A 55451-nucleotide genomic window follows, 5' to 3' on the forward strand; every position below is an offset into this window, starting at 1 on the left:
CGCTACGGTGCTGCTTGGATAGCCCCCTATCCCCTTGGGAGAGGGTTGGGGTGAGGGCGCGCCTCGCGGCGAAGTCCCAGTGGAAAAGGCTGCGCCGTTTTCCACGCTACGGTGCTGCCTGGATAGCCCCCTATCCCCTTGGGAGAGGGTTGGGGTGAGGGCGCGCCTCGCGACGAAGTCCTAGTGGAAAAGGCTGCGCCGTTTTCCACGCTACTATAGGTATCCAACCTATTCGTAGGAGCGGCCGCATCGGCGGACCGCCAAGGCCGAGATAGACCGCCCTACAACATCCGCACCTTGATCGAGCGGCCCTTGATCTTGCCCTCGCTCAGCCGCTGCAGCGCCTGGCGGGCGATGTCTCTTTCCACGGCGACATAGGCCTGGTTGTCGAACAGGGTGATCTTGCCGATCTTTGCACCGGGCAGGCCGGCGTCGCCGGTCAGGGCGCCGAGGATGTCGCCGGGGCGCAGCTTGTCCTTCTTGCCGGCCGCCAGGGCCAGGGTGTGCATGGCCGGTACCAGCGGCTCCGGGGTGTCGCGCAGCGCACCGAGGGGCTGCCAATCCAGCGGCGAGCCCTGCTGCACCTCGATGGCCTGGGCGCGGCTGGCCTCGGCCGGCGCCACCAAGGACAACGCCAGGCCCTGCTCACCCGCCCGCCCGCTGCGACCGATGCGGTGCACGTGCACCGCCGGATCGCGGGACAGCTCCACGTTGATCACGGCCTCCAGGCCGGCCACGTCGATGCCGCGGGCCGCCACGTCGGTGGCCACCAGCACGCAGAGACTGCGGTTGGCGAACATCGCCAGCACCTGGTCGCGCTCGCGCTGCTCCAGATCGCCATGCAGGGCGGCCGCGGAGATACGCTGGGCATGCAGCGCCTCGACCACCTCCTGGCATTGCTGGCGGGTCTGGCAGAAGGCCACGGCGCTGGCCGGGCGATGGTGCCGGAGCAGGCGCACCACGGCGGCCAGGCGATCCTGGGCGGCGATCTCGTAGAAGCGCTGGCGGATCTGCGTCTCGCTGTGCTGACTCTCGACGCTGATGCGCAGCGGCGCCCGCAGATAGTCCTGGGCCAGGCGCTCGATGCCTTCCGGATAGGTCGCCGAGAACAGCAGCGTCTGCCGCCGTGCCGGCGTCTGGCTGAGGATGTCGGCGATGGCGTCGATGAAGCCCATGTCGAGCATGCGATCGGCTTCATCGAGCACCGCGACGTTGAGGCCGTCCAGCACCAGGGTGCCCTTGCGCAGGTGCTCCTGCACCCGCCCCGGGGTGCCGACGATCACCTGGGCGCCATGCTCCAGGGAAGCGATCTGCGGCCCCAGCGGCATGCCGCCACAGAGGGTCAGGATCTTCATGTTGGGCGTGGTGCGCGCCAGGCGACGCAGTTCGCGGGCCACCTGGTCCGCCAGTTCGCGGGTCGGACAGAGCACCAGCGCCTGACAGCCGAAATAGCGCGGATTGAGTCCCGTCAGCAAGCCGATGCCAAAGGCGGCCGTCTTGCCCGAACCGGTCTTGGCCTGGGCGATGAGGTCCTGGCCCTTGAGAATGATGGGCAGGCTGGCCGCCTGGATGGGCGTCATGCTCAGGTAGCCGAGTTCGGCCAGATTGGCCTGCATGGCCTCGGCCAGCGGCAGGGAATCGAAGGATGAGGGCACGGGAGTCCTTTGAAACGGCTGGTAAAGGTTTACCAGTTTAGCAGAAGGGTACCGGCTCTCCTGCGAATGGACGCTGGATGAGGGCCTACCTATGCTAAGGGGTACGACAACTCAAGGAAGCTTCACCATGTTCGACCGGCCTGTGCTCTATACCCACCCCATGTCGCGCGGACGCATCGTGCGCTGGCTGCTGGAGGAGCTCGGACAACCCTACGAGGTGCAACGGATCGACTACGGGCCGGCGATGAAATCCCCGGCCTATCGCGCCATCAACCCCATGGGCAAGGTGCCGGCGCTGCGCCATGGCGCCGCCGTGGTGACCGAGACCGCCGCCATCTGCGCCTATCTCGCCGACGCCTTTCCCGCTGCGGGGCTCGCCCCACCGCTGAGCGATCCGGCGCGCGGTGCCTACTACCGCTGGCTGTTCTTTGCCGCCGGTCCGCTGGAGGCGGCCACCACCAACCAGGCGCTGGGCGTCGTCCTGCCCGAGGATCCGCAAAAGCGCGGCGCGGTGGGCTATGGCAGTCTCGCCGAGGTGCTCGACACCCTCGACGCCGCCCTGGCCCCCGGTGAATACCTGGTGGACGACCGCTTCACCGCCGCCGACGTCTATGTCGGCGCCCATCTCGCCTGGGGCATGGCCTTCGGCACCATCGAGAAGCGTCCGCACTTCGAGCGCTATGTCGCCGGGCTGGTGTCCCGCTCGGCGGCGGTACGCGCCCGCGAACTCGACGACGCCGAGCTCGCCACGCTTAACTGAGCCGCGTTACAGCTCCACCGGTCCGCGCGGATGGTGCAACGGGCAGCCGTTGCGCTCGCTGCGAAAGTGCGACGACATCTCGTAGGCCGGTTGCCGCGATCTCATGATGCCGCCCAGCGGGCGGTGCGCAGCCAGGCCATGCCAGGGGCTGAACACCATGCCGTCGTCCACTTCGCGCGAGCGCGCCTCGTTCCAGGCCGGTTGCGGCTGGACCTCCAGGCGCGCCACGGTCACATAGGGACTGAGGTCTTCCGGCCAGACCACCGAGGCGTCCTCGATAGGTGTCTGCTTGATATCGACGCCCAGCTGCACGCGGATCTCCCAGACGCCGCCGTGCCGGGCGAAATGGGCATTGACCGCCTCGCGCAGGCCGTCGGGCTTGTCGTTGACCTCGACCGGCGCGTCGGTCAGGGCGGTCAGCTCGGGCGCCACCGGGACCACGCTGAGCTTGGCGAAATAGGGGCCGTAGAGAAAGGGCACCATGGTGTAGAAGGTTTCGCCGAGCGGATGGGTCTCCGGGTGGCCACCCAGGCTCTTCAGCGTCGGACTTTCGCCGCCAAAGGCTTCCACCACCTTCTCGGTGCCGCGCAGCACCGCTGACGCCACCTTCTTCAGGCCCTCACCGCGGTCGGTGGTCTTGGCCAGCAGCTTGAGCGTCTTGAGAAAGGTCTTGGGATCCGGCGCGGTAAAGGCCGGGGCGTTCTGCATGACGAAATCCTGGGTCACCTGGCCTTCGCTACCGGGCAGGCGCTCGCCCGGCACGTCGATCAGCTTGAGCGCCAGACCCCGCGGGGTGGAGACGCTGTCGGCCAGGATGTCGCCCGGATTGGTCGAGAATCTCAGCACCGCGGCATAGTTGCCCGGTACGGCGAAGGCGCCCTGGGCATAGGCCGGCAGCAGGCCGTCCAGCACCGTCACTCGACCCGTGAGCAGGCCATGGCTCTTGGCGTGCACGCTGCGGATGGCATGGCCGCCGTTGGCGTAGGTGGTCTCGGTGATGTCTCTCATGGCCGCGACCATCTCGCGAACGGTTTCGGCTTCATCATCCGGCACCTGCTCGAAGGCGGGCTGGAACGGCAGCGGGTGGACAGCGGTAGGCGTGGTCATCACGGGACTCCTCGGGCGCCGTCGTTCGGATGAGACGGTCAACCGATAGACCGTTATCGCGCTAACGACGTTCGAGCGCTGGCCACCCGGCCGACACGAGGTCACTGTCGACAGCCGCTCGGGAACGGCCCCGCCCAGAGGGGTTCGATATCTCCACACCCACCCCGGAGAGCCACCATGAGCGACGCCGACCAGAAGACCTACGACAATCCCAGCAACACCCCACCGCCCGAAGAGCTGCCCTATGCGGACATGGAGCCGGAAGAGTTTCCGGACGATCCGGACGTGGCCGGCGCGACCGAATCGGGCACTCCTGGCTAGCCACGGCCCTGCCCCGCGGACGACAGCCTGAGCGGCGTCCGCGACACTTTGTGACCGGCCGGTTTGACGGGCGCTCAAGGCGCCGCGAAGATGGGCAGGCGTCTGCCGTGTCGAGTCCCCCATGCTTTCCACCAAGGTACCCTTGCTTCTGCGTAGCCTGATCGGTCGGCTGGTGCGTATCGCCATCGCCTCCGGCGTGACCTACCAGACCTTCGATCGCCTGCTGCGCCAGACCTACTTTGAGGTCGCCCAGGATTTCGAACCGCTGCGCGACAAGCCCAATTCCGACAGCCGCATCTCGGTGCTGACCGGCCTGCCGCGCCGCGAGGTCCGCGCCCTGCGCGAGGCCAGCCCGGAACGTACGCCCTGCACGCCCAGCCTGGAATGGCAGGTGCTCAGCGCCTGGACCTCACGACTGGATCTGCTCGATGCCGAGGGCAATCTGCGCCCCCTCCCCCGCACTCAGCGCCGTGGCGGCGAACAGAGTTTCGACGCCCTGGTCGCCAGCGTCGGCAGCGACGTGCGCGCCCGTACCGTGCTGGATGAATGGCTGCGCAAGGGCTATGCCCGCCTCGACGAGGAAGACCGGGTGGTGCTCACCCCCCGTTCGCTGCTGCGCGGCACCGAGAGCCAGGAAGGCGCAGGGCGGCTGCTGGCCCATTTCACCGGCGACCTGCTGGCCGGCTTCGAGCGCCTCTACCTGCAGGACCGCGCTGCGCCGGACTTCACCTTTCACGTGGTCTACGGCCACAACCTGACCGAGGATTCCACGCTCAGCCTCTATCGCACCGCCTACGACGAATCCATGCACCTGCTCAACCGCCTCAACCGCCTGGTGGTCGAACACGAAGCCCGCGACGCCGGCAAGGCCGACGCCACCCAGCGGGTCACCCTGGGCTTCGGCGGCTATCGCGTGGAACAGGACAGGGATGCCGGCCTGGTGCAGGGACGGGAGGATTAGCGCCAGCAGTTGGTAACGGTCGCAGCGTCCTTGTCTGCGGTCGTGCCTGCTGCACCGCGCAGGCCGGTGGAATCCAGTGTCAAGGTCCCGCAGCTGTCCTTGGTCTGCGCGTTCCGCGGCGCCACGCTCAGGTTGTAGGTAGTGGCTGTAGGGGTACCAAGACTTAGGGAGTAATACTTGTTCGATGAGTCCAGAGATGTGGCTTTATCGTCGCTAGTCAGGCCCAAGCCCTTAAGGGACGCCGTGGCATAGGTGCTGTTCTGCGCGTAATAACGCTCCATCCGAGCCGCTGCCTCGCTGAGCAGCGCCATGCCCTCAGAACGATGACTGCGCAGGATGTAGTTCTGGTAGCTCGGATAGGCGATCGCGGCCAGGATGCCAACGATGGCAACGGTGATCATCAGCTCGATCAGGGTAAAGCCCCGGGTACTGGTCATGCTGAGTTTGTCTCCCGAACTCATTGAGGTTGCGGTATTACCCGCCAGGTTTGCCGGCCCGATGCCTGAGGGCCCTTATTGATGGTGGTCAAGTTGGCGTCCGTACTGCCCAGCTGGCTACCCGAGAGCGTAGTTCCTCCTGCAGGCATGTCGAATCCAGAGATCACCGTATCATTCGAACTGTCCGCAGCGTTGACCACGCCATCGCCATTGAGGTCGAACACATTGAACGTCGTGCGCCCTCCCGAACTTGGATCCACCGCATAGGTCCAGCCAGAGATCCCTGCTGCACAGACTTCACTGTTGGGCGTGATAGTGCTGAAAAATAGCGCCTGACCGCTGGCTGTCATGGGATCAACCATACGCTCGCCGAGCTGGACGCCACCGTAGGCGAGGTCGAGATACCAGCCACTTGCCGCAGACCAGTTCACGCTGTTGTTGCTGAGTACTCGCACGGCCTTGCCGCTCAGAGAGCTCTCTTGGGAAAAGGCTTGCTGTTGCAAAGAGGCGCGATTGAGCGTCGGCGTAGTGGCTGCGGCATTGGAGGTAGAGACCGTGGCGACATTCTTGTCCCATATGCCATAGATACTCTGCAGGTCGGTGGACGACTTGTCTTCCAGGGAAAAATAGCTGCCGGTGCCGAACATCACCACAAAGCCTCGGCCGGATGGATGACGAACCAGCGACGGCGGCGCCGTGATGGGTTGGACGGTACCGTTCTTGTCACGGCTCCTTGCCTGGTAGAGCGGACTACCACCAAAGGAAACCTTGAAGTCCGAGGCGCGTGCCGAGCTCGTGAGGTTACCGTCGGCGACCAGATCGAACCGCCACAGATTACCCTGCAGGTCGCCGCCGTAGACATAGTCGGCGATACCATCAGAGTTGACGTCCAGAGACTTCAGGTTGAATAAACCGTTGCTCTTGCTGCCGGCTTCGACAACCAGTGGAAAGTTGCTGCCGATGGCAGAGCCATCCGCTACGTTCAATGCATAAAGCGCGGCCTTGCGGCCGTTACCGTCATAGCCATTGCCAAACAGCACTGCCCACTGCCCCGTGTGCAATCGAACCACCAGCGGAGTACCGAAACTGTTGCCCAGCGTGGAGTCGCTACGCGAGTTCGTTACCCCTTGCGCGCTGCCGTTGGCAGGGTTGGTGCGAATGTCCGCCCCGGTGAACTCCCATAACAACTTGGGCGATGTCGGATCGGTGATATCCAGCGCGAAGACCTCTCTACCGCCTCCACGCAAAGTGCCGATCAGAACCTTGCGCCATTGCTGTCCGAAAAAGACGTCGGCAATGACGGGCGAACCGTCCACATAGTAGGTATGGAGCGAAGCGGAGGCGTCGTTATAGGTAGAACGGGCCAACTGATAGAGGTTGGGAATCACCGCCGTGGGGATAAAGGCGAAGGTTTCTTTACCCGTATTGGCATTGAAACCATGCAACATGCCGTCATTGGCACCGACGTAGACCATGGGCGCAACACGTGCCTGGGTAGCCTTGAAGGTTGCATAGTCACCCGTGGCGCCTTCCAGCGCATTGGCAGCACTGGTCAGGTACTGGGCGCCACTGGCCACTGCAGGCGCGGAATTGACGATGTCGCCCAACAAGGACGAGCGCTTGCGATAGAGGGAAGATTCTTTGGACGCATCGCCCTTGAGGAAATCGACCTTATCGGCGTCCAGATTGGTTTGCAGGGGCTTGCCGTCGTAGGTACGGTCCGCAAGATTCTTGTAGGTGAACGAACGTAACCCCGTTCCCGTACCGGGAACCGCAGGAATCAGAATGGTGCGGTCGGTCCAGGCGGGCATCACTGTACTGGCCTTCCAGACTGTAGTGGTCGTCTTGTTCGTAGCACCGTTGGCAGTGCCGATAGCCACTGTCGTCTTGGTCAGCTCGCCGCTCCAGTACGTCACGTTTAGACCCGTGGCATAGGTGTCATAGTTGGTGGTCGTGCCACTGCTGGTGCTCAGGGAGGGCAACACCGCCGGCGCTGCCACGGAATTGTTGTTCTGCAAGATCTGACTCAACGCAGCGCGCAACTGACTTTTCAGTCTCGCGGCGTTGGTGACCAGAAAATAGTTATCCGGATCGCCAACGATCCCCGTCGTATCGCGTCCGGCGATGCCATATTTGGCGGCGAACCACAGCGGATTGTTGAGCGTGGTAGCCGCCGTATTGCCCGGCGTGAACAGCTGGGTACTGGCCGCTGGGTTTCCATTGATCCAAGGCAGTTGGGCACAGGAAGCCGCCATGCTCGCCTCGGAGCTGTAGTTGCAGTAACCGGCATCCTGGCCTGGCGGTACGTTGAGGAAGTACTTGAGGCTGGCGTTTTTGTCCTGGGTGACGAGATAGGCTCCGTCACGATTGGTCCCGGAAATCACGTAACCCAGGTTCTGGTTACTGCCGGTGGACTGGGCCGTAGGGGTCACCACCACCTTTAGCTGACCGCTGGCTACGCTGATGTCGTACTTGACGATAACGTCACTATCGAAATCGTTGCCCTGTTCATCGGCCTCGTAGTTGACGCGAAAGACTGCGCCTGTGCTGCTGTAGGATTCGACGTACAGATCGACGATGGCGTCCGTGGGCTGGTAGTTACCCCTGCTTCGATTGGTGCCGACACCGTTGATGGTCTTGGCAAAGGGCACCAGGGAAACGGTTTTGCCGCCAACGTTGAATTCGAACTTCGGCAGGGAGGATGCCAGGGCGACAACGTAGGTATTGGTTTTCTGATCGCCCGAGGCGCTGTTCAAATCGGTGTTCGCGCCATAGCGAGCCACAGAGGCCGAATAGTAGCTGCCTTGCTTGGTGGGTTCTTCAGGTGCCAAGCCGCGGATGTTGGCGAGAGTCGTGACCGTCTTGGCGGTAGGCGCATAGTCCTCGTTGCTGCCTACCGCACCAATGTAACGCTGACCGGCCACCGAGGGCTCCAGGGCACTGATGGCCCTGGCCTGAGCGCTGACATCAAGACCGCTGAGATCGCCGCTGAAGGACGCAAAGGCACTGCCGGGCAACTGATCCGAGTCGTAGGAGACGTTGACGTTGCTCATCACCAGCATGTTGGGCTTGGCGCACCAGTGGGCATTGGCTGCGCTGTTGCTGGCATAGGGGTTGTCCCACGCCGGCTGGGGAAGCCCCACGTTGGCGTCTTCATTCTGCCCGGTGTCGCTGTTGTTTCCGGTAAAGGCCGCGGTCGCCGCAGCCTTGCCGGCGAAATAACGCAACGTTTCGTACATCATCTCGGCGATGGGGTTACCCCAATCGGGAAAATTGCCTTCCGGCATGATGCCCGTCCGGTAACTGCCACGCCGATAGGCACTGCCATTGCCACCATTGTTGTAGTCGCGAATGCGCAACGCATCCAGGGCTCTGACGATGGTGGCATTGGCGCTGAAGACCCCGGTATTGGCGTTCACTTCAGTGCTGAACCTGGATACGACCTTGCGCAGCACGCCACCGGACATGTTCTTGTTGTAGCTGCCCGTCAACAAGCCGAAAAGCATGGCGTCGTCAGCGCCAAAGTCGTGCAGCAATCCGACCGGTTTGTACTGCCCGTTTGGATAGGCCTGGCAGTCGTTGTCGTGATAGTCAGTCGTGCAGACCGCTACCTGTACGGTGTAGTTGGTACGGGTACCCCTACCGTAGGTGTTGTTGTTGAGCACCGGAGATTCCGAAGACGCCCAATCCCAGACCCTTGTGGTGGTATCCGCAGTTTTGACCACGGACAACAACGGCGGCAGGTTACTGCAGGAACTCAAGACACTGCAGTTGGTGCCGGCAGTCATGGTCACGTTGCCGAAGAACAATCGGGTGCCGTTGGCAGGCGCACTCAGGGGCGTGAAATTGGCGATGTCGTAGCCATCGACGGCGACGCTGGTGTACTCCTTGGCCCAGGAGTGGCCATCCTGCGGAATGTAGGCCCGCCGCAGGACGGTCTGGGAGGTATCGTCGAGCTGTCGATAGCCGCCATAGAGCACCTTGCGCAAGGCATCGATGCGACTGGTGGTGACGTAGTTGAGCCAGTTGCCGGACCAGCTCCCCGAGCAGGTGGCATAGGTCCCGGCGCTATTGCTGACGGCCTTCCCGATGGGGGTGAACTTGTCGCCGTTGCCGCTACCACCGGAATGGCTGTAGCACAGGGTCGAGTCGAAGAGACCGTAGTAGGCAATGGCCGGCTTGAACTTCAGATCCAGTACGCCATCGCCGTCGATATCGCTGGCATCGTTGTAAGCTTCGAAAAACAGCGAATGATCCTTGCCCAATACCAACATCGCCAAGGGCGGCTCCGCCTGGCTCACGAACAGGGGCGACTGGCTGGGAAAGGTCGTGGTGGCCTGTGCCAGGCTGGAGAAGACCAGGGCTGCCAGCAGCGCTATCCAACCGTGACGACCGGTTTGAACGTTCATCGACGCGTCCTCGCGCATTAGAAGCTCTTGGCCATGACCGAGCGGTAGGTGATCCGCTGGCCAACTTGATCGTTCGCACAGCCAGCACCCGCACAGCTGTCCACCTCGTAGTAGCGCGTGCCGCACCCGGTCAGGGCGCAGTTGTTCTCGCTACCGCTATCCAGCGGCCCCAGATCAACCACGTACCAGCGGGCATTGGGCGTTTCCGCCGTGGTGCCTGAGTTCAGGATGCTGTAGCCATCCAGGGTGGCGCTCGGGTCGCCGTTACGGAACAGCGGCGTCATGTACCCCAGAGGTACGCTGAGCTTGCCGATCGTCTCGCTACCCAGGGCGGCACCTCCGGCGTTCAGGTAGGCGTTGTTGCGCAGCTGATAGGGAATGCAGAAGGTCACGGTACAGGTGCTTGCCAGGTCCGGCGCGGCAACGGCTCTGCCGATCACGCCCTCGCCGGCCCTGAGTGCGGTCTCGGCGGCGCTCTGCAGATTGTGCTGCTGCTTGATATTGCCCATGACCCGTGACTCCAGGGTGACGCCCCGCAGGCTGGTCAGGGCCAGAATCGTCAACAGCAGGAGCAGCACCAACGCGATCAGCAACGACGCACCACGCTGTCGTCTTCCCGAGTGGCATCGAGAAAAGGTCATGGCATCAGGTTCCTCAGGGTAATGGTGTCCTGGGCGATCTGGTACAGATAGGCGTTGCCGGTAAAGGTCGTGGAATAGGTCTGGTTCCACTGGCTCAGGACGAGCGGTGTATCGCTGGTATCTCGTAATCCACGGGCCACTGACTGCAAGAGCGCCGAATAGCGCACCGCCCGGATCAAGGTGGCCGAGCTGGTAGCGGGTGTGAGGGTAAAGGAGGAGACGCTCTTGTCGACACCGACGCCATAGTCGAAGCGCAGATCGCGAATACCGCTGATGAGCTGAGCGGTGCCGGTATCACCCTTGATCCGAGTACAGGCGCCATTGCCGCAGGCCAGCAGATTACTCGCACAGACCAAGGCGCCTGGACGTTCGTTGGCCGCCCCAGTGGTGAAGTTCGAATCGGTCGCCAGGGAAAAGCGCTCGACGATCACCGCGTTCTGAGCGGTATTGGAGTACTCGTAAGGGGTATCGGCGTTGTTGGCCAAGGTGCTCGACTGGGCACTCAGCACCTGACCGCGGCAGTCGACTTCCCGCGCATCGCGCGCCTGGTAACGAATACAGATACTGGTCGCATCGCCAGTCACCGAGGCACCCGCCGCGAACTTGCAACCCAGGGCGTTGCCGGTATTCGAGCTTCCGCTGTCAGCCGGAAAATCCTGGGTGACCGCGATATCCGGTCGCCGTCGATAGCCCGCCTTGGCCAGCTCCTGATTCAGCAGCGCCAGCGCGAAGCGGCCATTCTCCTGGTTGACCTCCTGGCTCTGCTGGAACAGGTAGGTTTTCTTGTTGTTGATGTAGAGCTGGGTGATTCCCAGGATCAGAAAGCTGCTGATGGCCAGGGCAACCATCAGCTCGACGATGGACAGTCCACGTTGCCGGGCCGATGCGTTCACGAAGCGGTTGAGCATTGAACTGGCCTCAGAGTCGGGTTCGCAAACGGTAGGTACAGATGGAGCTGGTACCGTTGTCAGTCGGAGTACCACCGTCCAGGCAGCTGTCGACCGGCGCGACCCAGGCCACCTGGATCTCGAGGTAGTTGCCTCCCTTACAGGACGCCGCCGCTCCCGCAGGACCCGGGGTCGCGTTCTGACAGACATAAAAGGAACTGCTCAGCAGATCCGCCGCACCGGGCAGCAGCGCACTGGCCTGGGCTGCCCAGCAGGCAAGCTGATCAGCCGCAGCGACTGGGGTCGGACGACAGCTTGCCGGTGCACTCGCGAATTCATCGTTAGGCGCCTTGAGGTAGCTGTCGACCGCTGTCGGGTTGGCGCGGACGAGCTCCAGAAGGTCATTGGTCAGCATCATGGCAGCGTTGCGCTGGACGGAGTCTTGAGTAAAAGGCACCGCCTTGCTCTGCAAGGCGGCAATGCCAAGCAGACCCACGCAGATCAGCACGACGCTGACCAACACCTCAATCATGCTGAAGCCTGACTGCAGCCTCCTCACGTGCACTCCCCAGTCACGGGCCGGTCAGTGGATGGCTGGGTGATCCGTCCGGTCACGCTGACACCCACGAAACGGCACTGCCCAGCCTGGTCGACTGGGCAAAGGGTGAAACACTGATTGATCGTGGCACCGGTAGCACCGGTCGCATTGAAGCTCGCCTGAGCGGCACCCGAGCTCACCGTTATGCCACTCTGCAAACCGCCGGCGTCGATACGCCTGAGTATCTGCCCTGCTGCCGTGATGTTGAAGCCGGCATTCCAGGTGGTCGCACTATCAGCCGTCAGCGTTACCGTCACCCCCCGGGTGATGGCTTCGCTACGCGCATACTGCAACACCGTTACCAACTCATCGGCAGCGGCCTGGACCTTGTTGGAGCGGATCAGACCGGCAAAACTGGGCGCGGCGATGGCCAAGAAGATGCCCAGCAAGGCGACAACTACCAACATCTCGATCAGGGTAAAACCCTGGGCGGGACGTAATGACCTGTTTTTCATGACGGGGTATCCAAGCGAAAAGCGCAAGCCGGGAATCTCCTTCCGCGGCGAGACAGCACTCAGTCGTCATCCTTGAGCATTCAGACAATAGCGTATCGACCCGGCGTCACAAGCCTGGACGTGTTCCGCTGATACCTGTGTCTACCATGCTGAATCCATGGGCAACGCAAGTCAGCAGACGCGGGATAGTCGGCCCCGAAACCATGATGGCCGGCGTAGCCGCCTTGGCGTGTATCAGCCCTGACCACCAGGCCGAGCAGCCCCGTGATGGGTAGCGAAGGCAGCATCCATTGGCGATGCGATCCGAGTTCCAAGAGCTACTCACTGGCTCTGGCCGTGAAGGAATTTTCTCTCCAGCCGTGGGTACAGCGTTCCGGTGTAGCCCCGTACAGCAGCGACCTGATCCTTAGCTATAAGGCAAAAGTGAAGCCCGCAGCCTCCTGCACGCTCGCTCGACCTCATGGGTAACGGGATGGTGGGAATGCTGCACCCAGGCGGGCTGCAAATCAGCAACAGCTGGATATTCGGCCATCCTGGCGGGATGACTGGACAGGACCGGGACAGACGAAACGGAAGGCTGCGGCGTGGCGCATTGCCTTGCAGAATGCAAATAAAGCTGACTATCAATGTGCCAGCTAAGCATTAGGACCTATTCCAAAAGACCTGAGGGCCAGGGTCTATCGGCCAGCGCCCAGCAAAGCCAAGACGCTTTCGCGGAAGCAACCGAGGGGCTGCTGATCATGGCAACGGTCTTTAGCTCCCCTCGCCTGGCTCCCGATTCTCTGCGCTCTGCCTCCGCTTTCCTGGCCGGAGGATTGCAGAGCAGCGTACCCCTGCCTATCCACCTCATTAATTGAACGAACAAATAATAAACTGATATTTAAATTGAAAGAACGAACAATCAAAAACAATTAGAACTACCAACTTCTCATTCAAGCCAGATAACGCCCGACACAACTAGCCAAACACCGTGCGATTGTTCTAAAACAGTAAAGATCCTATCTGGAGCAGCCGTCACGCCTCGCTTGCAGCTCCTGGATAAAAAAGCGAAAGAGCCACTTCCAATCCGCACGACGAAATAGCGAAGCGCCTGCCTCCATCGACAGGCCGCAACTTTTCACCCTCGAACGCCGCGCCGAGTTGGCGCCGTAACGCCTCTGCTTTCATCTACCGACAATGACAAGGCCGCTATGCACGACTCGAAGAAAATCGATTATTCGCTGAATACCGCCGACACTTCCGCACCGCACTCCGCGCTGGACAATGCCGCCATCATTTCCGCCTACCGGCGCTGGGCCAATGTCTATGATCGGGTGTTCGGCGGCGTTTCCGCCCCCGGTCGCAAGCGTGCGGTAGCGGCGGTCAACGCCCTGGCGGGTACCCGGGTGCTGGAAGTGGGCGTCGGGACGGGGCTGGCCCTGCCCCACTATGGCGCCGACAAGCGCGTCACCGGGATCGATCTCTCGCCCGACATGCTGGCCAAGGCCCGGGAGCGGGTCATTCGCGACGACATCACCACGGTGGATGCCCTGCTCGAAGCCAATGCCGAGGAAACCGGCCTGCCCACCGGCTCCTTCGATATCGCCGTGGCCATGTTCGTGGCCTCCGTGGTGCCCAATCCGCGCAAGCTGATGCAGGAGATGCGCCGGGTGGTGAAGCCGGGAGGTCACCTCTTGCTGGTCAATCACTTCCAGGCCGAGAGCGGCCTGCGGCTGCTGGCGGAAAAGGCCTTGGCACCGGCCTCGCGCAAGCTCGGTTGGCACCCGGACTTCGCCATGGACTCCATCCTCTCCCGCGAAGACCTGCGCCGCGCCAGTCGCAGCAGCGTGCCGCCCTTCGGGCTGTTCACCCTGGTGCAGCTGACCAACGACTGATGGCTACTCCACGCGATAGCCACGTCCCGCCAGGCAGTCCGCCAGCGCCTGGCGAAAGCGTGGGGTGAGGTAGGGATCGCCGACCGCGCCGGGTCGTTCGGGATCGAAGCCCGACTCCCCGGCGGCGTAGCGCCGGCAGTCATAGCGATCCGTGGCGTAGCGCTGCGGCGACTGCCCCTGCATAGGATAGGCGGTGACGTCATAGGCGTCGTAGTCCCTTCCGGCAGGCGCTGCCGTCGTGGCCGGCACGGCCGCCACGGTGGGATCGGCGACGGTGACGAAGCCGCCGCCCGGATCGGTGCGGTAGTAGCTACCCGCGGCGAAGTAGTAGGTGGTGCCGCCCATCCACAGGGTCTCGGCAAAGGCCGGCAGGACGCTGACCCGTACCCCGGTCGGTGGCAGGGTCACCACATAGCGCGGCCCCTGGGGTCGATACCAGTAGCCGTCGGCATAGTAGTACTGGCTGTCGCGGTACCAGACGCGGGTAAAGCCGGCCGGCACGCCCGGCACCTCGAAGCCCGGACGCCACTGGGGATTGGTGCCCCAGCCCGGACGCGGACCGGCCCACTGGGGATCCCGCTCCGGACGCGGTGGCGGCGGCGGCGGGTAGTTCCGCCCCGGTTGGTCGGGCGCCGGCATCATATAGCCAGGGCGCGGTAAGGGAACGGGGCGATCCTGCCAGGCCGGCTGATAGCCCGGCCGCGGTGGCGTGGGGTCGTTGCGCTCCCAGCGCTCCAGCGCCGGACCATTGCCGCGCCCAGGACCGTCGCCACGCGCGGGCGGACCACCATTCCAGTCACCCTGGCCACCGCCCTGCCAGCGCCCGGCATTGCCGGCAGGAGCGATCGGCGGCGGCTGGGCCCCGGCTGGCGGAGTCACGTAGCCGCCGCCGAGGCGATAGTTGTTATCGGCCCAGGCGGGCGCGGCGTTCCACAGGGAAACGCCGAAAAGGACGAGCGCACACAGCACGGCAGGCGATTTCATCGCACGGCTCCACGAGGGATGATCCAGAGTACCCCAAGGCTTGGACCCTGCCCCAGCCTGGCCGTTAGCCGCGCGCCCCTCTGCCATCGAACGGCCGCCACGGACTGCCGAGGGCAAGCCGGAAAAGCCACAGGCCGCAAAGGCGGAGCGGACGCCCGGGCCTGGAATCTCCCAGGGCCGTGCAGGCATTCCCGGGTCGCTCCCTGGAGGCGGCGGGGAAGTTTCTGCCCCTCTGTCATCGCACTTCTAGCGGTCCGCTCGGGTCTATGGCCCCACGCAAGGAGGAAAACACATGTCGAAACACCATCATCACGTTGGCTGGTTCAAGCGCCGCCATGAGGTAAAACCGGACGACCTCACCATCGTCGACAATTCTCTGGTCAAGCGTGCCGTCGGCGCCGCCGCCCTCGGCAACGCCATGGAATGGTTCGACTTCGGCGTTTACGGCTACCTGGCCGTGACCCTGGGCAAGGTCTTCTTTCCCGATGGCGATGCCGCCGCCCAGCTGATCGCCACCTTCGCGACCTTTACCGTGGCCTTCCTGGTCCGCCCGATCGGTGGCATGGTCTTTGGCCCCCTGGGCGACAAGTACGGTCGCCAGAAGGTGCTGGCCCTGACCATGATCATGATGGCCCTGGGCACCTTCAGCATCGGCCTGATCCCCAGCTACCAGAGCATCGGCATCTGGGCACCGGCCCTGCTTTTGCTGGCGCGCGTGGTGCAGGGCTTTTCCACCGGGGGTGAATACGGCGGCGCGGCGACCTTCATCGCCGAATACGCCACCGACAAGACCCGCGGACGCATGGGCAGCTGGCTGGAATTCGGCACCCTGGCTGGCTATATCGCCGGCGCGGGAACGGTGACGGCGCTCACCGCGGCCCTGACCCAGGAACAGCTGCTCGACTGGGGCTGGCGCGTACCCTTCTTTATCGCCGGCCCGCTCGGCCTGCTCGGCCTCTATATGCGCCTCAAGCTGGAAGAGACCCCGGCGTTCAAGGCCCATACCGAAGCCAACGAAGGCAAGGCGGCGGACGGTCCGGCGCACAGCCTGCGCGAGCTGTTCACCCTGCATCGCGTCGCCCTGCTCAAGTGCATCGGCCTGGTGCTGGTGTTCAACGTCACCGACTACATGCTGCTGACCTACATGCCCAGCTACCTTGCCGTGACCATGGGCTACGCCGAGACCAAGGGGCTGCTGCTGATCCTCATCGTCATGGTGGTGATGATGCCGCTCAACATCCTCGGCGGCTTCTTCAGCGACCGCCTGGGCCGCAAGCCGATGATCATCGGCGCCTGTCTGGCGATCCTGGTCCTGGCGATTCCCTGCCTCAAGCTGATCGGCAGCGGCCACGACTGGCTGATCTTCCTCGGCCTGATGCTCCTGGGCGTGGCCCTGGCCTGCTTTACCAGCACCATGCCTTCCACCCTGCCGGCACTGTTCTACACCCCGATCCGCTACAGCGCTCTGTCCATCGCCTTCAACATCTCGGTGTCGCTGTTCGGGGGCACTACCCCGCTGGTCACTGCCTGGCTGGTGGAAAAGACCGGCGACCCCCTGGTGCCGGCCTACTACCTGATGGCGGCGGCCGTGATCGGCATCCTGACCATGCTCACCGTGCGAGAAACCGCCGGCAAACCCCTGCGCGGCTCGCCGCCCTCGGTGGCCAGCGAAGAGGAAGCCAAGGAATACCTGGCCAGCGACGCACCCCTGACCGTGGACAAGCAGCCGCCTGGGCAGGCGTAAGCTTGAAGGTCTGCTCGCGGCCATGGCGGTCCGCCGAGGCGGCCGCTCCTACAAGCATGGACTTTTGTAGGAGCGGCCCATGGTCGCGATCGAATAGCCTCCAAAGCAGCGGCCGCCATGGCCGCGATGCTCTTCCCACCTAATCTCTCCCCAAACGCCCCCTCTCCCTCTGGGAGAGGGCCGGGGTGAGGGTGAGCCCAACGCCAAAACTTCCGCCCAAAAGAAAAGGGGAGACCTTGCGGCCTCCCCTTGAATTCGTTGTCCTCTCGCACCGCTCGTGACGGTGGCTGCGATCGACCAGGAATGGTGACCTGGGCGGGCCCGGGCGCGGCTGACGGGATACCGTCGTTGGCGATGCGAAAGGCCCTCCTGGGGCGCCTTCGTTGGACAGCTCTACCGGGCTATCGAAGTTGAGTTCAGCTTACGCCCCTGCTGCCAGCAGCGGGTTGCGTTGTGCAGCTTCTTTCCTACCTCTTGCGCAATCCCTGGCCATAAACCTAGCATTAGGCGCAATCGGCTAGCGTAAGGCATGCAAAATGGACAAACTCGATCGCTTCGATCTGAAAATCTTGGCAGAACTGCAGCGCGACGCGCGTCTGTCCAACCAGGAACTGGCCGAACGCATCGGCCTGTCGCCCTCGCCCTGCTCGCGACGGGTCAAGCAGCTGGAAGACAGTGGCTACATCACCCGCCAGGTCGCCCTGCTCGATCGCAAGAAACTCGGGCTGTCGCTGACCGCCTTCGTGCTGATCGGCATGGACAGGCACACCCCCGAGCGCTTCGAGAACTTCCAGGGGATCATCGCCCAGTGCCCCGAGGTCCTGGAGTGCTGCCTGGTCACCGGCATGGATGCGGATTATCAGCTCAAGGTGGTAGTGCCCGACATGGAGCACTATCAGCAGCTGCTGCTGGGCACCCTGACGCGCATCGAGGGGGTCTCCAGCGTGCGCTCGAGTTTCGTGCTCAACCAGATCCTGGCCAGCACCGAACTACCGCTCAACCATCTGCGGCCCTGAGCGCGGCGCGGCCTCGGCACCCGGGGCGAGAAAGGGCGGCAGCACCAGCATGTGGGGTACGGCGAAGGCCGCCAGCACGGCGAACAGCGCCCGGATGCCGGTGCGCTCCTGCAACACGAAGACCAGGCCACCGGCCAGGGTGAAGACGGCCGCGCCCAGCAGGATCGGCCAGGTCAGCTGCAGATAGGCCGTGAAGGTAGGCGCCCCCAGCAGCCGCTGGCGTACCCCGGTCTGGGGTGCGGCGTGCAGCAGGTAGAAGCCCAGGGCGAAACCGACCAGAGGCGGCGCCAGCACCACGGCCAGCAGCATGGCCGCCAGCCAGGGACGGCGGCGCTGCCAGGCGGCCAGCAGCAGCACCGGCAGTGCCAGGGTCCCAGCCAGGACCAGCAGCCTGGCCAGCCACTCGGCCAACGCCGGAGCGGCATCCGGCCCCATGGCCAGCGCCAATAGCCGGGCCACGGCCGTCTCATGCAGCACAGCCGGACCACCCACGATGAACAGTCCCAGCGCCAGCGCACTCAGCCGATCGGCGAAGAGTTCGTCTTCATGGGCGAAATGCCAGATCGACAACAGCAGGAACAGCGGCAGCGCCAGCGTCCCCGCCAGTTGCCAGCAGAGCAGGCAGGTCAGGGCCGTCGCCAGGTAGCTGCCAAGAAAGGCGAGGCGCCGTGCGGGAGCGACCAGGCGCAGATCGCTGGCGCCATGCAGGAGCCCCAGCCCCAGGCCCACCAGCAGCGCAAAGGCCAGCTGCCCTGCCCCACCCGCCAGGCTGGCGAGCCCGGCGGCCGGCAGCAACAGCCATCCGCCGCGCCCGATGGCCGTCATGCTCAGACGCCAGACCGCGCCAGGGCCGCCTTGAGATTGCGCTCCGAGGTGAAGGCGTAGACCACCTTGGCCAGCACATCGAGAATCAGGAAGACCCAGACCGTGGCCGCGTCACTCACCGCCCAGACGCCCTCGGGTCCCACGGCGAAGACCACCGGATAGATCAGCCAGAGCACACTGAGAAAGCCGACGTTCTTGCGATAGGCCGCACCAATGGCGGCATGCTGCCCGGCCAGGGTCGCCAGCGGCTTCCACAGCAGATAGAGCACCCCGACGAAGGCGGCGCAGGACCAGGCGAAGAACACCCACTTGATGGTGCCGTAGGGCGCCAGGGACGCGACCAGACCGGTCACGATCATCACCACGTCGAGAGTCACGATGGAGGCCACGAAACCGGCCTGGCCTTCCTGCTCGCGGGCACCCAGGTAGGCCGAGCTCACCACCCCGGCCAGCAGCAGCGGCGTGGTGAAGGTCCAGTCCAGGTAGCGGGCGACATAGGTGATGCTGCCGTCCGGCTTGATCAGGTTGCCGACCCCCAGGTACATGGCCAGATAGGCCGTGGCGGCGATGAAGGGCACGGCGGCATGAACCAGGGTATGGCCACGCAGCGGACCGCGGTGGGCGCCCTTGGCATAGATGGCCAGGGAGGCGAGCGACATGATGACGAAGCCGATCAGCAGAAGGGTGGGACTCATGGGGTTTCTCCAGGGGACGATAGGTGCGCACTGACGGGCCAGGCCCTCTGGAGTAGGGGTTTCTCGGCGACCGCTGCGCTTAAGGTAGAGAAGCCGCCGCGTGAGTTGGTTCAAAATGTTTCAGAGAGTCATGCGGTGTCCCCCTTGATCGGGATCAAGATGTCCTCAGCAGCGCTCGGGCAGGCTGCGCCGTTTCGTGCCGACCCAGGAATCCCCATGCTGCCGGCCCAGAACGTGATGCTGAGCTACGGACGCTGCTGCGCCAGCCCCGCCTTCTTCGATGACTTCTACCAGCGCTTCCTGGCCAGTTCGCCACGGGTGCGGGAGAAATTCGCCCACACCGACATGGCTGCCCAGCAGTTGCTGCTGCGCCACGGCATCATGAACCTGGTCCTCGTCGCCCGCGGCATGCCCGCCACCAAGCTGCGCCATCTCGGCGAAAGCCATTGCCGCGCACGGCTGGACATCGACGCCGAACTCTACGGCCTCTGGGTCGACTGCCTGCTCGCCAGCCTGGCCAAGCACGATGCCGACTTCTCTCCAGCGCTGCGCCAGGAATGGCGGGACGTGCTGGAGGCCGGGATCGCGGTGATGCGCAGCTACTACTGAGCGGACTGGGCCCTGCTGGGCTTCGCTGCGCTCAACCTACGCCCCCCTGCACCGTACTCGCCCCAAACACCCCCTCTCCCTCAGGGAGAGGGCCGGGGTGAAGGCAAACCCAAGCGTCTGAATTTGGACAAGGCACCAGGAACCGCTGCAATCTTCCTGCTCTATCCTTCCCTCCTGACCAGCAACCGGAGGCCCAGCCGTGCGCAAGATCATCCAGATTCAGGTACTGCCTGCCGATGCGGAATCGGCGTCCAACCGGCTTTTCGCCCTTTGCGACGACGGTTCGCTGTGGTTGTGGGCTTCTCAGGCCGCCGACGGCTGGCAACCGCTACCGCCGATCCCTGCTGCTTATCCCGATGCGGTCGCCGATACGGTCAACAAACCCGCCCAGGCGGGCGCCCGGTGGACAGCCGAAGACGACACCCAGCTCGCGCAACTCTGGTACGAGGCCCAACTGGATGTCGCCCGTATCGCCGCACAGGTCCAGCGCAGCGAGGGCGCCATCGTGTCGCAACTGGTCAAACTCGACTTCTTCGCCTCGAGCGAAGACGCCCGTGCCGCCAATCGCCTGCGCCGCAAGACGCCGGCCGACTCGACACCGGACTAGGGGAGCAAAGCGCCTGGTCGGGCAAGGCCGCTACTGCGCTGCGCTCATCAACAACCCCACAAACGCCTCCGCCTGCGGCGACACCTCGTCCCGGCGCCTGAGCAACCACACCGCCGAAGTCGCCTCCGGATCATCCAATTCCCGATACACCAGCCCTTCCATCTGGGTGCGCTGGTAGGTGGCGGGTAGCACGGTAACGCCGAGGCCGGCGGCGACCAGGCCGAGGATGATGAGGACCTCGCTGGCCTCCTGGACGATGCGCGGGGTGAAGCCGGCGCGGGCGGCGAGGCTGTGGAGCTGCTGGTAGAGGCCGGTGCCAAAGCTGCGCGGGAAGTAGACGAAGGGCTCGTCGGCGAGGGCGGCCAGGGGCAGCGGGCCGCTGCCCTGCTGGGCCAGGGGATGGTCGTGGCGCAGGGCGACCACCAGGGGTTCGCGGAAGAGTTCGACCGCCACCAGGGCGTCGGGCAACTCGATGGGGCGGATCAGGCCGATCTGCAGGTTGCCGGCGAGCATGGCGTCGATCTGTTCGCGACTGCTCATCTCCTGCAGTTGCAGGCGCACCTCGGGATAGGCGCGGCGGTAGGCGAACAGCGTCTTGGGGATGGTGGCGACGAAGGGCGAGGAGGCGCTGAAGCCCACCTGCAATTGCCCGGTCTCGCCGCGGCCGGCGCGACGGACCCGTTCGGCGGCGCGTTCGCTGGCCAGGAGGATCTGCCGGGCCTCGTCGAGAAACAGCCGGCCGGCCTCGGTCAGGGCGACGCGTCGATTGGTGCGCTCCAGCAGGCGGGTGCCCAGCTCGGTCTCCAGGGCCTGGATCTGTTGGCTGAGCGGTGGCTGGGAGATGTTCAGGCGCTCGGCGGCGCGGCCGAAGTGCAGCTCTTCGGCCACCGCCACGAAGTACCTCAGGTGGCGCAATTCCATACGTCTTCCATTGAGTCGTAAAACCTATCAATCGAGACGGACAATATATTGGATATATGGCAGCGACCAGCCTAGGGTGGTGAGATCAGACATACCCTGAGGTACCCGTGAACACGTCCCGGTCGTCCGCCACGCCATCCGCCCCCACCCTGACCACCCTGCCCGCCGCCAACGAAGCCCACCACGAACCGGACGCCTTCATCGAGAAGGGCACGCCGCAATTCCTGCGCACCGCCCTGGCACTGTTCTGCGGCGGCTTCGCCACCTTCGCCCTGCTCTATTGCGTGCAGCCGCTGATGCCGATCTTTTCCCAGGCCTTCGGCCTCACCGCCGCGGCCAGCAGTCTGTCGCTGTCCTTGGCCACCGGGTTGATGGCCTGCGGCCTGCTGGTGACCGGGCCGATCTCCGATGCCATCGGGCGCAAGTCGGTGATGGTCTATGCGCTGTTCGCCGCTGGGGCCTTTACCCTGCTCAGCGCCCTGGTGCCCACCTGGGACGGCATCCTGGTGACCCGTGCGCTGGTCGGGCTATCGCTGGCCGGGGTGGCGGCGGTGGCCATGACCTACCTGGCCGAGGAAGTGCATCCCGAGCACCTGGGCTATGCCATGGGCCTCTATATCAGTGGCAATGCCCTGGGCGGGATGTCCGGCCGGGTGATCAGCGGGGTGCTGGTGGACTTCGTCTCCTGGCGCATCGCCCTCGGCGCCCTGGGGGTGCTGGCACTGGTGGCGGCGCTGCTGTTCAAGCGCAGCCTGCCGGCGTCGAAACGCTTCCAGCCACGGCCGCTACGACCGCGCAGCCTGCTCGCCGGCTATGCCCTGCACTTTCGCGACGCCGGCCTGCCCTGGCTGTTCCTGGAGGCCTTCCTGCTGATGGGCGCCTTCGTCACCCTGTTCAACTACATCGCCTATCGCCTGCTGGCCGAGCCCTATCATCTCAGCCAGGCCTGGATCGGCGTCCTCTCGCTGGTCTATCTGGCCGGTATCTACAGCTCGGCCAAGTTCGGCAGCCTGGCCGATCGCTTCGGTCGGCGACAGGTGTTCGCCGCGGCCATCGTGCTCAAGCTCGGCGGCCTGCTGCTGACCCTGTTCACCCCGCTGTGGCTGGTGCTGCCGGGGATGCTGCTGTTCACCTTCGGCTTCTTCGGCGCCCACTCGGTGGCCAGCAGTTGGGTGGGCCGCCGGGCGCGCCAGGCGCGAGGCCAGGCGTCGTCGCTCTATCTGTTCAGCTACTACGCCGGTTCCAGCGTGGCCGGGACCCTGGGCGGCTTCTGCTGGCACCTGGGTGGCTGGACCGGGGTCGGCCTGTTCATCGGCGCCCTGCTGCTGGCGGCCCTGGCCGTGGCGATTCGGCTGTCGCGATTGCAGCCGCTGCCGGCGGCCTGATCGCGGGCCGCGGTGGCTTCAGGCAGGAGGAAATTCCCTGGAGCCGCCGAGAAGACCCTGATCGCGATAACCTTCAGCGACAGCTTCGCCTTTACCTTCACCCCTCTCCCGCGAATCGGGGTTGGCGCTGCCGCTCGTCGCACGGAGCGGCGTTTCATGCCCTGAAAAGGGGCTCTCTACCTCCCGCCACGCTAGCCTGTCTCTGGCTTGGCGGCGCGACTGTCACCTCTTCGCAAAGTTCAGACAAATGTTTGCCTAGGGTGGGAGCCGCTTGGATAATGCGCGCCGAACGCTGCAATACCCTGCTCATCAGGGATAGATGAAACGGCAAGCACGTAAGGCTCCGGGGTAGATTCGGCTGTGAACATGCACTTCCAGATTAGCGATTGGCGCGCCTGGGCACCTGGTCTTGGCGACCAGGACGCCTGGCGGCAGTGGTGCGCCGCGCCCTGGCGTCCGGCGGACGACGGCAGCCAGCCCGATGCCAGCTTTCTGCCGGCCATGCAGCGCCGCCGCCTGAGTCGGCTGGCGCGCATGACCTTCCAGGTGGCCTGGCCGCTGGCCGACGCCCATGGCGAGCCGCTGCCGCTGATCTTCGCCTCGCGCCACGGCGAGACCCCGCGCACCCTGTCCATCCTTCAGGAACTGGCCCGCGGCGAGCCGCTCTCGCCCACCCAGTTCAGCCTCTCGGTGCACAACGCCATCATCGGCCAGTGGTCGATCCTGCGCGGCGACCACAGCGAGATGAACGCCCTGGCCACCGGTCGCGACGGCCTCGAACACGCCGTGCTGGAGGCCTGCACCCTGCTCGCCGAAGGTGCCAGCGGGGTGCTGGTGGTGATCGCCGAGGAGGCGCCGCCGACGCTCTATGCGCCGCAGATCGACGACGTCCCCTTTCCCTATGCCGTGGGCCTGCTGCTGACCCCGGGCGGCAGCCATGGCCTGAGCGGTGCGCCGGCTCCGGCGGATGCCGCGACCAGCGCCTGGCCCCACGCCCTGGAGTTGCTGCGCCTGCTGGAAGCGCCTGGCGCCCTGCACCTCGCCTATGCCGGGCGCGCCTGGCACTGGCGGGCGGGGGCCCGCGGATGAGCGGCCGCCTGGACTACGGCTACCGCCTGCTGGCCACGGGGCTCAACTTCGTGGTGTTCGGCTGCGGCGCCCTGGTCTTTCGCCTGCTGATCCTGCCGCTGCTGCTGGCGCTGCCGGGCGATCCCCTGCGCCGCCGCCAGCGCGCGCGGCGGGCCAATGCCCGGCTGTTCCGCTTCTTCGTCGCCTTCATGGTGCTGACCCGGGTGATGAATCTGCGCATCCAGGGCCGCGAGCGCCTGGGGCGTCCGGGCCAGCTGATCATCGCCAACCACCCCTCGCTGATCGACGTGGTGGTGCTCATCGGCCTGGTGCCGGACGCCAATTGCGTGGTCAAGCAGGGTCTCTGGCAGAACCCCTATCTCAAGCGGCAGATCCAGGCCGCCGGCTACATCAGCAACAACGGCAGCGCCGAGATGCTCGACGAAGCCGCCGACGCCCTGCGCGACGGCCAGACGCTGATCATCTTTCCCGAAGGCACCCGCACCACCCCCGGCGAGCCGCCGCGCTTCCACCGCGGCGCCGCCGCCATCGCCCTGCGCGGCGCCCGCTGCATCACCCCGGTGATCATCCGTGTGGTGCCCAGCACCCTGACCAAGGCCACGCCCTGGTATCGCATTCCCTCCCGGCGCTTCGACTTCCAGCTGGACGTCGGTGCCGACATCGATCCCTCCACCTTCGCCGGGCGGCCATTGCCGCTGGCGTCGCGTGAACTCAACGACCAGCTGCACCAGCTCTACCTGAAGGAAACCGGCAACCATGACTGATCTCAATCTCGAGCTCAAAGGCCTGATCATCGAGGCACTCGGCCTCGAGGACGTCACCGTCGACGACATCGGCGACGACCAGATCCTGTTCGGCGACGGCCTGGGCCTGGATTCGGTGGACGCCCTGGAGCTGGGCCTGGCGATCCAGAAGCGCTACGGCATCCGCATCGACGCCGAAGCCAAGGACACCCGCACCCATTTCGCCAACGTCAACGCCCTTGCGGCCTTTGTCGCCGCCCAGCGCGCCGCCTGAGGAGATCGCCATGCAAAGCCGTGAAGCCATCTTCGAGACCCTGCGCAGCGCCCTGGTCGAACTCTTCGAGCTGGAGCCCGAGCGGGTGACCCTGGAGGCCAACCTCTACGAGGACCTGGAGATCGACAGCATCGACGCCGTCGACCTGATCGACCACCTGCGGCGCCAGACCGGCCACAAGATCGCCGCCGAGCAATTCCGCCAGGTGCGCACCGTGGGTGACGTGGTCGAGGCCGTCCATCGCATCAGCCAGACGGACGCCTGATCCGCCGCTTATGAGTGCCCTGCCTTCCCGCTCTCCCCTGGGCCTGGTCGCCAGTGCCCTGCTGCTCCTGCTCGGCCTGGCCTATCCCTTCGCCGTCTACTTCGGCCTGCAGCACCTCTCGCCGCGCCTCTTCGCCGCCGGCCTCGGCGCCCTCTGGGGCCTGCGCCTGCTGCAACCCGGTCTCAACGGCCTGCAGCGCGGCACCGCCCTGGTCGCCCTGGGCTTCTGCCTGCTGCTGGCCCTGAGCGACGCCGCCGTCCTGCTGCGCTGGTATCCGGTGCTGCTCAGCCTCTTCCTGCTGGCGGTATTCGGCCTGAGCCTGCTGCGCGGCCAGCCGCTGATCGAGCGCCTGGCGCGGCTGCGCGAACCCGAGCTGCCGCCGCGCGCGGTGCGCTATACCCGCCGGGTGACCCAGGTCTGGTGCCTGTTCTTTCTGTTCAACGCGCTGACCGCCGCCGGCCTGGCGCTGTGGGCGCCGCTGGCCTGGTGGACGCTCTATACCGGCGTCATCGCCTATGGGCTGATGGGCCTGCTGTTCGCCGGCGAATGGCTGGTCCGCCAGCGCGTGCGGAGGCTGCCATGACCTTTACCCCCCTCGCCGAATTGCTCGCGCCCGCGAGCCCGCTGGACCTGGAGCTCAAGCAACGCGCCCTGCAGCTGGCGGCCGCCTTCCAGAACGCCGGTCTCAAGCGCCTGGCCTTGCACCTGGACGATGCCGAAGACCTGGCCTGCGCCCTGCTCGGCGCCTGGCGCGCCGGGGTCGAGGTGATCCTGCCGGCGGATGCCCAGCCCGCCACCCGCGCGCGCCTGGCGCCGACGCTCGATGCCTGGCTCGACGACCTCGACGGCTGGACCGCAGCCGAACCCCTGAAGCCCGCCCGGGTCGATCTGCAGGCGCCGCTGCTGACCCTGAGCACCTCGGGCTCCAGCGGTGAACCCAAACTCATCGCCAAGCAGTTATTCCAACTGGCCAACGAGGTCGCCGCCCTGGAGTGCCTCTGGGGCGCGTCCCTTGGCGCGGCGACCGTCCTTGGCAGCGTCTCCACCCAGCACATCTACGGCCTGCTGTTCCGGGTGCTCTGGCCGCTCTGCGCCGGGCGGCCCTTCGCCCGCCAGGCGCTGCCCTTCACCGAGGAATTGCAGCGCGAAACCGCCGCCCTGTCGCGCCAGGGTCGGCGCGCGGTGTGGATCAGCAGTCCGGCATTACTCAAGCGCCTGGGCGAGAATCTCGACGATGCCGTCCTCGGCCAGGTGGTGCAGGTATTCTCTTCTGGCGGCGTGCTGCCAGGCGCGGCCGCCAAGGCCTGTCAGCAACGCTTCGGTCGTTATCCCACAGAAGTCTATGGCAGCTCCGAGACCGGCGGCATCGCCTGGCGGAGAGGCCCGCAACCCTGGCAGGCCTTCGCCGCTATCGAGCTGGGCCAGGACGCGGACGGCGCCCTCTGGCTGACCTCGCCCTATCTGCCCCCGGGCCTGCGCGAGCAGACCATGGACGGCGTGCGTCTGCTGGGCGATGGCCGCTTCGAGTTGCTCGGGCGCCTGGATCGAATCGTCAAGCTGGAAGAAAAACGCATCGCCCTGCCAGCCCTCGAAGCACGGCTGCTCGGCCATCCCGCCATCGCCGACGTCCGCCTGGGCGTAGTGCAGCAGGGTCGCGCCCTGCTCGGCGCCCTGGTCGCCCTGAGCGAGCAGGGTTTGCACCAGCTGCGCAACGGCGGTCGCCGCGCCCTGGTGGCCGAGCTGCGCGAGCACCTGGCCGGCCACTGCGAGGCCATCGCCCTGCCGCGCCGCTGGCGCCTGCTGCTGGCGCTGCCCTACAGCGCCCAGGGCAAGCTGGCCCAGGCCGAGGTGGAGCGGCTGCTGGCCCAGCCCCGGCCGGTGGAGATCGAGCCCCTCAACGTCGAGCAGACCGCAGACGGCTGGCGCCTGGAGCTGGAAGTCGCCCCGGACCTGGCATTCTTTTCCGGCCACTTCCCCACGGCGCCAGTGGTGCCCGGAGTGGTCCAGGTGGGCTGGGCCCAGCGCCTGGCGCGCCAGCACCTGGATCTACCGGCGGACTTCGCCGGGATGGAGGTGCTGAAATTCCAGCAACTGCTGCGCCCCGGCGATCGGGTGACCCTGACCTTCCACTTCGACGCCAGCCGCAGCAAGTTGCACTTCGCCTTTCGCCAGGGCACGGCGGCCTGCTCCTCCGGGCGCATCCTGCTCCGGGAGGCGCAGCCATGAGCTTTCGTGCCTGCGCGGTGATCCCGGTGTTCGACCACGAGCACGCTCTGCCGTTGGTGGTCCAGGCGCTGCGCCAGCGCGCCCTGCCCTGCGTGCTAGTGGACGACGCCTCCAGCCACGCCTGCGCCCAGGTGATGGACGAGCTGGCCACGCAACCCGACATCCATCTGCTGCGCCTGCCGGTCAACCAAGGCAAGGGCGGCGCGGTGATGGCCGGCCTCGCCGAGGCGCAGCGCCTGGGCTTCAGCCATGCGCTGCAGGTGGACGCCGACGGCCAGCACGACCTGGCCGACGTGGCCGCCTTTCTCGCCGAGGCCCAGGCTTATCCAGACGCGCTGATCTGCGGCTATCCGCAATTCGACGACTCGGTGCCCAAGGGCCGGCTCTATGCCCGCTACCTCACCCATGTCTGGGTCTGGATCAACAGCCTGTCGCTGGAGATCCGCGACAGCATGTGCGGCTTTCGCGTCTATCCGCTGGCACCGACCCTGGCGGTGATCCGCGCCGGCGGTCTGGGCAAGCGCATGGATTTCGACCCGGAGATCCTGGTGCGTCTGGCCTGGCGCGAGCAGCCCATGCGCTGGCGTCCGACCCGGGTGCACTATCCGCTGGATGGCCGCTCGCACTTTCGCCTCTGGCAGGACAACGTGCTGATCTCGCGCATGCACACCCGGCTGTTCTTCGGCATGCTGCTGCGCGCGCCGCGCCTGCTCTGGCGCCGGGTGCGCGGATGAGCGGCCACTGGGCGCAGCAGCGCGAGCGCGGCAGCCCCGTGCTGATGCGCCTCACCGCCTGGCTGGCGCGGCACCTGGGCCGCCGCGCCATCGCCCCGCTGCTGCGGTTGATCGTGCTGTACTTCTTTCTGTTCGGCGCCCGCGCCCGCCGTGGCATCCGCGAGTACCAGCAGCACCTGGCCGACTGGAGCGGCCGTCCCGACCTGCAGCCCAGCTGGCGCAGCGGCTATGCCCAGTTCATGGCCTTCGCCGAAGCCCTGCTGGACAAGCTCGATGCCTGGAACGGCCGTCTCGGTCTGGATCAGGTGCAACTGCACGACCCGGATCAGGTGCACAGCCGCATGCACGGGCCGCGCGGCGAAATCCTGGTCACCGCCCACCTGGGCAACCTCGAAGTCTGTCGCGCCCTGGCCCAGCTGGGGCGACGGGTACGCCTCAACGTGCTGGTGCACACCCGCCACGCCGAGGCCTTCAATCGCCTGCTGGAAGAAGCCGGCGCCAGCGACCTGCGGCTGATCCAGGTCAGCGAACTGGACCCGGCGGTGATGCTGCAGCTGAGCGAGCGCCTGGAGCGCGGCGAATGGCTGGCCATCGCCGGCGACAGGGTGCCGCTGCATGGCGGGCGCACCGTGGCGGTGGATTTTCTCGGCGCCCCGGCGCCCTTTCCCCAGGGACCCTGGCTGCTGGCGCACCTGCTGCGCTGCCCGACCAACCTGCTGTTCTGCCTGCGCGAAGCCGACGGCTACCACCTCTACCTGGAAGACTTCGCCCCGGCGCCAAGCTGGCGCCGCCAGGAGCGCGCCGCCGGCATCCAGGGCCTGGCCCAGGCCTATGCCGAGCGCCTCGCCGCCCATTGCCTCAAGGCGCCGCGGCAGTGGTTCAACTTCTATCCCTTCTGGAGTCGCGATGAACGCTAGTGTTCGCTTTGGTAGCCAGGCCCTCGCCCTCGAAGAGCTGGTCGCCCTGGCCGAGGGCCGGGCCCGGGCCGACCTGCAGGACGACGCGGCCTTTCGCGACGGCATCGCCCGCGGCGCGCGCTTCGTCGAGTCGCTGCTGGCCCGCGAGGGCTCGGTCTACGGCATCACCACCGGCTATGGCGACTCCTGCGTGGTCGCCGTGCCCCTGGCCCAGGTGGAGGCCCTGCCACGCCAGCTCTATACCTTCCACGGCTGCGGCCTGGGTCGTCACCTGGACCCGACGGCGACCCGCGCGGTGCTGGCGGCGCGGCTGCAGTCGCTGTGCCAGGGGGTTTCCGGGGTACGCGTCGAATTGCTCGAACGCCTCACCGCCTTCTTGCGCGAAGACATCCTGCCGCTGATCCCCGAGGAGGGTTCGGTGGGCGCCAGTGGCGATCTCACCCCGCTGTCCTATGTCGCCGCCGCCCTCTGCGGCGAGCGCCAGGTGCTCTGGCGCAACGAGGTGCGGGAAGCCGCCGAGGTCCACGCCGAACTGGGCTGGACGCCCCTGGTGCTCAGGCCCAAGGAAGCCCTGGCCTTGATGAACGGCACCGCGGTGATGACCGGCCTGGCCTGCCTGGCCTTCGCCCGCGCCGAGTACCTGCTGCGCCTGGCGACCCGCATCACTGCCCTCAACGTGGTGGCCCTGGCCGGCAATCCCGAGCACTTCGACCAGCGCCTGTTTGCCGCCAAGCCCCATCCGGGCCAGGGCCAGGTCGCCGCCTGGCTGCGCGCGGACCTGGCCGCCGAAGGCCCGGCCGCGCCGCTGCACCGCCTGCAGGACAGGTATTCGCTGCGCTGCGCGCCCCATGTGCTGGGGGTGCTGGCCGACAGCCTGCCCTGGCTGCGCCAGTTCATCGAGACCGAACTCAACAGCGCCAACGACAATCCGCTGATCGACGCCGAGGACGAGCGGGTGCTGCACGGCGGCCACTTCTATGGCGGCCACATCGCCTGCGCCATGGACAGCCTCAAGACCCTGGTGGCCAACGTCGCCGACCTGCTCGACCGCCAGCTCGCCCTGCTGGTGGACGCGCGCTACAACCACGGCCTGCCGGGCAATCTCTCCGGCGCACCGGCCGAACGCGCCATGCTCAACCACGGCTTCAAGGCGGTGCAGATCGGCGCCAGCGCCTGGACCGCCGAGGCGCTCAAGGGCACCCTGCCGGCCAGCGTCTTTTCCCGCTCCACCGAATGCCACAACCAGGACAAGGTCAGCATGGGCACCATCGCCGCCCGCGATGCCCTGCGCGTACTGGAGCTCACCGAGCAGGTGGCCGCCGCCACCCTGCTGGCTGCCCAGCAGGGCATCTGGCTCAGGCGCCAGCAGGGCGTGGAGCCGCCCGCACCGCTGGCCGCCATGCACCGCGACCTGGGCGAGACCTTTGCGCCGCTGATCGAAGACCGCGCCCTGGAGGCCGAATTGCGCCAGACCCTGACCCTGATCCGCGCCCGCCACTGGAGGCTCTATGCGTAAGACCGGTGCCCTGCAGGTCGAGGTGGAGATGCAGATCCCCTTCTTCGACGTCGACATGATGGAAATCGCCTGGCACGGCCATTACGTCAAATACCTGGAAGTGGCGCGCTGCGCCCTGCTCGACCGCCTGGGCCACAACTACCTGCAGATGCGCGAATCCGGCTATGGCTGGCCGGTGATCGACCTGCAGATCCGCTACATCCGTCCCCTGCTGTTCCAGCAGCGCGTGCGGGTAAAGGCCGATCTGGTGGAGTGGGAGAACCGCCTCAAGCTCAACTACCTGATCAGCGATGCCGCCACCGGCGAGCGCCTGACCCGCGCCAGCACCGTGCAGGTGGCCGTGGACATGGCCAGCCGCGAAATGCAGCTGGCTTCGCCCAGGGTCTTCATCGACGCCGTGGAGAGGGCCCTGGCATGCGCAAGCTGATCGCTCTGCTGCTCATCCTCGCCGCCCCCCTGGCCCAGGCCTTCGATCTCGACGACCTGGCCACCCAGCTGGCGCGTCCGGCCGCGGTCGCGGGCAGCTTCGTCCAGCAACGCTATCTGCGCGCCCTGCCGCAGCCGCTCACCAGCAGCGGCCACTTCACCCTGGCCCGCGGCCTGGGCCTGCTCTGGCGGCTGGAAAAGCCGCTGACCCAGACCTATCGCATCACCCCTGGTGCCATCGCCAAAGAGACCCCCGCCGGCTGGACGCCGCTGCCCGGCAGCGACCTGGCCGCGCGCCAGAGTGCGCTGTTCCTCGCCGTGCTCGGCGGCGATCGCAGCGGCCTGGAGCGCGACTTCGAACTGGCCCTGAGCGGTGACGCCCGCCACTGGCAACTGCGCCTGACCCCGCGCGGCGCCCTGCTCAAGCAGGTGTTCGACGGCATCCTCATCCAGGGTGGTGAGCTGGTGGAGCAGGTGGAGATCCGCGAGACCCAGGGCGATCGCAGCCTACTCAGGCTCGACGGCCAGGCTCGCGACGCCCTCTCCGCCGACCAGCGCGCGGCCTTCCAGTGATCCGCCTGCAGCGCCCCTTCCTGCTATTCCTCTTCGCCCTGCTGGCGCTCAGCGCCTGGCAGTGGCGGCACGGTCCGCCGGTGGCCGCCGATCTGCTGGCGCTGCTGCCCCAGGGCGCCGGTGATGCCCTGACCCTGCAGGCCGAGGCGCGCATGGCCGAGCCGCTCAATCGCGAGGTGCTGCTGCTGGTGGGCCATCCCCAGCGCGAGCGACTGCCGGCCCTGGCCGAGCGCCTGGGCCAGGCCTGGTCGCGGGAGCCGCTGTTCGAAAGGGTGCAGTGGCAACTCACCCCTGACCTGCCCGGCCTGCGCCAGCAACTCCTGGCCAGTCGCCTGGCGCTGGCACCGGGGCCAACGCGCGACGAGTTGATCAAGACGCCCGACGCCTATCTGCAAGCCCGCGCCGCGGCCCTCTTCGATCCCTTCGCTGGCGCCGGCGCCCTGCCACTGGAGCAGGACTGGTTCGGCCTCGGCCTGCTGGTGCAGCGCCAGCTCACCCCGGCCAGCAAGGTGCAATTCGATGCTGGCAGCGGCCTGCTGCTGACCCAGGGCGACGGCCTGAGCTGGGCGCTGATCCGTGCCCGCACCCGCGCCGATGCCTTCGACTTCGATGCCCCGCCGCAGGTGGAAGCCCTGATCGAGGCCGCCCGCCGCCAGGTGGTGGCCGACGGCGGTCAGTTGCTGGCCGCCAGCGGCCTGAGATACGCCGCCGCCGGCCAGGCCACCGCCAGTCGCGAGATGTCGCTGATCGGTGGCCTCGCCACCTTCGGTACCCTGGCCCTGCTGCTGGGGCTGTTCCGCCGCTGGCGGGTGCTGCTCAGCCTCTTGGCGGTGGGCGTGGCCCTCTTGGCCGGCAGCGCCGCCTGCGTGCTGCTGTTCGGCCAGATCAACGCCCTCACCCTGATCCTGGGCGCCAGCCTAACCGGGGTGGCCGCCGATTATCCGCTGCACTATCTGAGCAAGAGCTGGAAGGGCGGTCCCTGGGACGCCACGGCCATCCTGCGCGAGACCCTGCCCGGTCTGTCCCTCAGCCTGGCCACCAACCTGCTCGGTTATCTGGCGCTGGCCTGCACGCCCTTTCCGGCGCTGACCCAGGTGGCGGTGTTTTCCGCCGCCGGCCTGATCGGCGCCTACCTCACCACCGTCTGCCTCTTGCCGGCCTGGTGGCAGCGCCTGGACCTGGCGCCGCCCGCTGCGCCCCTGCGCGTCATGCAACGCCTGCTCGATCTGCGCCTGCGCCTGCTGGCGCGCACCGGCAGCCTGCCGCTGCTCTTGGCCCTGCTGGCCTTTTGCGGCGCCGGTGTCTGGCAGCTGCACCTGCAGAACGACCTGCGCCTCTGGCTCGGCCAGGACCCGGCGCTGACCCGCGAAGCCCAGGCCATCGCCCGCCTCACCGGCCTGCAACCCACCAGCCAGTTCTTCCTGGTGCGTGGCGCCGATGCCGACCAGGTGCTGGAGCGCCAGACCGCCCTGGGCCAGCGCCTCGACGCCCTGGTCAGCGCCGGCCAGCTGCAGGGCTATCGCGCCCTCAGCGGTCTGCTCGCTCCCGCCGCGGCCCAGGCCGAATTGCGCCAGGCCCTGGCCGGTTGGGGCGAACGCCTGCAACCGCTGCTGGCCGTGGGTATCCCGGCGGAGGCGCTGGAGGCCGAGCTCAAGCAACTGCAGCAGCTGCCCGACCTGAACCTGGACCAGGCCCTGGCCGCCCCCCTGGGCGAACCCTGGCGACCGCTCTGGTTGGGCCGCACGACCGAGGGCGGCGCGGCCGGCCTGGTCAGCCTGCAAGGCCTGGGCAATGCCCAGGTACTACAGACAGTGGCTGCGGGCCTGCCCGGCGTGCAATTGGTGGATCGCCTGGGCGAATTGCGCGGACTATTCATCCACACCCAGCGCCTGGCGGTGGAACTCAAGCTGCTGGCCTCGGGCGCCATCTTTCTCCTGCTGCTCTGGGCCTTTGGCCGCCGCGCGGCGCTGCGCATCGTCTGCCTGCCGCTGCTGGCGGCCCTGGCGGCCCTGGCCTGCCTGGGCTGGCTGGGTCAGCCGCTGACCCTGTTCAGCCTCTTCGCCCTGCTGCTCATCACCGCCATCGGCGTGGATTACGCCATCCTCATGCACGAGGCCATCGGCGGTGCGGCGGTCAGTCTGCTCGGCGGCCTGCTGTCCGGCGTCGGCAGCTGGCTGTCCTTTGGCCTGCTGATGCTCAGCAGCACCCCGGCCATCGCCAACTTCGGCCTGGCCATCAGCCTGGGCCTGGTGTTCAGCTTTCTGCTGGCGCCCTGGGCCTCGCCCCCCGTCTCCCACGAAAAGGACCTTCGTCATGGTTGAACATCATCCCCTGATCGTCATCGGTGCCGGCCCGGCGGGCGCCGTGGTCGCCGCCCTGCTCAAGCGTCGCGGCCATCCGGTGCTGGTGCTGGAAGCCCAGCACTTTCCGCGCTTTTCCATCGGCGAGAGCCTGCTCTCCCACAGCCTGGACTTCGTCGAGGAAGCCGGGATGCTGCCCGCGGTCGAAGCCGCCGGCTTCCAGACCAAGCTCAGCGCGGCCTTCGCCTGGGGCGAGCGCTACACCGACTTCGACTTCCGCGACACCTATAGTGGTGGCCGCAGCACCTTCCAGGTGCAGCGCGGCCCCTTCGACAAGATCCTCGCCGACGACGCCGCGCGCCAGGGGGTTACGATCCGCTACGGCCAGCGCGTCACCGCCGTGACCCTGGGTGAAGACGGCGAAAGGACCCGGCTCGAGGTGCAGGGCGACGACGGCCAGGCCTATGCGCTGACCACCGACTTCCTGCTCGACGCCAGCGGCTACGGCCGCGTGCTGCCCCGCCTGCTGGATCTGGAGGCGCCTTCGGACTTCCCCGTGCGCCGCGCCCTTTTCACCCATGTCGAGGATCGCATTGACGATCCCGGCTTCGACCGCCAGCGCATCCTCATCACCACCCACCCGACCCTGCGCGACGTCTGGTTCTGGACCATTCCCTTCAGCGACGGCCGCACCTCCATCGGGGTGGTCGCCGCCGCCGAGCGCTATGCCGGACGCGCCGCCGATCTCGCCACCTGTCTGCGCGACTGGGTGGCCGAGACCCCGAGCCTGGCCCGGGTGCTGCACAATGCGGTCTGGGATACGCCGGTGCGCGAACTGGGTGGCTACGCCGCCAACGTCAAGCGCCTGCACGGCCCCGGCTTCGCCCTGCTGGGCAACGCCGCCGAGTTTCTCGATCCGGTGTTTTCCTCGGGCGTCACCATCGCCCTGCGTTCGGCCAGTCTGGCCGCACCGCTGGTGGATCGCCAGCTGCGCGGCGAGTCGGTGGACTGGGAGGCCGAATTCGCCCGGCCGCTCAAGGCAGGCGTCGATACGTTCCGTGCCTATGTGGAGGGCTGGTACGATGGCAGCTTCCAGGACGTCATCTATTTCGAACACGCCGATCCCGAGATCAAGCGCATGATCTGCGCCATTCTCGCCGGCTACGCCTGGGACGTTCGCAACCCCTTCGTCAAGGAGCCCCGGCGGCGCCTGCGCCTGCTCGTCGAGCTCTGTCAGCTGAATTCGGCCCATCCTGCATGACCCTGCCCCGTCCGTTCGTCTTCGCGCTGGCCTGCCTGCTGCTGCTCGCCGCCTGCGCCAGCCAGCCGCCGCTGCCCAGCAGTCCGCCGCCGCTGGCGCGTGCCCTGGTCTACCAGGTGGAACGCCAGACCGCCGAGGGCAGCGACGCCCTGTTGCTGGCCATCCAACCGGAAGGCGCCGCCCTGCGCTTTTCGCTGTTCGATCCCCTTGGCGTGCCCCAGGCGCGCCAGCAACTGACCGACGGCGCCTGGCACGCCGACGGCCTCTTGCCGCCCAATCCCCGGGCGCGCACCTTCTTCAGCGTGCTGCTGTTCGCCCTGACCCCGACCGACCAGTTGCCACGGGCCTATGCCGCGGGCGACTGGCAGAGGGCCGCCGACGGCAGCCGCACCCTCAAGGACTGGCAGGTGCGCTATCCCGCCGCCGACCGCCTGGAGCTGGAGGCGCCGGATGGGTCCAGCTATCACCTGACGCTCTTGCCGGAGTCCGCGCCTTGAGCGCCTACCTGAATGCCCTGGGTCTGCTTTGCGCCCTGGGCCAGGGCAAGGTCGAGGTGGCCCGTGGCCTGTTCGCCGGTGATACGGCCGGCATGCAGCCCACCCCGGGCTGGATTCCCGAGCGCCAGCCGCCGGTGGGTACCGTCACCGCCGCGCTGCCGGCCTGGCCAGCGGCCTGGACACCCTATTTCAGTCGCAACAACCAGCTGCTGCTGGCGGCCCTGACCGAGATCGAACCCCAGGTGCGCCAGGCCATCGAGCGCCACGGCCCGGCGCGTATCGGCGTGGTGCTGGGCACCAGCACCTCGGGCATCCACGAGGCCAGCCTGGGCATCGCCGTGCACCAGCGCAGCGGCCAGTTGCCCGAGGGCTATGAATACGCCCAGCAGGAACTGGTGGCGCCGGCGGACTTCCTCGCCCGCTACCTGGGCCTGAGCGGCCCCTGCTACGGCCTTTCCACCGCCTGCACCAGCAGCGCCCGCGCCCTGCTCAGCGCCCGGCGGCTGCTGGTCCAGGGCCATTGCGACGCCGTGCTCTGCGGCGGTGTCGACAGCCTCTGCGGCCTGACCCTGAACGGCTTCGCCGCCTTGGAAGCGGTCAGCGAATCGCTGTGCAATCCCTTCTCGGTCAATCGCTGCGGCATCAACATCGGCGAGGGGGCGGCGCTGTTCCTGCTGACCCGCGAACCCGGCCCCATCGCCCTGCTCGGCGGCGGCGCCAGTTCCGATGCCCACCATATCTCCGCCCCCGATCCCAGTGGGCGCGGCGCCGTCCAGGCCATGCAGGCGGCCCTGCGCGCCAGCGGCCTGCAACCGAAGGACATCGGCTATCTCAACCTGCACGGCACCGCCACGCCGCACAACGACGCCATGGAAAGCCAGGCCACCTACCAGGTGTTTCCGGCCGGGGTGCCCTGCTCCTCCACCAAGCCGCTGACCGGCCATACCCTCGGCGCCGCCGGCGCCCTGGAAGCCGCCTTCGCCTGGCTGACCCTGGACCCGCGGCTCAATCCCGCCGGCCAGTTGCCGCCGCAGCGCTGGGACGGCCAGGCCGATCCGGCCCTGCCACGGCTGGCGTTGACGGATGCCGACAGCCGGCTGGACGGTCGCCGCCACGCCATGAGCAACAGCTTCGCCTTTGGCGGCAGCAACGTCAGCCTCATCCTCGGAGCCACGCCATGATCCCCTGGACCCTCGCCGAGCTGGTGCCCCACGCCGGCGACATGCTGCTGATCGACGAGATCCTCGCGTGCGACGAGAGCGGCATCGAGACCCGCCTGGTGGTCAGGCCCGGCCTCTTCACCGATGCCGCGGGCGCCCTGCCGGCCTGGATCGGGGTGGAGCTGATGGCGCAGAGCGTGGCCGCCTTCGCCGGCTGCCAGGCGCGCCGTCGCGGCGAGGCCCCGGCCCTGGGCTTTCTGCTCGGCACCCGCCAGTTCGCCTGCGACGTGCCGGCCTTTCCCGCCGGTGGCGAATTGCGCATCCGCGCCCAGCCGGCGCTGGAAAACGACGATGGCATGGCCATCTTCGACTGCCACCTGCAGGGCCCTGGCTGCCAGGCCAGCGCCCGCCTGAACGTCTACCGTCCACCCCAGGTGGATCTGTACCTAGAGGAGCCCGCGCCATGAGCGTCGCCCCCGCTCCGGTCCTGGTGACCGGTTCCAGCCGCGGCCTGGGCCGCGCCATCGCCCTGCGCCTGGCCGCCGCCGGCCATGACCTGGTGCTGCACTGCCGCAGCCGCCGCGAGGAAGCCGAGGCCGTGCGCGCCGAGGTCGAGGCCCTGGGTCGCAGCGCCCGGGTGCTGCAATTCGACGTCGGCGACCGCGCCGCCTGCGCCGCCATCCTGGAGGCCGACACCGAGGCCCACGGCGGCTACTACGGGGTGGTCTGCAACGCCGGCCTGACCCGCGACGGCGCCTTTCCGGCGCTGACCGGCGAGGACTGGGATGTGGTCCTGCGCACCAACCTCGACGGCTTCTACAACGTGCTGCACCCGGTGGTCATGCCGATGATCCGCCGCCGCGCGCCGGGGCGCATCGTCTGCATCACCTCGGTCTCCGGGCTGATCGGCAATCGCGGCCAGGTCAACTACAGCGCCTCCAAGGCCGGCCTGATCGGCGCCGCCAAGGCCCTGGCCGTGGAGCTGGCCAAGCGCAAGATCACCGTCAACTGCGTGGCCCCGGGGCTGATCGACACCGAGATCCTCGACGAGCACGTCCCCGTGGAGAAGATCCTCGAGATGATCCCGGCCGGGCGCATGGGCACCCCCGAGGAGGTGGCCCACGCCGTGGCCTTCCTGCTCGCCCCCGAGGCCGGCTACATCACCCGCCAGGTGCTGGCGGTCAACGGAGGACTGTGCTGATGAGCGCGCGCCGCGTCGTGATCACCGGGATGGCCGGCGTCACCGCCCTGGGCAGTGACTGGCCGACCATCCGCGACCATTTTCTCGCCGGCCACAGCGGCATCCGCCGCATGGACGCCTGGGACCGCTACACCGAGATGAACACCCGTCTGGGCGGCCCCATCGTCGACTTCCAGGTACCCGGCCACTGGACCCGCAAGCAGTTGCGCAGCATGGGGCGGGTGTCCCAGCTGGCGGTGGCCGCCGGCGAGCGCGCGCTGACCGATGCCGGGCTGCTGGATGACCCACGCATCACCGACGGCCGTATGGGCGTGGCCTGCGGCTCCTCCACCGGCAGCACCGACGACATCAAGGCGCTGGCCAACATGCTGCTCAGCGACGCCGCGGTGGGCCTCAATGCCAACACCTATGTGCGCATGATGCCGCACACGGCGGCCGCCAACCTGAGTCTGTTCTTTGGTCTCAAGGGTCGGCTGATCCCCACTTCCAGCGCCTGCACCAGCGGCAGCCAGGGCATCGGCTACGCCTACGAGGCCATCAAGTTCGGGCGCCTGCCGCTGATGCTGGCCGGCGGCGCCGAAGAACTATGTCCCAGCGAGGCCATGGTCTTCGACACCCTCTATGCCACCAGCCTGCGCAACGACGCGCCCCAGACCTCGCCGCGTCCCTACGACCGCAGTCGCGACGGCCTGGTGATCGGCGAAGGCGCCGGCATCCTGGTACTGGAAGAACTGGAACACGCCCAGGCGCGAGGTGCGCGTATCCACGCCGAGATCGTCGGCTTCGGCAGCAACGCCGATGGCCAGCACTCCACCCGTCCCGAGCAGGCCACCATGCAGCGCGCCATGGAGCTGGCCCTGGAAGACGCCGGGCTGACCCCGGACGCCATCGGCTACGTCAACGGCCACGGCACCGCCACCGAACAGGGCGACATCGCCGAGACCCGCGCCACCCAGGCGCTGTTCGGCGCCCGCATGCCCATCAGCTCGCAGAAGAGCTACCTGGGTCATACCCTGGGTGCCTGCGGCGCCCTGGAATCCTGGTTCAGCATCGCCATGATGAACGAGGAGCTGTTCGTGCCCACCCTCAACCTCGACGACCTGGATCCCCAGTGCGGCGAACTGGACTATCTACGCGGCGGGCCGCGCGCGCTGCGCACCGACCATGTGATGAACAACAATTTCGCCTTTGGCGGGGTGAACACCTCGCTGATCTTCCGCCGCTGGTCCTGATGACCCTATCCCGAGGTATGCCCATGTTGCGTCGCCTGTTGCTCGTCTCCGCTCTGCTGTTCCTGGCGGCCTGCACCCGCGCGCCCCTGGTGACGCCCCAGGAGGTCTTTCCCGCCGATCGGGTGGAGAACGCCGCCGATGTCCGCCGCGCCATCGTCGATACCCTCGAACGCCGTGGCTGGAGCGTCGGCCAGGAGAGCCCCGGCCTGGTGGTCGCCAGCATCGTGGTGCGCGATCGCCACCAGGCCTGGGTCGACATCCCCTACAGCACCAAGGGCTACCAGATCCGCTACCGCGACAGCGCCGGCCTCGACTACGACGGCGAGCGCATCCATCGCAACTACAACAAATGGGTCCAGCTGCTCGACGCCGACATCCGCCGGCAACTGCAGTTGCCGGCCCCCGCAGCCGCCGCGGAGTGACCATTCGCGGCCTGCGCGATAGCACAGAACGCCGGTCCCGCGGCTGACGGAGCGGGCGTTCTGGGTTAAACAGTCATCCCCACCACCACAAGGAAGTCACCATGCGTATCCTCACCTCCACCCTCGCCCTCACCCTGAGCCTGGCCGCGCTGCTGCCCGGCGCCGCCCAGGCCCGCGACACCACCCTGCAACTGCCCTTCGCCGAAGTCGTCCAGGAAGCCCTGGCCGCCAAGCGCCTGGATGGCAGCGTGAAGTTCTACCTGGCCGGCAACCCGGTGCCGGGCAAGGCCACGGTGGTCAACTCCAGCATCACCACCAACCAGAAGACCAACGCCTTCAACAAGACCGACGAGGTCGCCTGCCGCTGGGTGCTGCAATCGGCGCTGATCCGCCTGCAGGAAGCGGCCAAGGCCGCCGGTGCCAATGCGGTCACCGACATCACCAGCTACTACAAGAAGAACGAGTGGAGCGATCCCACCCGCTACGAGTGCCACGCCGGCGCCCTCATGGCCGGTGTCGCCCTCAAGGGCAAGCTGGTCATCCTCAAGTAAGCCGGAACGGCGGCGCGCCTGGGTGGGTCTGTCTAGAAACCCGCCCCGAGGCCGCCGCCATGCCCATGTTCCGCGTCCACTACCGCAAGGACGGCGAGTCCCGCCAGCTCGACCTCGAGCAGCCGCAGGCCAGTCTCGCCCCGCACGAAGCCGCCCTGGCCGTGCTGGAACAGCTGCGCGCCGACGCCGAGAACAGCCTGGCGCTGCCGCCCGCCGATGCTCCAGCCGCAGCCATCCTGCGCCAGGCGGAGGTGCATGGATTGACGGATATCCGGGTGGAGCCGCTGGCTTCGTAGGTTGGCGCTGAGCACAGCGAAGCCCAACGGGCAGGACTCTCGGTGTCGAGCTACCCTCACCCCAGCCCTCTCCCGGAGGGAGAGGGGGAGGTCTGGTCCGGCGCGGGCTTGTAGGCGCATCGCCGTAGCGTGGAAAACGGCGCAGCCTTTTCCACTGACAGGCTCCGGTGCCAACGGTGGATAAGGCTGTGCCGTTATCCACCCTACCTGCAGCGAAGCCCAACACACCGAACCTCAGCCCAGGAACAACCGATACGCCGGATTCTCCGTTTCGTCCCAATAGCGATAGCCGATGGCATCCAGGGTCGCCAGCAGCTCTTCCCGCTCGGCCTGGCTGGCCTCCAGCCCCGCGAACACCCGGCCATCCGCCGCGCCGTGGTTGCGGTAATGGAACATGCTGATGTTCCAGCGCCCGCCCAGCCTTTCGAGGAAGTCGAACAGCGCCCCGGGGCGCTCGGGGAATTCGAAGCGGAACACCTGCTCCTGGCCGACCCGCGCCGCATGACCGCCCACCGTGTGGCGGATGTGCAGCTTGGCCAGTTCGTTGTCGGTCAGGTCCAGTACCGGGAAGCCCTGGTCACGCAGGCCCTGGATGAGGGCATCACGGGGATCGCGCTGGGGATGGGTCTGGACGCCAACGAAGATGTGGGCCTCTTCGCCGGTGTGGTAGCGGTAGTTGAATTCGGTGATCTGCCGCCGCCCCAGCGCCTCGCAGAAAGCGCGAAAGCTGCCCGGCCGCTCGGGGATGGTCACGGCGATGATGGCTTCGCGCTGCTCGCCCAGTTCGGCGCGCTCGGCTACGTGTCGCAGACGGTCGAAGTTGACGTTGGCGCCCGAGTCGATGGCCACCAGCACCTGGCCGCCGCTGCCTTCCCGTTCGGCGTATTTCTTGATCCCGGCCACGCCCAGGGCACCCGAGGGCTCGGTGATGGAGCGGGTATCGTCGTAGATGTCCTTGATCGCCGCGCAGATCTCGTCCGAGCTGACGGTGATGACCTCGTCCACATAGCGCCGACAGACCTCGAAGGTGTGATGGCCGATCTGGGCCACGGCCACGCCGTCGGCGAACAGCCCGACTCGTGGCAGGACCACACGCTCGCCCGCGGCCAGGGCCTGCTGCAGGCAGTTGGAGTCGTCCGGTTCGACGCCGATGATCCTGATCTCGGGGCGCAGGTATTTCACATAGGCCGCGATACCGGCGATCAGACCACCGCCCCCGACCGGGACGAAGATGGCATCCAACCGCCCCGGATGCTGGCGCAGGATCTCCATGGCCACGGTGCCCTGGCCGGCGATGACGTCCGGATCGTCATAGGGCGGGACGAAGGTATAGCCCTGCTCCTCGACCAGGCGCAAGGCCTCGGCCAGAGCCTCGGGAAAGGCGTCGCCGTGCAGCACCACCTCGCCACCGCGCGATTGCACACCGATGACCTTGAGCTCGGGCGTGGTACGCGGCATCACGATGATCGCCCGCACGCCCAGCTCACGGGCCGCCAGGGCCAGGCCCTGAGCATGGTTGCCCGCGCTGGCCGCGATCACGCCACGGGCCTTTTCGGCGGCCGAAAGGCTGGCCAGCTTGGTGTAGGCACCGCGGATCTTGAAGGAAAACACCGGCTGCAGGTCTTCGCGCTTGAGCAGCACCTGGCAGCCCAGTCGCTCGGACAACGCCCGCGCCGGTTGCAGGGGCGTTTCGATGGCCACGTCGTAGACGGGGGCGAGCAGGGTCTTCTTCACATAGTGTTCGAGCATCGGCGGAGCGATCCGGTGGGTGCGGCGGGGGCGAAAAGTCTACTACGGGCACCTCCGGGTGGGTTAGCCAGGCCGTCCGAGCGGCTATAATCGGCGACCCTCCACCCGTTTTCGCGGATACCCCCATGAATCAGGACCAGCTCAAGCAGGCCGTCGCCCAGGCCGCGGTCGACCTCATCCTCCCCCAGCTCTCCCGCGACAGCGTGGTCGGCGTGGGCACCGGCTCGACCGCCAACTTCTTCATCGACCTGCTGGCCAAGCACAAGCTGGAGTTCGATGGCGCCGTGGCCAGCTCCCAGGCCACCGCCGACCGGTTGAAAAGCCATGGCATCACCGTCTATGACCTCAACGGTGTCAGCGACCTGGAATTCTATGTGGACGGCGCCGACGAAGCCGACGGCCACCTCAATCTGATCAAGGGCGGCGGCGCGGCCCTGACCCGCGAGAAGATCGTCGCCGCCGTAGCACGCAAGTTCATCTGCATCGCCGATGGCAGCAAGCGCGTCGATGTCCTCGGCGAATTCCCGCTGCCGGTGGAAGTCATCCCCATGGCCCGCAGCCACGTGGCCCGCGAGCTGGTGAAGCTGGGCGGCGACCCCGAGTACCGCGACGGTGTGGTGACCGACAACGGCAACGTCATCCTTGATGTGCACAACATGCACATCGTCGATCCGATGGGTCTGGAAGCCAGGATCAACAACATCGTCGGCGTGGTCGCCAACGGCCTCTTCGCCGCCCGCCCGGCGGACGTGCTGCTGCTGGGCACCGCCCAGGGCGTGGAGCGGCTGGAACGGAGCTGAGACCTTGCTATCGCGGCCATGGGCCGCTCCTACAAAAGCACGATATACCTGTAGGAGCGGTCGCTACGGCGCACCGGCATGGCCGCGATCATAGACACCACCTCACAAAAAAAGCCCCGGTCAGGCGAACCCGACCGGGGCTTTTTCATGCCGCTTGACGGCTTAGAACAGCACGCGGCAGCGGATGGTGCCCTTGACGTTCTGCAGCTTTTCCTGGGCCAGGTCGGAGTACTCGGCGTCGACGTCGATCACCACGTAGCCGACCTTCTCGTCGGTCTGCAGGTACTGACCGGAGATGTTGATGCCGCTCTCGGAGAAGACGCGGTTGATCTCCGACAGCACGCCCGGCACGTTCTGGTGGATGTGCAGCAGGCGGTGCTTGCCCGGGTGCGACGGCAGGGCCACTTCGGGGAAGTTGACCGAGGACACCGAGGTGCCGTTGTCGCTGTACTTGACCAGCTTCTCGGCCACTTCCAGGCCGATGTTGGCCTGGGCCTCGGCGGTGGAGCCACCGATGTGCGGGGTCAGGATGACATTGTCCAGGCCACGCAGCGGCGAGACGAATTCGTCGTTGTTGGAGCGTGGCTCCACCGGGAAGACGTCGATGGCGGCGCCGATCAGGTGCTCGTCCTTGATGGCGGCGGCCAGGGCGTCGAGGTCGACCACGGTGCCGCGAGCGGCGTTGATCAGGATGCCGCCCTTCTTCATGGCACGGATCTCGCGCTCGCCGATCATCAGCTGGGTGGCGGGGGTTTCCGGCACGTGCAGGGTGACGATGTCGCTCATGCCGAGCAGTTCGGTCAGGGAGCCGACCTGCTGGGCGTTGCCCAGGGGCAGCTTGGTGATGACGTCATAGAAGAACACCTGCATGCCCAGGCCCTCGGCCAGGACCGACAGCTGGGTGCCGATGGAGCCGTAGCCGATGATGCCCAGCTTCTTGCCGCGGATCTCGAAGGAGTTGGCCGCGCTCTTGATCCAGCCGCCGCGGTGGCAGGAGGCGTTCTTGGCCGGGATGCCGCGCAGCAGCAGGATGGCCTCGGCCAGCACCAGCTCGGCCACCGAACGGGTGTTGGAATAGGGGGCGTTGAACACGGCGATGCCGCGCTCGCGGGCGGCCTGCAGGTCGACCTGGTTGGTCCCGATGCAGAAGCAGCCGACGGCGACCAGCTTCTTGGCGCAGTCGAACACCTCTTCGGTGAGCTGGGTGCGCGAGCGGATGCCGATGAAGTGGGCGTCGGCGATCTTTTCCTTGAGCTGGGCATCCGGCAGAGAGCTGGTGACGTACTCGATGTTGCTGTAACCCGCGGACTTGAGGATATCCACGGCGGACTGGTGGACGCCTTCCAGGAGAAGGAAGCGGATCTTGCTCTTGTCGAGGGAAGTCTTGCTCATCTGCGTTGAATCCAGAGTGTCCAGGGAGAAGGATGCCGGCGCGGCGCAGGCCAGGTCAGCCAGCGGCAAAGGGGTCGCTATCTTAGCATGAGCCACCGGATGCAGGTCCGGTTGCGACCTGAAGCTTTCTCAGGGCGACCATGAGCGCCTTGCGACCAGGACCGCGCCGCGGCCTCCGCTTTTGGTTAAGATCGCCAGCAGACGCCACTCACCAGGAGCACAAGATGGCCTACCAGCACCAGTACCTCGATGGCACCAAGATCCACTTCCCCCTGGGCAAGGTCGTCTGCATCGGCCGCAACTACGCCGAGCACGCCAAGGAGCTGAACAACCCGGTTCCCACCGAGCCCCTGCTGTTCATCAAGCCGGCCAGCTGCGTGGTGCCGGTGGCCGAGGGTTTCGCCATCCCTACCGATCAGGGTTCGGTGCACTACGAGGCCGAGATCGCCGTGCTGATCGGCAAGCCGCTGTCGAAGAAGCCGTCGGCCGAGGAAGTGCGCGACGCCATCTCCGGCTTCGCCCCCTCCCTGGACCTGACCCTCAGGGACGTGCAGAGCCGCCTCAAGGAAAAGGGCTATCCCTGGGAGATCGCCAAGAGCTTCGACGGCGCCTGCGTGCTCGCGCCCTTCGTGCCGGGCGATGCCTTCGAGGACCTGGCCGACATCCCGGTGCGCCTGACCATCAACGGCGAAGTGCGCCAGGACGGCAACAGTCGCGACATGCTCAATCCCATCCTGCCGCTGATCCAGACCATCGCCGGGCATTTCTCCCTGCAACCGGGCGACGTCATCCTCACCGGCACGCCGGTAGGTGTCGGACCTCTCAACGTGGGCGATGACCTGGTGCTGGAGCTGCCGGACGTTAGCCGCTTCGAAACGCGCGTGCTATAACCCCGCCACACACCGTCGCCTGGCCGGTGCCTGGCGACGGTGTGTCGGCACGGCCGCGACGCTCTAACAAGAAGCCGTCCGAGCCCGCATGTCCAGACTCCCCCGCCTCATCCTGTCGCGCCTCCTCCCCGCCTTTATCCTGCTGGTGCTGATCGTCCTCACCTTCGTCTGGCACTGGAACGACCGGGCGCTGCTCTGGTGGCAGGAGTACCGCACGCCGCCGGAAGTGCGCGCCCAGGCGGTCTGGCTGCCGGACTACCAGGCGGTGATCCAGGGCAAGCCGCTGCCGGGCCTGGCCGAGGCCGAGACCTCCGACCTCACCTACGATCCCCGGACCCGTACCCTCTTCGCCGTCACCGGCAGCACCCCCTATCTGGTGCAGCTGAGCCTGACCGGCGACATCCTCAGGCGCATCCCGATCCGCAACGTCTCCAACCTCGAAGGGGTGACCGCCCTGGAAGACGGGCGCCTGGCCATCGTCGACGAGCGCCAGCGGCGGCTGTCGCTGTTCAGGTTGGCCGACGACGCCCGCGAGCTGGACGCCAACACCTTCGAACACCACGACCTGGGCTTTCCTGACGCCGGCAACAAGGGCTTCGAAGGCATCGCCTGGGATCCGCGCCATCAGCGGCTGATTCTCAGCAAGGAACGCGATCCGGCCGCCCTCTTCACCCTGGCCAGCGACGGCCGCGGCGTCTCCGGCAACCTGCAGCCCTTTGCGCTGAAGCAGCTGGTGATCGACTATTCGGCAGTGGCGATCGATCCGCGCACCGGTCACCTGCTGGCGCTGTCCGACCAGTCCCACACCCTGGTGGAGCTGACCGCGGACGGCCAGCCGGTCAGCTTCATCAGCCTCAGAAGCGGCCTGCACGGCCTCAAGGCGACCATGGAGCAACCGGAAGGCGTGGCCCTCGACGAAGCCGGCAATCTCTACATGATTGGTGAACCCAATCTCTTCCACGTGTTTCACAAGGTGTCCGGCGCGGCGCAATGAGCGCCTATTCAGCTTGAATTCAGGGTCGCGCCCTTAGGCTGCGCGGCATTACCGCCTCAGGACCCTGTCGATGTTTCCGCTGTTTTCCCCTCGCACCCTGGGTGCCCTGCTGGGCGGGGCCCTGCTGCTGGCCCTGACCCTGGTGGCCCAGCAGCACCGCTTGTTCGAGCGCCTCTGGTTCAACGTCCAGAGCCAGCTCCAGGCCGAAAGCCGCCAGGCCCGCTCGCTGTGGCTGCCAGACTACCGGGTCACCGTCGAGGCTAGGCCCATCGGCGACGGCATCACCGATGTCTCGGCGCTGAGCTTCGACCCGGACCGCCGCACCCTGGTCAGCGTCACCAACAAGCCGGCGCGCTTTCTCGAACTGGACCTGGACGGCCGGCTGCTGCGCCAGGTGGAGCTCAAGGGCTTCAGCGATCCGGAAGCCATCGAGTACATCGCCCCGGGTGTCTACATGATCAGCGAAGAGCGTCGCCAGCGTCTGGTGCGGGTACGCATCGGTGCCGACACCCAGGTGGTGGACATCGATGATCGCCAGGTCAGCCACCCCTTCAGCCTCAGCGACGTGCAAAGCGATAACCGCGGCAACGAAGGCCTCGCCTACGATGCGGCCCGTGAGCGTTTCTTCGTCGCCAAGGAAAGCGATCCGGTACGCATCTACGAGATCGAAGGTCTCGGCAGCGAAGCCTTCGAAGGCCTGCAGGCGCTGTCGTTGCGCACGGACCCGAAGCGCGATCGGCGCCTGTTCGTACGCGACCTCTCCAGCCTGCAATTCGATCCCGGCACCGGCCACCTGCTGGCGCTATCCGACCAGTCGCGCCTGGTACTGGAACTGGACGACGACGGCAAGCCGATCAGCTCGCTGTCGCTGCTGCGCGGCCAGCACGGCCTGAATCGCAGCGTGCCCCAGGCCGAAGGCGTGGCGATGGACGACCAGGGCCGGCTGTATGTGGTCAGCGAGCCGAATCTGTTCTATCGATTCGAGAAGCCGTGAGGTAGAGGCTTATCCTAGTAGCCGATGAAGCCAAGCGCCCGCTCGAACAGCCCCCTCTCCCCTTGGGAGAGGGTTGGGGTGAGGGGGCGCCTGGCACCCAATCTCCATGTGGAAAAGGCTGCGCGGTTTTCCACGCTGCGCCGCCGGTGTTGGGCTTCGACGATGAAGCCCAACAGGCTGGAGCGGCTCAACCCTTACCCCAGCCCTTTCCCTGAGGGAGAGGGGCGATTCTGCGCCAGCGGATGGCCTGGTGAGAATGGAGCGCGAACCTGCCATTGGCGCTGCAAACAAAGGCCTGCTCGGACAGCCCCCTCTCCCCCTGGGAGAGGGGGTCATCCAGTGCAGAGTGCAGCTCCCGAGCTCTTCTACTCTCCCTGCTCGAACAACTCTTCCAGATAGCGCCGCGCATTGGCCACATAGACCTGGGCATTGGCTGCCAACTGCGCCTGCTGGGCCTCGCTGAGGGTGCGGACCACCTTGGCCGGCGAGCCGAGCACCAGGGAGCCGTCGGGGATCACCACGTTTTCGGTGACCAGGGCATTGGCGCCCACCAGGCAGTTGCGCCCGATGCGCGCGCCGTTGAGCACCACGGCATGGATGCCGATCAGGCTACCGTCGCCGATCTCGCAACCATGCAGCATGGCCTGATGGCCGACGGTGACGCCGCGCCCCAGGGTCAGCGGTGAGCCGGGATCGGTGTGCAGCACGGCGCCGTCCTGCACATTGCTGTCCGGGCCGATGTGGATCAGCTCGTTGTCGCCACGCAGCACCGCGCCGAACCAGACGCTGGCGCCCTCATCCAGACGTACCTTGCCGATCACCGCGGCGGTAGGCGCGACCCAGCTCTGTGGATGGGCCTCGACGCGGTGTTCTCCCAGGCGGTACTTCATGGCGGTCATCCTCGTGTGGTCAGGGTAAGCGGATACACCGATTGTTCGCCGAGGCGAGCAGCGGACGCAATCGGCAGTGACGCGCGTTGTTGCAAGTCATTCTCGATAGCGAAAGAATGCCAGGGGAACCTAAGCCTTCCGGACTGCGACGAATGACCACGGCGAGAGCGCTGGGAAAGGCTCTCGGCCTTTGCAAAGCTGGCGACCGCTGACCGCGCCGCCCTTGGGACAGCACTGTCAGCCATCCCGGCCCAGGCCGGTTTCCCCAGACCACCGGAATCTGCGAGCGCCCGATGCGTACCACCTGGAAATTCCTGCTGCCCCTCGCCGTCACCGGACTGCTGGCGCTGCTGCCGGCACCCGACGGTCTGCCCAATCATGCCTGGCTGTACTTCGCCCTCTTCGCCGGCGTGGTGGTGGGGCTGATCCTCGAACCCCTGCCCGGCGCGGTGATCGGCCTGATCGGCGTGGCCCTGGCCGCCCTGCTGGCGCCCTGGGTGCTGTTCAGCCCGGCGCAATTGGCGACGCCGGGCTTCCGCGCGCCCCAGGAGGCACTGAAATGGGGGTTGGCGGGCTTTTCCAACAATACCGTCTGGCTGATCTTCAGTGCCTTCATGTTCGCCCTGGGCTACGAGAAGACCGGCCTCGGGCGGCGGATCGCCCTGCTGCTGGTCAAGGCCATGGGCCGACGGACCCTGACCCTGGGGTACGCGGTGATGCTGGCCGACCTGGCCCTGGCGCCCTTCACCCCGTCCAACACCGCGCGCAGCGGCGGCACCGTCTACCCGGTGATCCGTAACCTGCCGCTGCTCTACGATTCCAAGCCCAACGATCCCAGCGCCCGGCGCATCGGCTCCTACCTGATGTGGGTGGCGATCTCGTCCACCTGCGTCACCAGCACCCTGTTCCTCACTGCCCTGGCGCCCAATTTGCTGGCCGCCGCCCTGATCGAGAAGACCGCCCAGGTGCACATCAGCTGGGGCCAGTGGTTCATCGCCGCCGCGCCCATGGGCGTCCTCTTGCTGGCCCTGCTGCCGCTGCTGGCCTACTGGCTGTATCCGCCGGAGATCAAGCGCAACGACCAGGTACCGCTGTGGGCAGCCAAGGAACTGGCCGCACTCGGCCCGCTGACGCGCGACGAAAAGCTGCTGCTGGCCCTGGTGATCGGCGCCCTGGCGCTGTGGATCTTCGGTGCCGCCTGGGCCGATCCGGCGCTGGTGGGCATCCTGGTGATCGTGCTGATGTTGCTACTCAAGGTCATCACCTGGAACGACGCCCTGGGCAACAAGGCCGCCTGGAACACCTTCGCCTGGTTCGCCACCCTGGTGGCCCTGGCCGACGGCCTGACCCGGGTCGGCTTCGTCGCCTGGTTCGGCCAGTGGGTCGCCGGCCACCTGGGCGGCTTCCATGCCGGCACCGCCATGGTGGTGCTGGTGGCGGTGTTCTTTCTCGCCCACTACCTGTTCGCCAGCTCCACCGCCCACACCACCGCGCTGCTGCCAGTGATGCTTGCCGCCGGCATGGGCATCCCCGGCATCGACCTGCCGGTGTTCGCCCTGCTGCTGGGCACCTCCCTGGGGCTGATGGGCATCATCACCCCCTACGGCACCGGGCCGAGTCCGGTGTACTACGGCAGCGGCTACCTCCCCAGCGCCGACTACTGGCGCCTGGGGACGATCTTCGGGGCGCTGTTCCTGCTGGTGCTGTTGGGGATCGGGGTGCCGTGGATCATGATGGTGGCGTGAGGGGTAGTTGGACGTTCGGTGCCCAACTCCTGGGTCGTGGTGATCCGGGCGGATCGGCGTAGGTTGGGTTGAGCGATAGCGAAGCCCAACCTACGCCCCACTCCCCAAAAATTTCCCCTCCCACCCGACCTTTTGCTTAGGGACCTAAGCATCCCTTCGGCGTAGAATCCACATTCTTAGTGTGCTTTCGATAACACCCGCAGAGGTCGTCATGTCCCACCGTATTCGCCACCCCGGTTTCGCCGCCAAGCGCCAGAGCGCCGAGCAGGCCGCGCAGTTCATTCGTCACGGCATGACCGTAGGCATGAGCGGCTTCACCGGGGCCGGTTATCCCAAGGCCGTGCCCGGCGCCCTGGCCCAGCGCATCACCGCCAGTCACGGCGTCGGCGAGCCCTTTCGCATCAAGGTGCTGACCGGCGCGTCCACCGCACCGGAGCTGGACGGCGCCCTGGCGCGGGTCGATGGCATCGAGTTGCGGGTGCCCTTCCAGTCCGATCCGGAGCTCCGCAGCCGCATCAACGCCGGTGGCCTGGACTACATGGACATCCACCTCGGCCAGCTGGCGGAAAAGGTCCGCTATGGCTTCTTCGGCAAGATCGACGTGGCCGTGGTGGAGATCGCCGCCATTCGCGAAGACGGGCTGCTGGTGCCCTCCTCCTCGGTGGGCAACAACAAGACCTGGCTGGACATGGCCGATGCGGTGATCCTCGAGGTCAATCGCTGGCAGCCCGACGCCCTGGACGGCATGCACGACATCTACACCGACGGTGCCCTGCCGCCCCACCGCACGCCGATTCCACTGGCGCACCCCGGCGACCGCATCGGCTCGCCCTATCTCGAGGTGCCGCTGGACAAGGTGGTGGCCGTGGTGGAGACCGACGCCCCCGACCGCAACAGTCCGTTCAAGGCGCCGGACGCCGCCTCCCAGGCCATCGCCACGCACCTGCTGGACTTCCTCCGCTTCGAAGTCCGCCAGGGGCGCATCCCGGCCAATCTGCTGCCCATCCAGTCGGGGGTCGGCAACATCGCCAACGCCTTCATGCAGGGCCTGGCCGAGAGCGAGTTCGAGGGGCTGACCGCCTTCACCGAGGTGATCCAGGACGGCATGCTGGAACTGCTAATCAGCGGCAAGATGGAACTGGCCTCGGCCACCTCCTTCTCCCTGAGCCCGGCGGGCATCGAGCGCTTCGTCGAGCACGCCGAGTCCTTGCGCAAGCGCATCATCCTGCGCCAGCAGGGGGTCAGCAATCACCCGGAACTGGTGCGGCGGCTGGGTTGCATCGCCCTCAACGGCATGCTCGAAGCCGACCTCTATGGCAACGTCAACTCCACTCACCAGATGGGCACAGGGATGATGAACGGCATCGGCGGCTCCGGCGACTTCGCCCGCAACGCCTATCTGTCGGTGTTCATGGCGCCGAGCACCGCCAAGAATGGCCTGATCTCGACCCTGGTGCCCATGGTCAGCCACGTCGACCACACCGAGCATGATGTCTCGGTAATCGTCACCGACCAGGGCCTGGCCGACCTGCGCATGCTCAGTCCCAAGCAGCGCGCCCGGGCCATCCTCGAGCACTGCGTGCACCCGAGTTTCCGTCCGGCGCTGGCGGATTACTTCGAGCGCGCCCTGGCCGGCAGCCACGGCAAGCACACCCCGCACCTGTTGCCCGAGGCGCTGGCCTGGCACGAGCGCTACCTGGTCACCGGCAGCATGCTCGGCCCCGCCGCCCAGGAAGCCCACGACTGAAAGGCAAGGCGCCCGAGGCCTCTCGGGCGCCCTTTCGCTCCGCCATCCCTGCCGTCCGTCGCCCATCTGCAACTAATTGTGACTTTTTGCCAGCGCGCTGTGTAAAAAGCTGCCTTGTCGGATTCCCAGCCGACATTCCGGGTGATAAAAGACGTGAAATCTCTGAGCAATGTCCTTGATCTGCAAGGGGCATTGCCGTTCGCGGTTGTTCTAACCCCGCCCCCTTTTCGAGAGCTACCACCGTGAAGATCTGTCATCAACTTGCCGGCCTGTTGCTGGCTGGCTTGGTCGGGCTGAGTCCGGCCGTCCTGGCCCAGACCCCACCGAAGGTCAAGGCCGCGGCCGCCGCCACCGCCCAGCGCCTGGCCTCGAACCACGCCCTGGTCGTCGACCTCAAGACCAACCAGGTGCTGTTTTCCCAGAATCCCGACCAGGTCGCCCCCATCGCTTCGGTGACCAAGCTGATGACCGCCATGGTGGTGCTCGATGCCCGGCTGCCGCTGGAGCAGACCATCGACATCGACATCAGCGAGAATCCGGCCATGCGCGGCATCTTCTCGCGGGTGCGCCTGGGCAGCCAGCTGACCCGGCGCGACATGCTGCAACTGGCGCTGATGTCCTCGGAAAACCGCGCTGCCACCAGCCTCGCCCACCACTATCCGGGTGGCCAGCGGGCCTTCGTCGCCGCCATGAATGCCAAGGCGCGTGCGCTGGGCATGAGAAACACCCGCTACGCCGAGCCCACCGGCCTGTCGCCGCTGAACGTTTCCACCGCGCGTGACCTGGTCACCCTGCTCAAGGCCACCGAGCACTATCCGCTGCTCGGCCAGCTCAGCACGACCCCGGAAAAGACCCAGGCCTTCCACAACCCCAACTATGTACTGGGCTTTCGCAACACCAACCACCTGGTCTACAACGCCGACTGGAGCGTGCAGCTGACCAAGACCGGCTACACCGACAAGGCCGGTCACTGCCTGGTGATGCGCACCGTGATGGCCGGTCGTCCGGTGGCCTTCGTGGTGATGGACGCCTTTGGCAAGCTCACCCACATGGCCGACGCTACCCGCGTCCGCCGCTGGCTGGAAACCGGCGCGCTGAGCCCTCTGCCGGGCGCGCCCAAGGCCGGTCGCAGCACGGTACTGGCGCGGCAGTGACGCCCGCCTGAGCAGGTCCCGAAGCCGCGTCTCGACGCGGCTTTTTCATGCCCGGCGCCTTTCCGCGGGTCGGATACCGGGCGCCGCGCCTGGCGGGATCGGCGGCGGGCGACAATAGTTGTCTCAAGCGCTGGAGACCGCAGTACCGGCACGTTCCCACGCCAAGAGGTGTCCCGATGAAGCCCACCCTGTCGCGTCGCCAAGTCCTCCAGTGCGCCTGCTGCCTGCCGCTGGCCGCCGCCCTGGCACCCATGACCCTGCCCGCCCTGGCGGCCCCGACCAAGGCCCACACCACCCTCACCGCCGAACAGGCCCTGCAACGGCTGATCGACGGCAACCAGGGCTTCATGGACGACCAGCCGCTGCACGGGGAAACCAATCGCGACCGGCGCCTGGAAATCGCCAAGGGCCAGACGCCCTTCTGCGTGCTGGTGTCCTGCTCGGATTCACGGGTCTCGCCGGAGCTGCTGTTCGGCCGTGGCCTGGGCGAGCTGTTTATCGTGCGCAATGCCGGCAATACCCTGGACACCACCGCCCTGGGCTCGGTGGAGTACGCCATCAGCCAGCTGGGGGTGCCGCTGATCGTGGTGATGGGCCATGAGAAATGCGGCGCGGTGGAGGCCGCGGTGGCGGTGGTGGAGCAGAATGCCCTCTATCCCGGTGCCATCGGCGCCATGATCGAACCCATCCTGCCGGCGGTGCTCAGCGCCCGGGTCGGCAATCCGCCGGATCTGCTGGAAGCGGCGGTGCGCAGCAACGTGCAGCGCACGGTCAGGCGCCTGCGTGCGGCCTCCGAACCGACCCTGCTGGGGCCGCAGAAGGACGGCCGGGTCAAGGTGGTGGGGGCTTACTACACCCTGGAAAACGGCCACGTGGACTTCTTCGACGTCTGAGGCGGGCACCCCCGCCGTCAGCTGCGGTCTAGGGCTGTATCCCCCGTTTGGAACGCCCCATGAGCAAAGACGCGATCGCCCACGAGTATTACGAGACCATCACCGGCCGCTGCTGGCTGGATGACGTGCGCGAATGGCGCCGCCTGCAGGCCGAAGCCCAGGCCGCCGCTGACCGCTACCTGGCCTGCCCGGAGGATCTCGAAGCGCCCGAACGCCTGCGCCTGGAACAGACATGGCGCGCCAGCAATGAGGAGGCTGGCGCCTTCTGGCAGCGCATGTGGTCGAATCTGGATCGTCAGTGAGTGCCCGTTGGCGACTGTTGCAGGGTCAGGCGGAAGGTCTCGAAGCCTAGCGCCCCCCAGAAGGCCTGGCCGCGCTTATTGGTGGCCAGGACTTCGAGCCTGACCGGCCAATCGGCCGGCCAGAGGTGGTCGCGCAGATGTCGGTAGAGGGCGCGGCCCAGGCCCTGGCGGCGTGCCTCAGGCGCTACATAGAGATGGCGCAGGAAAATTGTCGCCTCTTCCAGGCGAAAGAGCGCGTAGCCCAGCGAATGGCCGTCCCGCTCGGCCAGGACGGCCTGGTATTCACCACTACTCAGCCAGTCCGCCATGCGCTGGCGTAGCGTCACGTCATCGAGACGCCTTAGGCCGCCTTCATCGCGCTGCAAACCGCCATTGAGGCGAGCCAGCACTTTCAGGTCGACAAGCCCTGCCTGCCGATAGACGACCGTCATCGCTAGACCAGCCCTTCCGCCTTCAATTCGCTCTTGAGATAGGCGTAGTACACCGGCGCCGCCACCAGCCCCGGCAGGCCGAAGGCCGCCTCGAACACCAGCATGGCCACCAGCAATTCCCAGGAGCGGGCGCTGATCTGGCCGCCGACGATGCGGGCGTTGAGGAAGTATTCCAGCTTGTGGATGGCGATCAAATAGCCCAGCGCCGCCACCGCGACCCAGATCGACAGCGACAGGCCGGCAATGAAGATCAGGGTGTTGGACATCAGATTGCCGATCACCGGCAGCAGGCCAAGGATGAAGGTCAGGATCACCAGGGTCTTGGCCAGCGGCAGGTGGACATCGAACAGCGGCAGCACGCCGAGCAGGAAGATGCCGGTCAGGGTGGTGTTGAGCAGCGAGATCTTGATCTGGGCGAAGACGATGTTGCGAAAGGCCTGGGCCACCAGGCCGAGGCGCACCAGCAGCGCGCCGGACAGCGGGCGCAGGCGCTCGGGATCGGGGGTGGGCTGCAGGGCGACGATGGCGCCGAGGATCATGCCGATCAGCACGATGACAAAGGTCCGCGCCGCATCGCGACCGAACAGCTGCAGTTGCGCCACATGGGCGCGCACCCATTCCACCAGCTCCTGCTTCATGCTGTCGGCGTTGGCCGGCAGGTAGGCGTCCAGCGAGGGCGGCAACTGGGCGCGGGCGCGCTCGGTGAGCACCATGAACTTGTCCAGCAGCCGTCCGGGGTTCTGCACCTCCTGGATGATGAAGCTGGTAAACCAGACGAAGAACAGCGTCAGCAGACTCACCACCAGGGTGCCGAGCAGGGCCACGGCGAGCCAGCGCGCGCCGCCGCCGGGCAGATGACGCTGCAGACGCCCGGCCAGGGTGTTGACCAGTTCGTA

General features: G+C 66.7%; 56 protein-coding genes (1 of these 56 running past the window's edge). 39 read left to right on the top strand and 17 right to left on the bottom strand.

What is annotated here, in order from left to right; translation table 11 throughout:
- Positions 1 to 281 precede the first annotated feature (281 nt).
- The gene (dbpA, locus tag EC839_RS18025) at positions 282 to 1655 is read right to left on the bottom strand and encodes an ATP-dependent RNA helicase DbpA (protein WP_007161026.1); all 1374 of its coding nucleotides are present in this window, start codon (positions 1653 to 1655) and stop codon (positions 282 to 284) included.
- Positions 1656 to 1782: 127 nt separating this feature from the next.
- Here dbpA and EC839_RS18030 point away from each other — a divergent pair, with 127 nt between their 5' ends.
- A complete protein-coding gene (locus tag EC839_RS18030; protein WP_007161027.1) occupies positions 1783 to 2415 on the top strand; it encodes a glutathione S-transferase family protein in 633 nt (210 codons plus the stop codon).
- A gap of 6 nt (positions 2416 to 2421) precedes the next feature.
- Here EC839_RS18030 and EC839_RS18035 read toward each other — a convergent pair whose 3' ends face one another.
- The gene (locus tag EC839_RS18035) at positions 2422 to 3522 is read right to left on the bottom strand and encodes a catalase family protein (RefSeq protein ID WP_007161028.1); all 1101 of its coding nucleotides are present in this window, start codon (positions 3520 to 3522) and stop codon (positions 2422 to 2424) included.
- Between the two features lie 177 nt (positions 3523 to 3699).
- Between EC839_RS18035 and EC839_RS24205 the strand changes: the two genes are divergently transcribed.
- A complete protein-coding gene (locus EC839_RS24205; protein WP_007161029.1) occupies positions 3700 to 3843 on the top strand; it encodes a hypothetical protein in 144 nt (47 codons plus the stop codon).
- 121 nt (positions 3844 to 3964) lie between these two features.
- On the top strand, positions 3965 to 4804 hold the full coding sequence (locus EC839_RS18040) for a DUF6502 family protein (protein WP_007161030.1): 840 nt from the start codon (positions 3965 to 3967) through the stop codon (positions 4802 to 4804).
- Here EC839_RS18040 and EC839_RS18045 read toward each other — a convergent pair.
- The 6 genes from EC839_RS18045 to EC839_RS18070 are packed head-to-tail and all read right to left on the bottom strand — an operon-like array spanning position 4801 to position 12258.
- Complete coding sequence (locus EC839_RS18045) at positions 4801 to 5241, bottom strand: type IV pilin protein (protein WP_007161031.1); 441 nt, start codon at positions 5239 to 5241, stop codon at positions 4801 to 4803. The genes EC839_RS18040 and EC839_RS18045 overlap by 4 nt on opposite strands.
- 20 nt (positions 5242 to 5261) lie before the next feature.
- Complete coding sequence (locus EC839_RS18050) at positions 5262 to 9650, bottom strand: pilus assembly protein (protein ID WP_165904682.1); 4389 nt, start codon at positions 9648 to 9650, stop codon at positions 5262 to 5264.
- Between the two features lie 17 nt (positions 9651 to 9667).
- Positions 9668 to 10243: a PilX N-terminal domain-containing pilus assembly protein gene (locus tag EC839_RS18055; RefSeq protein ID WP_007161033.1), complete on the bottom strand. Its 576-nt coding sequence runs from the start codon at positions 10241 to 10243 to the stop codon at positions 9668 to 9670.
- A gap of 44 nt (positions 10244 to 10287) precedes the next feature.
- Entirely contained in the window at positions 10288 to 11199 is a 912-nt protein-coding gene (locus EC839_RS18060; protein ID WP_007161034.1) for a PilW family protein, read from the bottom strand.
- A gap of 10 nt (positions 11200 to 11209) precedes the next feature.
- Complete coding sequence (gene pilV / locus EC839_RS18065) at positions 11210 to 11743, bottom strand: type IV pilus modification protein PilV (protein WP_039975920.1); 534 nt, start codon at positions 11741 to 11743, stop codon at positions 11210 to 11212.
- Complete coding sequence (locus tag EC839_RS18070) at positions 11734 to 12258, bottom strand: GspH/FimT family pseudopilin (RefSeq protein WP_051119468.1); 525 nt, start codon at positions 12256 to 12258, stop codon at positions 11734 to 11736. Before EC839_RS18070 ends, pilV begins: the two co-directional genes overlap by 10 nt.
- A 1163-nt stretch (positions 12259 to 13421) precedes the next feature.
- Between EC839_RS18070 and EC839_RS18075 the strand changes: the two genes are divergently transcribed.
- Positions 13422 to 14105 carry a class I SAM-dependent methyltransferase gene (locus EC839_RS18075; protein WP_007161037.1) on the top strand — a complete coding sequence of 228 codons (684 nt, stop codon included), beginning with the start codon at positions 13422 to 13424 and terminating at the stop codon, positions 14103 to 14105.
- 3 nt (positions 14106 to 14108) lie between these two features.
- Here the strand turns inward: EC839_RS18075 and EC839_RS18080 are convergent, their stop codons facing one another.
- Complete coding sequence (locus EC839_RS18080) at positions 14109 to 15089, bottom strand: DUF6515 family protein (protein ID WP_007161038.1); 981 nt, start codon at positions 15087 to 15089, stop codon at positions 14109 to 14111.
- A gap of 292 nt (positions 15090 to 15381) precedes the next feature.
- Between EC839_RS18080 and proP the strand changes: the two genes are divergently transcribed.
- On the top strand, positions 15382 to 16833 hold the full coding sequence (proP, locus tag EC839_RS18085) for a glycine betaine/L-proline transporter ProP (protein ID WP_007161039.1): 1452 nt from the start codon (positions 15382 to 15384) through the stop codon (positions 16831 to 16833).
- Positions 16834 to 17369: 536 nt separating this feature from the next.
- Positions 17370 to 17849 (top strand): Lrp/AsnC family transcriptional regulator, encoded by a 480-nt coding sequence (locus tag EC839_RS18090; protein WP_007161040.1) that lies wholly within the window; start codon positions 17370 to 17372, stop codon positions 17847 to 17849.
- Here EC839_RS18090 and EC839_RS18095 read toward each other — a convergent pair.
- Together EC839_RS18095 and EC839_RS18100 are read right to left on the bottom strand one after the other, a co-directional pair.
- Positions 17823 to 18674: a beta-carotene 15,15'-dioxygenase, Brp/Blh family gene (locus EC839_RS18095; protein ID WP_007161041.1), complete on the bottom strand. Its 852-nt coding sequence runs from the start codon at positions 18672 to 18674 to the stop codon at positions 17823 to 17825. The genes EC839_RS18090 and EC839_RS18095 overlap by 27 nt on opposite strands.
- A gap of 2 nt (positions 18675 to 18676) precedes the next feature.
- Complete coding sequence (locus tag EC839_RS18100) at positions 18677 to 19369, bottom strand: bacteriorhodopsin (protein ID WP_007161042.1); 693 nt, start codon at positions 19367 to 19369, stop codon at positions 18677 to 18679.
- A 216-nt stretch (positions 19370 to 19585) separates the two neighbouring features.
- On the opposite strand from EC839_RS18100, the gene EC839_RS18105 reads away from it, so the two are divergent.
- Both EC839_RS18105 and EC839_RS18110 read left to right on the top strand, forming a co-directional pair.
- The gene (locus EC839_RS18105; protein WP_007161043.1) at positions 19586 to 19978 is read left to right on the top strand and encodes a globin domain-containing protein; all 393 of its coding nucleotides are present in this window, start codon (positions 19586 to 19588) and stop codon (positions 19976 to 19978) included.
- Between the two features lie 199 nt (positions 19979 to 20177).
- Positions 20178 to 20585, top strand: coding sequence for a hypothetical protein (locus EC839_RS18110; protein WP_007161044.1), 408 nt, complete (start codon positions 20178 to 20180; stop codon positions 20583 to 20585).
- A 30-nt stretch (positions 20586 to 20615) separates the two neighbouring features.
- Here EC839_RS18110 and EC839_RS18115 read toward each other — a convergent pair whose 3' ends face one another.
- A complete protein-coding gene (locus EC839_RS18115; RefSeq protein ID WP_007161045.1) occupies positions 20616 to 21506 on the bottom strand; it encodes a LysR substrate-binding domain-containing protein in 891 nt (296 codons plus the stop codon).
- A gap of 149 nt (positions 21507 to 21655) precedes the next feature.
- Here EC839_RS18115 and EC839_RS18120 point away from each other — a divergent pair, with 149 nt between their 5' ends.
- The 22 genes from EC839_RS18120 (at position 21656) to EC839_RS18225 (ending at position 40574) form a co-directional block, all read left to right on the top strand.
- Complete coding sequence (locus EC839_RS18120) at positions 21656 to 22891, top strand: MFS transporter (protein WP_219860101.1); 1236 nt, start codon at positions 21656 to 21658, stop codon at positions 22889 to 22891.
- 366 nt (positions 22892 to 23257) lie between these two features.
- Positions 23258 to 23980 carry a beta-ketoacyl synthase chain length factor gene (locus EC839_RS18125; RefSeq protein ID WP_039975955.1) on the top strand — a complete coding sequence of 241 codons (723 nt, stop codon included), beginning with the start codon at positions 23258 to 23260 and terminating at the stop codon, positions 23978 to 23980.
- Entirely contained in the window at positions 23977 to 24744 is a 768-nt protein-coding gene (locus tag EC839_RS18130) for a 1-acyl-sn-glycerol-3-phosphate acyltransferase (protein WP_007161048.1), read from the top strand. The genes EC839_RS18125 and EC839_RS18130 overlap by 4 nt, the downstream gene beginning before the upstream one ends.
- Positions 24737 to 24997 carry a phosphopantetheine-binding protein gene (locus tag EC839_RS18135; protein WP_007161049.1) on the top strand — a complete coding sequence of 87 codons (261 nt, stop codon included), beginning with the start codon at positions 24737 to 24739 and terminating at the stop codon, positions 24995 to 24997. The genes EC839_RS18130 and EC839_RS18135 overlap by 8 nt, the downstream gene beginning before the upstream one ends.
- Positions 24998 to 25007: 10 nt before the next feature.
- Positions 25008 to 25262 (top strand): acyl carrier protein, encoded by a 255-nt coding sequence (locus tag EC839_RS18140; RefSeq protein WP_007161050.1) that lies wholly within the window; start codon positions 25008 to 25010, stop codon positions 25260 to 25262.
- 10 nt (positions 25263 to 25272) lie between these two features.
- The gene (locus tag EC839_RS18145) at positions 25273 to 25845 is read left to right on the top strand and encodes a membrane protein (RefSeq protein WP_007161051.1); all 573 of its coding nucleotides are present in this window, start codon (positions 25273 to 25275) and stop codon (positions 25843 to 25845) included.
- Positions 25842 to 27488 (top strand): AMP-binding protein, encoded by a 1647-nt coding sequence (locus tag EC839_RS18150; RefSeq protein WP_007161052.1) that lies wholly within the window; start codon positions 25842 to 25844, stop codon positions 27486 to 27488. The genes EC839_RS18145 and EC839_RS18150 overlap by 4 nt, the downstream gene beginning before the upstream one ends.
- Positions 27485 to 28222 (top strand): glycosyltransferase family 2 protein, encoded by a 738-nt coding sequence (locus tag EC839_RS18155; protein ID WP_007161053.1) that lies wholly within the window; start codon positions 27485 to 27487, stop codon positions 28220 to 28222. Before EC839_RS18150 ends, EC839_RS18155 begins: the two co-directional genes overlap by 4 nt.
- Complete coding sequence (locus EC839_RS18160) at positions 28219 to 29139, top strand: glycosyl transferase (protein WP_007161054.1); 921 nt, start codon at positions 28219 to 28221, stop codon at positions 29137 to 29139. Before EC839_RS18155 ends, EC839_RS18160 begins: the two co-directional genes overlap by 4 nt.
- Positions 29129 to 30655, top strand: a complete 1527-nt coding sequence (hutH, locus tag EC839_RS18165; RefSeq protein ID WP_007161055.1) for a histidine ammonia-lyase — start codon at positions 29129 to 29131, stop codon at positions 30653 to 30655. Before EC839_RS18160 ends, hutH begins: the two co-directional genes overlap by 11 nt.
- Complete coding sequence (locus EC839_RS18170) at positions 30648 to 31082, top strand: thioesterase family protein (RefSeq protein WP_007161056.1); 435 nt, start codon at positions 30648 to 30650, stop codon at positions 31080 to 31082. The genes hutH and EC839_RS18170 overlap by 8 nt, the downstream gene beginning before the upstream one ends.
- Entirely contained in the window at positions 31070 to 31654 is a 585-nt protein-coding gene (locus EC839_RS18175; RefSeq protein WP_007161057.1) for an outer membrane lipoprotein carrier protein LolA, read from the top strand. Before EC839_RS18170 ends, EC839_RS18175 begins: the two co-directional genes overlap by 13 nt.
- Positions 31651 to 33975: an MMPL family transporter gene (locus EC839_RS18180; RefSeq protein ID WP_007161058.1), complete on the top strand. Its 2325-nt coding sequence runs from the start codon at positions 31651 to 31653 to the stop codon at positions 33973 to 33975. Before EC839_RS18175 ends, EC839_RS18180 begins: the two co-directional genes overlap by 4 nt.
- Positions 33968 to 35215: an NAD(P)/FAD-dependent oxidoreductase gene (locus EC839_RS18185; RefSeq protein ID WP_132832948.1), complete on the top strand. Its 1248-nt coding sequence runs from the start codon at positions 33968 to 33970 to the stop codon at positions 35213 to 35215. Before EC839_RS18180 ends, EC839_RS18185 begins: the two co-directional genes overlap by 8 nt.
- Positions 35212 to 35712, top strand: coding sequence for a hypothetical protein (locus tag EC839_RS18190; protein WP_007161060.1), 501 nt, complete (start codon positions 35212 to 35214; stop codon positions 35710 to 35712). Before EC839_RS18185 ends, EC839_RS18190 begins: the two co-directional genes overlap by 4 nt.
- Complete coding sequence (locus EC839_RS18195) at positions 35709 to 36893, top strand: beta-ketoacyl-[acyl-carrier-protein] synthase family protein (RefSeq protein ID WP_007161061.1); 1185 nt, start codon at positions 35709 to 35711, stop codon at positions 36891 to 36893. The genes EC839_RS18190 and EC839_RS18195 overlap by 4 nt, the downstream gene beginning before the upstream one ends.
- The gene (locus tag EC839_RS18200; RefSeq protein WP_007161062.1) at positions 36890 to 37339 is read left to right on the top strand and encodes a hotdog family protein; all 450 of its coding nucleotides are present in this window, start codon (positions 36890 to 36892) and stop codon (positions 37337 to 37339) included. The genes EC839_RS18195 and EC839_RS18200 overlap by 4 nt, the downstream gene beginning before the upstream one ends.
- Positions 37336 to 38073 (top strand): 3-oxoacyl-ACP reductase FabG, encoded by a 738-nt coding sequence (gene fabG / locus EC839_RS18205; RefSeq protein WP_007161063.1) that lies wholly within the window; start codon positions 37336 to 37338, stop codon positions 38071 to 38073. The genes EC839_RS18200 and fabG overlap by 4 nt, the downstream gene beginning before the upstream one ends.
- Positions 38073 to 39305, top strand: coding sequence for a beta-ketoacyl-ACP synthase (locus EC839_RS18210; RefSeq protein ID WP_007161064.1), 1233 nt, complete (start codon positions 38073 to 38075; stop codon positions 39303 to 39305). Before fabG ends, EC839_RS18210 begins: the two co-directional genes overlap by 1 nt.
- Before the next feature lie 23 nt (positions 39306 to 39328).
- A complete protein-coding gene (locus EC839_RS18215) occupies positions 39329 to 39727 on the top strand; it encodes a hypothetical protein (RefSeq protein WP_007161065.1) in 399 nt (132 codons plus the stop codon).
- Between the two features lie 101 nt (positions 39728 to 39828).
- Positions 39829 to 40278 carry a hypothetical protein gene (locus EC839_RS18220; protein ID WP_007161066.1) on the top strand — a complete coding sequence of 150 codons (450 nt, stop codon included), beginning with the start codon at positions 39829 to 39831 and terminating at the stop codon, positions 40276 to 40278.
- Positions 40279 to 40337: 59 nt separating this feature from the next.
- Positions 40338 to 40574: a hypothetical protein gene (locus tag EC839_RS18225; RefSeq protein ID WP_007161067.1), complete on the top strand. Its 237-nt coding sequence runs from the start codon at positions 40338 to 40340 to the stop codon at positions 40572 to 40574.
- A 234-nt stretch (positions 40575 to 40808) separates the two neighbouring features.
- Here the strand turns inward: EC839_RS18225 and ilvA are convergent, their stop codons facing one another.
- Positions 40809 to 42335 carry a threonine ammonia-lyase, biosynthetic gene (gene ilvA / locus EC839_RS18230; protein ID WP_051119469.1) on the bottom strand — a complete coding sequence of 509 codons (1527 nt, stop codon included), beginning with the start codon at positions 42333 to 42335 and terminating at the stop codon, positions 40809 to 40811.
- Positions 42336 to 42448: 113 nt separating this feature from the next.
- On the opposite strand from ilvA, the gene rpiA reads away from it, so the two are divergent.
- Positions 42449 to 43123 carry a ribose-5-phosphate isomerase RpiA gene (rpiA, locus tag EC839_RS18235; RefSeq protein ID WP_007161069.1) on the top strand — a complete coding sequence of 225 codons (675 nt, stop codon included), beginning with the start codon at positions 42449 to 42451 and terminating at the stop codon, positions 43121 to 43123.
- A gap of 162 nt (positions 43124 to 43285) precedes the next feature.
- Here rpiA and serA read toward each other — a convergent pair whose 3' ends face one another.
- Positions 43286 to 44515: a phosphoglycerate dehydrogenase gene (gene serA / locus EC839_RS18240; RefSeq protein ID WP_007161070.1), complete on the bottom strand. Its 1230-nt coding sequence runs from the start codon at positions 44513 to 44515 to the stop codon at positions 43286 to 43288.
- A 224-nt stretch (positions 44516 to 44739) separates the two neighbouring features.
- Here serA and EC839_RS18245 point away from each other — a divergent pair, with 224 nt between their 5' ends.
- The 3 genes from EC839_RS18245 (at position 44740) to EC839_RS18255 (ending at position 47393) form a co-directional block, all read left to right on the top strand.
- Positions 44740 to 45405: a fumarylacetoacetate hydrolase family protein gene (locus EC839_RS18245; RefSeq protein WP_027598765.1), complete on the top strand. Its 666-nt coding sequence runs from the start codon at positions 44740 to 44742 to the stop codon at positions 45403 to 45405.
- A gap of 88 nt (positions 45406 to 45493) precedes the next feature.
- Positions 45494 to 46399, top strand: a complete 906-nt coding sequence (locus tag EC839_RS18250; RefSeq protein WP_007161072.1) for an SdiA-regulated domain-containing protein — start codon at positions 45494 to 45496, stop codon at positions 46397 to 46399.
- 70 nt (positions 46400 to 46469) lie between these two features.
- Positions 46470 to 47393 (top strand): SdiA-regulated domain-containing protein, encoded by a 924-nt coding sequence (locus EC839_RS18255; RefSeq protein WP_007161073.1) that lies wholly within the window; start codon positions 46470 to 46472, stop codon positions 47391 to 47393.
- Positions 47394 to 47758: 365 nt separating this feature from the next.
- Here EC839_RS18255 and EC839_RS18260 read toward each other — a convergent pair whose 3' ends face one another.
- Positions 47759 to 48283, bottom strand: a complete 525-nt coding sequence (locus tag EC839_RS18260; protein ID WP_007161074.1) for a gamma carbonic anhydrase family protein — start codon at positions 48281 to 48283, stop codon at positions 47759 to 47761.
- Between the two features lie 293 nt (positions 48284 to 48576).
- Here EC839_RS18260 and EC839_RS18265 point away from each other — a divergent pair, with 293 nt between their 5' ends.
- From EC839_RS18265 to EC839_RS18285, 5 genes are all read left to right on the top strand, one after another.
- Complete coding sequence (locus tag EC839_RS18265; RefSeq protein WP_007161075.1) at positions 48577 to 50028, top strand: anion permease; 1452 nt, start codon at positions 48577 to 48579, stop codon at positions 50026 to 50028.
- Positions 50029 to 50239: 211 nt separating this feature from the next.
- The gene (locus EC839_RS18270) at positions 50240 to 51775 is read left to right on the top strand and encodes an acetyl-CoA hydrolase/transferase family protein (RefSeq protein WP_007161076.1); all 1536 of its coding nucleotides are present in this window, start codon (positions 50240 to 50242) and stop codon (positions 51773 to 51775) included.
- Between the two features lie 242 nt (positions 51776 to 52017).
- Entirely contained in the window at positions 52018 to 52929 is a 912-nt protein-coding gene (gene pbpG / locus EC839_RS18275) for a D-alanyl-D-alanine endopeptidase (RefSeq protein WP_007161077.1), read from the top strand.
- A gap of 176 nt (positions 52930 to 53105) precedes the next feature.
- Positions 53106 to 53822, top strand: coding sequence for a carbonic anhydrase (locus tag EC839_RS18280; protein ID WP_007161078.1), 717 nt, complete (start codon positions 53106 to 53108; stop codon positions 53820 to 53822).
- A gap of 59 nt (positions 53823 to 53881) precedes the next feature.
- Positions 53882 to 54124, top strand: coding sequence for a hypothetical protein (locus tag EC839_RS18285; RefSeq protein WP_007161079.1), 243 nt, complete (start codon positions 53882 to 53884; stop codon positions 54122 to 54124).
- Here the strand turns inward: EC839_RS18285 and EC839_RS18290 are convergent.
- Both EC839_RS18290 and EC839_RS18295 read right to left on the bottom strand, forming a co-directional pair.
- Positions 54118 to 54555: a GNAT family N-acetyltransferase gene (locus EC839_RS18290; protein WP_007161080.1), complete on the bottom strand. Its 438-nt coding sequence runs from the start codon at positions 54553 to 54555 to the stop codon at positions 54118 to 54120. The two genes, EC839_RS18285 and EC839_RS18290, sit on opposite strands and share 7 nt — an antisense overlap.
- A 2-nt stretch (positions 54556 to 54557) precedes the next feature.
- Positions 54558 to 55451: the 3' portion of an AI-2E family transporter gene (locus tag EC839_RS18295; RefSeq protein ID WP_007161081.1), read on the bottom strand. The gene runs 117 nt beyond the window's last position; 894 of the gene's 1011 nt are visible here — the last part of the coding sequence; its start codon lies beyond the right edge, outside the window; the stop codon is at positions 54558 to 54560.

It is taken from the genome of Pseudomonas sp. JUb52, from assembly GCF_004341115.1.
GTDB classification, from domain to species: domain Bacteria; phylum Pseudomonadota; class Gammaproteobacteria; order Pseudomonadales; family Pseudomonadaceae; genus Chryseomonas; species Chryseomonas oryzihabitans.

Excerpts from the sequence above, each read along its gene's own strand:
- EC839_RS18030 (WP_007161027.1), top strand. The coding sequence starts at position 1,783 with ATGTTCGACCGGCCTGTGCTCTATACCCACCCCATGTCGCGCGGACGC.
- EC839_RS18035 (WP_007161028.1), bottom strand. The coding sequence starts at position 3,522 with ATGACCACGCCTACCGCTGTCCACCCGCTGCCGTTCCAGCCCGCCTTC.
- EC839_RS24205 (WP_007161029.1), top strand. The coding sequence starts at position 3,700 with ATGAGCGACGCCGACCAGAAGACCTACGACAATCCCAGCAACACCCCA.
- EC839_RS18040 (WP_007161030.1), top strand. The coding sequence starts at position 3,965 with ATGCTTTCCACCAAGGTACCCTTGCTTCTGCGTAGCCTGATCGGTCGG.
- EC839_RS18045 (WP_007161031.1), bottom strand. The coding sequence starts at position 5,241 with ATGACCAGTACCCGGGGCTTTACCCTGATCGAGCTGATGATCACCGTT.
- EC839_RS18050 (WP_165904682.1), bottom strand. The coding sequence starts at position 9,650 with ATGAACGTTCAAACCGGTCGTCACGGTTGGATAGCGCTGCTGGCAGCC.
- EC839_RS18060 (WP_007161034.1), bottom strand. The coding sequence starts at position 11,199 with ATGCTCAACCGCTTCGTGAACGCATCGGCCCGGCAACGTGGACTGTCC.
- EC839_RS18075 (WP_007161037.1), top strand. The coding sequence starts at position 13,422 with ATGCACGACTCGAAGAAAATCGATTATTCGCTGAATACCGCCGACACT.
- EC839_RS18080 (WP_007161038.1), bottom strand. The coding sequence starts at position 15,089 with ATGAAATCGCCTGCCGTGCTGTGTGCGCTCGTCCTTTTCGGCGTTTCC.
- proP (WP_007161039.1), top strand. The coding sequence starts at position 15,382 with ATGTCGAAACACCATCATCACGTTGGCTGGTTCAAGCGCCGCCATGAG.
- EC839_RS18090 (WP_007161040.1), top strand. The coding sequence starts at position 17,370 with ATGGACAAACTCGATCGCTTCGATCTGAAAATCTTGGCAGAACTGCAG.
- EC839_RS18095 (WP_007161041.1), bottom strand. The coding sequence starts at position 18,674 with ATGACGGCCATCGGGCGCGGCGGATGGCTGTTGCTGCCGGCCGCCGGG.
- EC839_RS18100 (WP_007161042.1), bottom strand. The coding sequence starts at position 19,369 with ATGAGTCCCACCCTTCTGCTGATCGGCTTCGTCATCATGTCGCTCGCC.
- EC839_RS18105 (WP_007161043.1), top strand. The coding sequence starts at position 19,586 with ATGCTGCCGGCCCAGAACGTGATGCTGAGCTACGGACGCTGCTGCGCC.
- EC839_RS18115 (WP_007161045.1), bottom strand. The coding sequence starts at position 21,506 with ATGGAATTGCGCCACCTGAGGTACTTCGTGGCGGTGGCCGAAGAGCTG.
- EC839_RS18125 (WP_039975955.1), top strand. The coding sequence starts at position 23,258 with ATGCACTTCCAGATTAGCGATTGGCGCGCCTGGGCACCTGGTCTTGGC.
- EC839_RS18130 (WP_007161048.1), top strand. The coding sequence starts at position 23,977 with ATGAGCGGCCGCCTGGACTACGGCTACCGCCTGCTGGCCACGGGGCTC.
- EC839_RS18135 (WP_007161049.1), top strand. The coding sequence starts at position 24,737 with ATGACTGATCTCAATCTCGAGCTCAAAGGCCTGATCATCGAGGCACTC.
- EC839_RS18140 (WP_007161050.1), top strand. The coding sequence starts at position 25,008 with ATGCAAAGCCGTGAAGCCATCTTCGAGACCCTGCGCAGCGCCCTGGTC.
- EC839_RS18145 (WP_007161051.1), top strand. The coding sequence starts at position 25,273 with ATGAGTGCCCTGCCTTCCCGCTCTCCCCTGGGCCTGGTCGCCAGTGCC.
- EC839_RS18150 (WP_007161052.1), top strand. The coding sequence starts at position 25,842 with ATGACCTTTACCCCCCTCGCCGAATTGCTCGCGCCCGCGAGCCCGCTG.
- EC839_RS18155 (WP_007161053.1), top strand. The coding sequence starts at position 27,485 with ATGAGCTTTCGTGCCTGCGCGGTGATCCCGGTGTTCGACCACGAGCAC.
- EC839_RS18160 (WP_007161054.1), top strand. The coding sequence starts at position 28,219 with ATGAGCGGCCACTGGGCGCAGCAGCGCGAGCGCGGCAGCCCCGTGCTG.
- hutH (WP_007161055.1), top strand. The coding sequence starts at position 29,129 with ATGAACGCTAGTGTTCGCTTTGGTAGCCAGGCCCTCGCCCTCGAAGAG.
- EC839_RS18170 (WP_007161056.1), top strand. The coding sequence starts at position 30,648 with ATGCGTAAGACCGGTGCCCTGCAGGTCGAGGTGGAGATGCAGATCCCC.
- EC839_RS18175 (WP_007161057.1), top strand. The coding sequence starts at position 31,070 with ATGCGCAAGCTGATCGCTCTGCTGCTCATCCTCGCCGCCCCCCTGGCC.
- EC839_RS18185 (WP_132832948.1), top strand. The coding sequence starts at position 33,968 with ATGGTTGAACATCATCCCCTGATCGTCATCGGTGCCGGCCCGGCGGGC.
- EC839_RS18190 (WP_007161060.1), top strand. The coding sequence starts at position 35,212 with ATGACCCTGCCCCGTCCGTTCGTCTTCGCGCTGGCCTGCCTGCTGCTG.
- EC839_RS18200 (WP_007161062.1), top strand. The coding sequence starts at position 36,890 with ATGATCCCCTGGACCCTCGCCGAGCTGGTGCCCCACGCCGGCGACATG.
- fabG (WP_007161063.1), top strand. The coding sequence starts at position 37,336 with ATGAGCGTCGCCCCCGCTCCGGTCCTGGTGACCGGTTCCAGCCGCGGC.
- EC839_RS18210 (WP_007161064.1), top strand. The coding sequence starts at position 38,073 with ATGAGCGCGCGCCGCGTCGTGATCACCGGGATGGCCGGCGTCACCGCC.
- EC839_RS18215 (WP_007161065.1), top strand. The coding sequence starts at position 39,329 with ATGTTGCGTCGCCTGTTGCTCGTCTCCGCTCTGCTGTTCCTGGCGGCC.
- EC839_RS18220 (WP_007161066.1), top strand. The coding sequence starts at position 39,829 with ATGCGTATCCTCACCTCCACCCTCGCCCTCACCCTGAGCCTGGCCGCG.
- EC839_RS18225 (WP_007161067.1), top strand. The coding sequence starts at position 40,338 with ATGCCCATGTTCCGCGTCCACTACCGCAAGGACGGCGAGTCCCGCCAG.
- rpiA (WP_007161069.1), top strand. The coding sequence starts at position 42,449 with ATGAATCAGGACCAGCTCAAGCAGGCCGTCGCCCAGGCCGCGGTCGAC.
- serA (WP_007161070.1), bottom strand. The coding sequence starts at position 44,515 with ATGAGCAAGACTTCCCTCGACAAGAGCAAGATCCGCTTCCTTCTCCTG.
- EC839_RS18245 (WP_027598765.1), top strand. The coding sequence starts at position 44,740 with ATGGCCTACCAGCACCAGTACCTCGATGGCACCAAGATCCACTTCCCC.
- EC839_RS18250 (WP_007161072.1), top strand. The coding sequence starts at position 45,494 with ATGTCCAGACTCCCCCGCCTCATCCTGTCGCGCCTCCTCCCCGCCTTT.
- EC839_RS18255 (WP_007161073.1), top strand. The coding sequence starts at position 46,470 with ATGTTTCCGCTGTTTTCCCCTCGCACCCTGGGTGCCCTGCTGGGCGGG.
- EC839_RS18260 (WP_007161074.1), bottom strand. The coding sequence starts at position 48,283 with ATGAAGTACCGCCTGGGAGAACACCGCGTCGAGGCCCATCCACAGAGC.
- EC839_RS18265 (WP_007161075.1), top strand. The coding sequence starts at position 48,577 with ATGCGTACCACCTGGAAATTCCTGCTGCCCCTCGCCGTCACCGGACTG.
- EC839_RS18270 (WP_007161076.1), top strand. The coding sequence starts at position 50,240 with ATGTCCCACCGTATTCGCCACCCCGGTTTCGCCGCCAAGCGCCAGAGC.
- EC839_RS18280 (WP_007161078.1), top strand. The coding sequence starts at position 53,106 with ATGAAGCCCACCCTGTCGCGTCGCCAAGTCCTCCAGTGCGCCTGCTGC.
- EC839_RS18285 (WP_007161079.1), top strand. The coding sequence starts at position 53,882 with ATGAGCAAAGACGCGATCGCCCACGAGTATTACGAGACCATCACCGGC.
- EC839_RS18290 (WP_007161080.1), bottom strand. The coding sequence starts at position 54,555 with ATGACGGTCGTCTATCGGCAGGCAGGGCTTGTCGACCTGAAAGTGCTG.